Source organism: Constrictibacter sp. MBR-5 (assembly GCF_040549485.1).
Lineage (GTDB): Bacteria > Pseudomonadota > Alphaproteobacteria > JAJUGE01 > JAJUGE01 > Constrictibacter.
On record NZ_JBEPTK010000015.1, the window covers coordinates 55,803 to 97,162 of the forward strand.

At 68.9% G+C, this 41,360-nt stretch carries 36 protein-coding genes (1 of these 36 only partly in view); 20 read left to right on the forward strand and 16 right to left on the reverse strand.

The annotated features are described in order from the left end of the window. Positions 1-715, reverse strand: the beginning of a protein-coding gene (locus ABIE65_RS22975; RefSeq protein ID WP_354080992.1) for a fatty acyl-AMP ligase. The gene continues 1,040 nt to the left of window position 1, outside the view; only the first 715 of its 1,755 coding nucleotides appear in the window; it begins with the start codon at positions 713-715; its stop codon lies beyond the left edge, outside the window. A 264-nt stretch (positions 716-979) separates the two neighbouring features. Between ABIE65_RS22975 and ABIE65_RS22980 the strand changes: the two genes are divergently transcribed. The 4 genes from ABIE65_RS22980 (at position 980) to ABIE65_RS22995 (ending at position 4,952) form a co-directional block, all read left to right on the forward strand. Further along, positions 980-1,720: a hypothetical protein gene (locus ABIE65_RS22980; RefSeq protein ID WP_354080994.1), complete on the forward strand. Its 741-nt coding sequence runs from the start codon at positions 980-982 to the stop codon at positions 1,718-1,720. Between the two features lie 54 nt (positions 1,721-1,774). After that, positions 1,775-2,818, forward strand: coding sequence for an N-acetylneuraminate synthase family protein (locus tag ABIE65_RS22985; RefSeq protein ID WP_354080996.1), 1,044 nt, complete (start codon positions 1,775-1,777; stop codon positions 2,816-2,818). After that, on the forward strand, positions 2,815-3,966 hold the full coding sequence (gene neuC / locus ABIE65_RS22990) for a UDP-N-acetylglucosamine 2-epimerase (RefSeq protein ID WP_354080998.1): 1,152 nt from the start codon (positions 2,815-2,817) through the stop codon (positions 3,964-3,966). The genes ABIE65_RS22985 and neuC overlap by 4 nt, the downstream gene beginning before the upstream one ends. Positions 3,967-4,043: 77 nt before the next feature. Next, positions 4,044-4,952, forward strand: a complete 909-nt coding sequence (locus ABIE65_RS22995; RefSeq protein ID WP_354081000.1) for a hypothetical protein — start codon at positions 4,044-4,046, stop codon at positions 4,950-4,952. A gap of 15 nt (positions 4,953-4,967) precedes the next feature. Here the strand turns inward: ABIE65_RS22995 and ABIE65_RS23000 are convergent, their stop codons facing one another. Together ABIE65_RS23000 and ABIE65_RS23005 are read right to left on the reverse strand one after the other, a co-directional pair. Further along, positions 4,968-5,756, reverse strand: a complete 789-nt coding sequence (locus ABIE65_RS23000) for an enoyl-CoA hydratase/isomerase family protein (RefSeq protein ID WP_354081002.1) — start codon at positions 5,754-5,756, stop codon at positions 4,968-4,970. A gap of 29 nt (positions 5,757-5,785) precedes the next feature. Continuing rightward, positions 5,786-7,285 carry an OpgD/OpgG family glucan biosynthesis protein gene (locus ABIE65_RS23005; RefSeq protein WP_354081004.1) on the reverse strand — a complete coding sequence of 500 codons (1,500 nt, stop codon included), beginning with the start codon at positions 7,283-7,285 and terminating at the stop codon, positions 5,786-5,788. Positions 7,286-7,567: 282 nt separating this feature from the next. On the opposite strand from ABIE65_RS23005, the gene ABIE65_RS23010 reads away from it, so the two are divergent. Further along, positions 7,568-7,858 carry a hypothetical protein gene (locus ABIE65_RS23010; RefSeq protein ID WP_354081006.1) on the forward strand — a complete coding sequence of 97 codons (291 nt, stop codon included), beginning with the start codon at positions 7,568-7,570 and terminating at the stop codon, positions 7,856-7,858. Between the two features lie 109 nt (positions 7,859-7,967). Then, the gene (locus ABIE65_RS23015) at positions 7,968-9,152 is read left to right on the forward strand and encodes an acetyl-CoA C-acyltransferase (protein ID WP_354081008.1); all 1,185 of its coding nucleotides are present in this window, start codon (positions 7,968-7,970) and stop codon (positions 9,150-9,152) included. Positions 9,153-9,416: 264 nt separating this feature from the next. On the opposite strand, the gene ABIE65_RS23020 is transcribed toward ABIE65_RS23015, so the two are convergent. The 4 genes from ABIE65_RS23020 to ABIE65_RS23035 form a co-directional block, all read right to left on the reverse strand. Next, complete coding sequence (locus tag ABIE65_RS23020; RefSeq protein WP_354081010.1) at positions 9,417-10,886, reverse strand: hypothetical protein; 1,470 nt, start codon at positions 10,884-10,886, stop codon at positions 9,417-9,419. A 153-nt stretch (positions 10,887-11,039) separates the two neighbouring features. After that, positions 11,040-12,203 (reverse strand): helix-turn-helix transcriptional regulator, encoded by a 1,164-nt coding sequence (locus ABIE65_RS23025; protein ID WP_354081012.1) that lies wholly within the window; start codon positions 12,201-12,203, stop codon positions 11,040-11,042. Between the two features lie 146 nt (positions 12,204-12,349). Beyond that, on the reverse strand, positions 12,350-12,754 hold the full coding sequence (locus ABIE65_RS23030) for a hypothetical protein (protein WP_354081013.1): 405 nt from the start codon (positions 12,752-12,754) through the stop codon (positions 12,350-12,352). Positions 12,755-12,788: 34 nt separating this feature from the next. Then, positions 12,789-13,160, reverse strand: a complete 372-nt coding sequence (locus tag ABIE65_RS23035) for a nuclear transport factor 2 family protein (RefSeq protein ID WP_354081015.1) — start codon at positions 13,158-13,160, stop codon at positions 12,789-12,791. Between the two features lie 307 nt (positions 13,161-13,467). On the opposite strand from ABIE65_RS23035, the gene hmpA reads away from it, so the two are divergent. Then, positions 13,468-14,679 (forward strand): NO-inducible flavohemoprotein, encoded by a 1,212-nt coding sequence (hmpA, locus tag ABIE65_RS23040; protein WP_354081017.1) that lies wholly within the window; start codon positions 13,468-13,470, stop codon positions 14,677-14,679. 180 nt (positions 14,680-14,859) lie between these two features. Here the strand turns inward: hmpA and ABIE65_RS23045 are convergent, their stop codons facing one another. Then, positions 14,860-17,205 (reverse strand): xanthine dehydrogenase family protein molybdopterin-binding subunit, encoded by a 2,346-nt coding sequence (locus ABIE65_RS23045; RefSeq protein ID WP_354081019.1) that lies wholly within the window; start codon positions 17,203-17,205, stop codon positions 14,860-14,862. A gap of 172 nt (positions 17,206-17,377) precedes the next feature. Here ABIE65_RS23045 and hemN point away from each other — a divergent pair, with 172 nt between their 5' ends. Both hemN and ABIE65_RS23055 read left to right on the forward strand, forming a co-directional pair. Continuing rightward, positions 17,378-18,742, forward strand: a complete 1,365-nt coding sequence (hemN, locus tag ABIE65_RS23050; protein ID WP_354081021.1) for an oxygen-independent coproporphyrinogen III oxidase — start codon at positions 17,378-17,380, stop codon at positions 18,740-18,742. A 16-nt stretch (positions 18,743-18,758) separates the two neighbouring features. Beyond that, a complete protein-coding gene (locus ABIE65_RS23055) occupies positions 18,759-19,763 on the forward strand; it encodes a 2-hydroxyacid dehydrogenase (RefSeq protein ID WP_354081023.1) in 1,005 nt (334 codons plus the stop codon). A gap of 12 nt (positions 19,764-19,775) precedes the next feature. On the opposite strand, the gene ABIE65_RS23060 is transcribed toward ABIE65_RS23055, so the two are convergent. Continuing rightward, positions 19,776-20,993, reverse strand: coding sequence for a glycerate kinase family protein (locus ABIE65_RS23060; protein WP_354081025.1), 1,218 nt, complete (start codon positions 20,991-20,993; stop codon positions 19,776-19,778). Positions 20,994-21,105: 112 nt separating this feature from the next. Between ABIE65_RS23060 and ABIE65_RS23065 the strand changes: the two genes are divergently transcribed. After that, a complete protein-coding gene (locus ABIE65_RS23065) occupies positions 21,106-22,125 on the forward strand; it encodes a ligase-associated DNA damage response exonuclease (protein ID WP_354081027.1) in 1,020 nt (339 codons plus the stop codon). Further along, entirely contained in the window at positions 22,122-23,723 is a 1,602-nt protein-coding gene (locus tag ABIE65_RS23070; protein ID WP_354081029.1) for a cisplatin damage response ATP-dependent DNA ligase, read from the forward strand. Before ABIE65_RS23065 ends, ABIE65_RS23070 begins: the two co-directional genes overlap by 4 nt. A gap of 26 nt (positions 23,724-23,749) precedes the next feature. On the opposite strand, the gene ABIE65_RS23075 is transcribed toward ABIE65_RS23070, so the two are convergent. After that, the gene (locus tag ABIE65_RS23075; RefSeq protein ID WP_354081031.1) at positions 23,750-24,934 is read right to left on the reverse strand and encodes a GGDEF/EAL domain-containing response regulator; all 1,185 of its coding nucleotides are present in this window, start codon (positions 24,932-24,934) and stop codon (positions 23,750-23,752) included. 368 nt (positions 24,935-25,302) lie between these two features. On the opposite strand from ABIE65_RS23075, the gene ABIE65_RS23080 reads away from it, so the two are divergent. The 3 genes from ABIE65_RS23080 to ABIE65_RS23090 are packed head-to-tail and all read left to right on the forward strand — an operon-like array spanning position 25,303 to position 28,320. Beyond that, complete coding sequence (locus tag ABIE65_RS23080; protein WP_354081033.1) at positions 25,303-25,467, forward strand: hypothetical protein; 165 nt, start codon at positions 25,303-25,305, stop codon at positions 25,465-25,467. Positions 25,468-25,478: 11 nt separating this feature from the next. Then, entirely contained in the window at positions 25,479-27,371 is a 1,893-nt protein-coding gene (locus tag ABIE65_RS23085; protein WP_354081035.1) for an asparagine synthase-related protein, read from the forward strand. Further along, complete coding sequence (locus tag ABIE65_RS23090; RefSeq protein ID WP_354081037.1) at positions 27,364-28,320, forward strand: hypothetical protein; 957 nt, start codon at positions 27,364-27,366, stop codon at positions 28,318-28,320. The genes ABIE65_RS23085 and ABIE65_RS23090 overlap by 8 nt, the downstream gene beginning before the upstream one ends. Positions 28,321-28,333: 13 nt before the next feature. On the opposite strand, the gene ABIE65_RS23095 is transcribed toward ABIE65_RS23090, so the two are convergent. After that, positions 28,334-29,236, reverse strand: a complete 903-nt coding sequence (locus ABIE65_RS23095) for a hypothetical protein (protein ID WP_354081039.1) — start codon at positions 29,234-29,236, stop codon at positions 28,334-28,336. Positions 29,237-29,342: 106 nt separating this feature from the next. On the opposite strand from ABIE65_RS23095, the gene ABIE65_RS23100 reads away from it, so the two are divergent. After that, positions 29,343-29,627, forward strand: a complete 285-nt coding sequence (locus ABIE65_RS23100) for a PqqD family peptide modification chaperone (RefSeq protein ID WP_354081041.1) — start codon at positions 29,343-29,345, stop codon at positions 29,625-29,627. Further along, positions 29,624-30,541 carry a putative 2OG-Fe(II) oxygenase gene (locus ABIE65_RS23105; RefSeq protein WP_354081043.1) on the forward strand — a complete coding sequence of 306 codons (918 nt, stop codon included), beginning with the start codon at positions 29,624-29,626 and terminating at the stop codon, positions 30,539-30,541. Before ABIE65_RS23100 ends, ABIE65_RS23105 begins: the two co-directional genes overlap by 4 nt. Before the next feature lie 62 nt (positions 30,542-30,603). Here the strand turns inward: ABIE65_RS23105 and ABIE65_RS23110 are convergent, their stop codons facing one another. From ABIE65_RS23110 to ABIE65_RS23130, 5 genes are all read right to left on the reverse strand, one after another. Further along, positions 30,604-31,449, reverse strand: coding sequence for an aldo/keto reductase (locus ABIE65_RS23110; RefSeq protein WP_354081045.1), 846 nt, complete (start codon positions 31,447-31,449; stop codon positions 30,604-30,606). 22 nt (positions 31,450-31,471) lie between these two features. Next, positions 31,472-31,687 (reverse strand): hypothetical protein, encoded by a 216-nt coding sequence (locus ABIE65_RS23115; protein WP_354081047.1) that lies wholly within the window; start codon positions 31,685-31,687, stop codon positions 31,472-31,474. 3 nt (positions 31,688-31,690) lie between these two features. Next, positions 31,691-32,479, reverse strand: a complete 789-nt coding sequence (locus ABIE65_RS23120) for a hypothetical protein (protein WP_354081049.1) — start codon at positions 32,477-32,479, stop codon at positions 31,691-31,693. A gap of 177 nt (positions 32,480-32,656) precedes the next feature. Beyond that, the gene (locus ABIE65_RS23125) at positions 32,657-33,202 is read right to left on the reverse strand and encodes a hypothetical protein (protein WP_354081051.1); all 546 of its coding nucleotides are present in this window, start codon (positions 33,200-33,202) and stop codon (positions 32,657-32,659) included. After that, positions 33,199-34,587 (reverse strand): esterase/lipase family protein, encoded by a 1,389-nt coding sequence (locus ABIE65_RS23130; RefSeq protein WP_354081053.1) that lies wholly within the window; start codon positions 34,585-34,587, stop codon positions 33,199-33,201. Before ABIE65_RS23130 ends, ABIE65_RS23125 begins: the two co-directional genes overlap by 4 nt. Positions 34,588-34,765: 178 nt before the next feature. Here ABIE65_RS23130 and ABIE65_RS23135 point away from each other — a divergent pair, with 178 nt between their 5' ends. From ABIE65_RS23135 to ABIE65_RS23150, 4 genes are read left to right on the forward strand one after another with little or no spacing between them, the layout of a single operon-like run. Next, positions 34,766-37,207 (forward strand): hypothetical protein, encoded by a 2,442-nt coding sequence (locus tag ABIE65_RS23135; protein ID WP_354081055.1) that lies wholly within the window; start codon positions 34,766-34,768, stop codon positions 37,205-37,207. Between the two features lie 14 nt (positions 37,208-37,221). Beyond that, complete coding sequence (locus ABIE65_RS23140; RefSeq protein ID WP_354081057.1) at positions 37,222-38,154, forward strand: hypothetical protein; 933 nt, start codon at positions 37,222-37,224, stop codon at positions 38,152-38,154. A 19-nt stretch (positions 38,155-38,173) separates the two neighbouring features. Then, the gene (locus tag ABIE65_RS23145) at positions 38,174-39,772 is read left to right on the forward strand and encodes a c-type cytochrome (RefSeq protein ID WP_354081059.1); all 1,599 of its coding nucleotides are present in this window, start codon (positions 38,174-38,176) and stop codon (positions 39,770-39,772) included. 11 nt (positions 39,773-39,783) lie between these two features. Continuing rightward, on the forward strand, positions 39,784-41,250 hold the full coding sequence (locus ABIE65_RS23150; RefSeq protein ID WP_354081061.1) for a c-type cytochrome: 1,467 nt from the start codon (positions 39,784-39,786) through the stop codon (positions 41,248-41,250). Positions 41,251-41,360 lie beyond the last annotated feature (110 nt).

Consider the following 41,360-nt stretch of genomic DNA (forward strand, 5'->3'; position numbering starts at 1 on the left):
GCATCGGCGTGAAGCAGAAGCCCACCAAGCCCATATCGTGATAGAGCGGTAGCCAGGAGATGCAGCGGTCGCCTGGGGTCAGCGAGAGGCCGTAGCGGCTGATCGCGCCGGTGTTGGCGAGGGCGGAGCGCTGCGTCACCAGCACGCCCTTCGGGGCGCTCGTGCTGCCGGACGAGTACTGGATGTAGCAGGGGTCGTCCTTGCCGGGTGTCCGCAGTTCACCCGTTTCCGGCAGCGTCGCGAAATCGTCCGGGCCGCCGATATGCGGCACGATATCGCCCGCCGCCTCTTCGAGCATCGCCACCAGTTCCGGGGGGGCCACCGCCATCGCAGCGTCGGCGCTCTCCAGCATGCGCCGGAGCTGCCGGACGTAGGATTCGCGCCCACCGAGATTGACCGGCAACGGCAGCGGCACCGGAATCAGCCCGGCATACTGACAGCCGAAGAAGAAGGTGTGGAATGCCGCGGACGTATCGGCGACCAAGCCGACGCGGGCACCCCGCTCCAGGCCGAGCCCGACGAGGCGCCGCGCCAGCGCGACGCTTCGCTCGCGCAGTTCCGCGTAGGGGAGCGCGAGTACGAGCTCGCCCCGAACCGAATAATAGTTGTATCCGGTCTCCCCGCGGGCCGCATAGTCGAGGCCTTCGGTGAGGGTTTCGAAGCGGCAGGCGACATGGGGCAGGGTCGCGTTGATCGTCGGTGTGGGAGCGTTCATCTCTATGACTGTTTGGTGAAACGGCTCGATTTGGGGTAGATAACGCACGGTCGGGGGTGGTGGTACGTCAAAATCCGGCGGTGCAAGCATGGTGCCGTCGTAGCGGTGCTACCTTCTGCGACCTGTTGCGGATCGGCAACAAACGGTGTCCAACTGTCGCGAAACGGTCGCTACATGTTTGAGTGACCGCGTCGCCCGTCATCTCCTCTCGCCAGGGCGGTCGCCCTGCACATTTTGCCCCGGCAACCTTCATCGGCAGGTCACGTGAGCAAGTTTTCCGCGCGGGCGTCGCGCATGGTGCATGCGGTTGCAGTGGCGATTGGGCTGTTGATCGCCGGCTTTTCCGTCTCCCCCGAGCCTGCCTTCGCAGGTGGATGGCGAAGTGTGACCCAGCCGCCGCCGACCGACAGGATCGAGGCGCAGGCGCAGCCGGCAGCCCCGCATGTCCGGATGGAGGCGCCGCCCGCAAGACGGCGACACCGGGATTTCGATTACGGCTTCACCATGTATGCGGGCAAGTCCGCCACGAGCAATTTCACGTCTCTGTTCTACGCGCCGTGGAACGTCGAGTTCGAGGACACGCACTTGCTGGCCATTGCCGGATCGAAACGGCTTGGAACCATCTGGTGGGACATCGACGTCGATGTGGAACTGAACGCGGCCAAGCGCTTCGGCGACGACGATGCCTGGGAGTTCGCCACAACGCTCTTCTTCCGCTACGACGATTTCCCTTGGAACGACGTCGTCTATACGACCCTGGGCGTAGGGGTAGGGCCGTCCTACGCCACCCACATCTCGGATACGGAGAAGACGAAGGCGGGCAATGGTGACAAGGGCTCGAAGTTCCTGAATGCTTTCATTCCGGAACTGACCGTATCCGATCCCGACCTTCCCGAACTCGCCTATGTGTTCCGTATCCACCATCGCTCGGGCGTGTTCGGCCTCATCAACGGCGTCAGCGGCGGGTCCAACTTCATTTCATTCGGCACCCGCTTTCGTTTCTGACGGCCATCCCATCGCCTATATTGCGGACACCTCAACGCCGCCCGGATCGACGTCATGACTTCCTGGCTACACGCTCCAGCCATCGCCAAGGCCTGCACCATCGTCGGTGAGGTGGCGCAGGCGCACGATGGCAGCCTTGGCGCGGCACACGCATACATCGATGCGATCGCCGCCGCGGGGGCGGACGCGGTCAAGTTCCAGACCCATATCGCCGAGGCGGAGAGCACCGCCGCGGAGCCATGGCGCAAACGCTTCAGCCCGCAGGACGAGACCCGGCTCGACTACTGGCGCCGCATGGAATTCACGGAGCCTCAGTGGGAGGGACTTCGGCGCCATGCCGCCGAGAAGGGGCTGCTCTTTCTCAGTTCGCCTTTCTCGATGGAGGCGTTCCACCTCCTGCGGCGGGTCGGAGTCGCCGGATGGAAGATCGCCTCGGGCGAGATCACGAATACCGAACTGGTCGATGCGGCCGCGGCGACGGGCCAGCCGGTGATCCTCTCGACCGGCATGAGCGGCTTGGCGGAGGTCGACGCCGTCGTCGAGCGCGTCCGCCGGTCCGGGGCACCGCTGGCGGTCCTGCAATGCACGACGATGTACCCGACCCCCGCCGAAGCCGTCGGAATCAACGCCTTGCCCGTCTTCCGCGAGCGCTATGGCTGCGCGGTCGGCTTGTCTGATCATTCCGCCACCATCTATCCGGCCGTCGCGGCGGCGATGCTGGACGTCGAGATGGTCGAAGTGCACGTGGCCTTGTCGCGCGACAGTTTCGGGCCCGACGTGGTCGCATCCGTGACGCCGGCGGAGTTGCGGCAACTGGTCGACGGCGTGCGCTTCGTCGAGCGCATGCGCTCGGCGCCCGTCGATCGCAGCGAACCGCTCGCCGTGGCCGCGCCGCTGCGCGAGATATTCATGAAGAGCATCGTGGCAGCCCGCGACTTGCCGGTCGGGACGCTCCTCCGGCGCGAGGATCTCGCCTTGAAGAAGCCGGGGAACGGTCTTCCGGCGGCAGCGCTTGAGGCGGTGGTCGGACGCCGGCTCGCCCGGGCGCTGGCCCGCGACGAGCAGGTCGCGCATCGTGACCTGGAGGAATCCGCATGAGCCGCAAGATCTGCGTCGTCGTCACGGCGCGCCCCAGCTACGCCCGGATCCGCACGGCCCTGACGGCGATCCGGAACCATCCTGATCTCGAGTTGCAGCTGGTCGTCGCCGCCTCCGCCCTGCTCGACCGCTACGGCAATGCCGACAAGGTCATGGAAAGGGAAGGTTTCCGTATCGACCGGCGCGTCTACATGATTCTCGACGGGGAGAATCTGGTGACGTCGGCGAAGTCGACCGGCCTCGGCCTCGCCGAACTGGCGACAGTCTTCGACGACCTGAAGCCGGACGCGGTTGTCACCATCGCCGACCGGTTCGAAACCATGGCGACCGCCGTCTCGGCCGCATACATGAACATCCCCCTGGTGCACGTTCAGGGCGGCGAGGTGACCGGGTCGATCGACGAGAAGGTCCGCCACGCCATCACGAAGCTCGCTGACCTGCATCTGGTCTGCTCCGAAAATGCTCGGCAGCGGGTGATCAGGCTCGGGGAGCAGCCGGACGCCGTGTATCTCACCGGCTGCCCATCGATCGACCTTGCAAAGCAGGCGATCGCACAGCCGGTGGCGCTTCACGACGCGGAGACCTTCGGCGGCGTCGGCGGCCACGTCGATTTGACGAAGGACTATATCGTCGTCCTGCAGCACCCCGTGACCACCGAGCATGACCGATCGCGCGCCCACATCGAGGAAACCCTGCACGCGGTGGCCGACTGCGGCATTCCGGCGGTCTGGTTCTGGCCGAACGTCGACGCCGGTTCCGACGGCACCTCGCGCGGCATCCGCGCCTTCCGTGAGCACCATGCGCTGCCGCACGTCCATTTCTTCAAGAACCTGCCTCCCGAGGATTTCGTGCGGCTCGTCCACAACAGCCGCTGCATCGTCGGGAACTCCAGCATGGCGATCCGCGAGGCATCGTGGCTCGGGGCGCCCGCCGTGAACATCGGTAATCGTCAGGCCGATCGCGATCGCGGGCGCAACGTCGTGGACGTGCCCTATGACCGCCAAGCGATCCTCGCCGCGATCAGGAGCCAAGCGGCACGCGGCCGTCTGGAGAGCGATCCCGTCTACGGCAGCGGCGACGCCGGGGTGCGCATCGCAGAGGTTCTGGCTAAGGCGCCGCTGCGGATCGAGAAGCGCCTGACGTTCTGACGCGCGGCATTTTGGCGCTTGAGTGCGCCGTCGCCGATGCACAACATCGGCGGATCCCGAACGAGGAGATTGGGACGATGAAGCCGACAGTCTTCGTCCACACCAACGATCGGCAGATGGTCGGTGCGATCGTTTCGGCGCATTCGCTGCGCCGCAATGCGCGTGATCCCGACGCGTTCGACGTCCGGATCATCCGCCAGGAGGACTACCCGTTCTTCCGGGCGCGCGAGGGGCAGTCCTTCCTGCGCGCCGGGGGAACCCGCGTCTGGCACAACGACGACCTGCAGTCCTTCACGCCGCTGCGTTTCATGCCGCCGGAACTCATGGGCTACGAGGGCCGCGCGGTGGTCATCGATCCGGACGTGTTCGCCGTCGGCGACATCGGCGAGCTGCTCGCCCGCGACATGCAGGGCAAGGCGATGATGTGCCGCGCCCGCCCCGGCCACAATCGCCGTGCCGAATATCTCGCCTCCAGCGTGATGCTGCTCGACTGCGCCAAGCTGAGGCACTGGCGCTGCGAGGAGCAGTTCGGCGAGATGTTCGCGATGCAGCGCGACTACGAACTCTGGATCTCGCTGGAGTCGGAGCCACGCGAGAATATCGGCCTGTTCGAGGAGCAGTGGAATCACTTCGACCGGCTCGAACCGGAAACGAAGCTGATCCACAACACCAAGCGCCGCACGCAGCCGTGGAAGACCGGCCTGCCGGTCGACTTCACCATCCGCGACCGGATGATCGGCGGCGTACTGCCGACGCGATGGATCTACACGGCCGACGCGCTGCTCCGCGGCGAGCCGGCGGGCGGACTGTACCGGCGGCATCCGGATCCGCGCCAGGAGGCCTTCTTCTACGGCCTCGTTCGGGAGTGCCTCGACCAGGGCCTCCTCACCGAGGCTTTCCTGCGCGAGGAGATGCGGCGCAACCACATCCGTCACGACTCTCTCGAACTGGTCGAGCGGGCCGGGGGCGGCGCCATCGCCGCCTGATCGCGGCGGCCGGACTTAGCGGCCGGGGAAGTCCGGCTTGCGGCGCTCCAGCCAAGCGTCGTGACCCTCGGCCTTGTCCTCTGTCAGAGTGAGGGCCAGAAAGCGGTAGACGTCGATCAGTGCCGCGTCGCCGACGTTGGGGATGTCCATGCCGCGGTTCAGCGACTCCTTCACCATCCGCGTCGCCAGCGGCGATTGCGCGGCGATGTGGTCCGCGACCGCCATCGCCCGGTCCAGGATCTCGGCGTGCGGCACGAGCCACTGCGCGAGGCCGATGCGGTAGGCCTCCTCCGCGTCGAGCGGGAAGCCAAGCGACAGGCGCATCGCCAGGCCCTTGCCCACCCAGCGCGCGAGCCGGACAGGACCGCCATAGGCCGGCATGATGCCGAGATTGGCTTGTGGCAGGCGCCACTCCGCCTTGTCCGACGCGACGATCAGGTCGCAGCAGAAGGTGACGATGCAGCCGATCCCGATGGCATAGCCGTTGACGGCGGCCACGATCGGCTTCGGAAAGTCGGTCAGCAGGTTGGCGACGAATTTCCGCCAGCGCGGCACGTCCTTGATCAGTTCGCCGGCGGATTCGATCGTGTGCGTGCGCGGATCCTTCAGATCCGCGCCGGCCGAGAAGGCTCCGCCGGCGGGGTCGCCCGTGAGGACGACGCAGCGTATGCCGTCGTCCTCCTCCATCTCGTTGAAGATCCGGCGCAGTTCCTCGTCGAAGGCGCCGCACCAGGCGTTGCGTGCTTCGGGACGGCTCAGCGTGACGAGGCCGACATGGCCGCGCTTCTCGAACAGGACAGGCATGATGCCGGCTCCGGTAAAGGATTGCGGCGTCAGGTCGCCGTCGGGTGGAACTGAAACATCCAGGTCTCGGTGAGCGGCTTGCCGTCGAGGGCGATGTAGCCGCGCAGTTCGACCGGATCGGTGCCGAGTGCGGTCAGGTCGAACTGCATGCGCCAGCGGTCCGTGCGCGGGATCGGCTCGGCAAACATGTAGGACAGGTCGCCGCGTGAGGCCGACACCACGGGTTTCGGCTCGGCGCCCTTCGGCAGGTTCTGCAATACCTCGCCGGCGAACTCGACGACGAACTTGCGCAGGCCCTGCGGTCGCGGCTTGCCGGGCTCGCCGCCGCGGCCGATCCGGGTCGCGACGCATTGCGCAACGGTCTTGGCCGGATAGGGCTCGTCCGCGAACCAGTGCAGGCGATAGCGCATGTCGAAAGATGTGCCTGCCGCCGCCGGCTTCTGCGGCACCCAGAAGGCCACGATGTTGTCGTGGATCTCGTCGTCGGTCGGAATCTCGACGAGTTGCACCGCGCCCTTGCCCCAGGAGCCGAGCGGCTCCACCCAGAGGCTCGGCCGCAGGTCGTAGTTCACGCCGTCGAGATAGTGTTCGAACGACCGGTCGCGCTGCAGCAGGCCGAAGCCGCGCGGGTCTTCGTCGACGAAGCTGGAGGTGATCACCCGCTTCGGGTTGTTCAGCGGTCGCCAGATGCGCTCGCCGCCGCCGGTCCACAGGGCGAGGCCGTCGGAATCGTGGATCTCCGGCCGCCAGTCGATCATCTGCGGTCGGTCGTATTCGCCGTACCAGAACATCGACGTCAGCGGCGCGATGCCGAAACGATGGACGTCCTCGCGCAGGAACAGGCGTGCCTCGATGTCCATGACCACGCCGGTCGTGCGTCGGATCTCGAAGCGGTAGGCGCCCGACAGGCTCGGGCCGTCGAGCAGGGCGTGGACGATGCACGGGCTGTCCGGCGCCGGTGCGCTCTGGATCCAGAAGGCGACGAAGTCCGGGAATTCCTCGGGCTCGGGGGCCGCCACGTCGATTGCGATACCGCGAGCGGAGAGGCCGTACTGGCCGAGGTCGCCGATCGCGCGGAAGTAGGATGCGCCGAGGAAGGCGAGCCAGTCCTGCGTCCTCCAGTCCGTACGGCTGTTCGCTTCGTGGAAGCGGAAGCCGGCGAAGCCGGAATCGGACGGCAGCTTCCTGGCGATGCTGTCGCCCGGCATGCTGAAATAGTCCGGCGAATAGAGCACCTCGCGGGACTGGCCGTCCTGCACGAGGTGCATCTTCACCGACTTCTGAAAGTACATACCGAGGTGGAAGAAGGCGACCGGATAGACGCCGCCTGGCCCCTCGGCGAAGGGCGCCATGTCGTTGCGGAAGCGAATCTTGCCGTGCGCCTCGTAGTCGATCGCAGCCGTGACCTTCGGGGCCGGACGATAGGGTTCCGCGTAAGGCCTTCCGGCCCGCTCCAGCGCCATCTTGGTCAAGGCGTCGAAGCTGAACGGTTCGGCCGGGGCGAGCTTGAGACCAGCCTTCTGGGCCATGGCGAAATCCGCGGTTCCGAGGAACGGCAGGAGTGCTGCACCCGTCGCTGCGGCGCGGAGAACCGAGCGTCGGCTCGGACCAGTCGTCGGCATGTTCACCACGGATGGCGGTTCACGTTCCGACGCAGATGCCACACGGCCCCGCTCGATGCAAGGCAACCCGCCGCTTCCCTGAGCGTGCCAGTGCCCTATAGTGAACCGGAGGCCGGTTTCGTCGCCGCACGAGGCCGCCCGTACGCACCTCGCTCTTCTTTCCACATCATGTGAGACGGCTGCCAATCAATGAAGAAACGCGCGCGTCCCGTGCCGCCCTCGCTGCCGCAGATGATGATGGAGCTCTCGCTCGCCTCGTGGGAGACGATCGCCCACCGAAGCCTGATGATGATGCAGGGACGCTGCTCGCCCGACGAGTATGCGCGCATGGTCGGTGAGAAGGCGCAGGCGGTCCAGGCGTCGATGCTGGCGCTCGCCTCGCCGGCGGCGGTGGCCATGGACGTCGCCGCCGCGACCGCCGTCCTGGCGCCGTGGCATAAGGGCGCCAGCGCCAACGCGAAGCGGCTCCGCCGGAAGTAGACGCGCCGGCCGCGGCGACCGGGCGTCCTTGCCCGCGCCTCACGGCCGCACTAGCGTTCCCCCTGCCACCGCCCACCACCGCCACGGCCAACGAGCGGAGAAGAAGCAGATGAGGGAAGCAGTCATCGTCGCCACGGCACGCACGCCGATCGGCAAGGCCTATCGCGGCGCCTTCAACAATCTCGAGGGCCCCACCATGGGCGGCATCGCCGCCAAGGCGGCGTTGCAGCGCGCGCAGCTGGATCCGGCCGAGGTCGACGACGTCATCATGGGTGCCGCCCTGCAGCAGGGCTCGACCGGCTACAATGTCGGCCGCCAGATCGCCATCGCCGCCGGCATGCCGGCCTCCGTCGCCGGCATGACCATGGACCGGCAGTGCTCGTCCGGCCTGATGGCGATCTCCACGGCCGCCAAGCAGATCGTCTGCGACGGGATGCGGGTCTGCGTCGCCGGCGGGCTGGAGCAGATCAGCCTAGTGCAGAACGAGCACCGCAACGCCTTCCGGGCCGAGGACCCGACGGTTCTGGAACTGAGCCCGCATCTCTACATGCCGATGATCGACACGGCGGAGATCGTCGCCAAGCGCTACGGCATCGGCCGTGACGCGCAGGACGAATACGGCGCGCAGAGCCAGGCGCGCACGGCGGCCGCCCACCAGGCCGGCCGCTTCGCCGACGAGATCGTGCCCGTCACCGCGACCAAGATCGTCGTCGACAAGGCGACCGGCGCCCAGTCCGAGCAGCAGGTCACCCTCGACCGCGACGAGGGCATGCGCGCCGACACCACGCTCGAAGGCCTGAAGGGCCTGCGCACCGTGCGCGAGGGCGGCTGCATCACGGCCGGCAACGCCAGCCAGCTCTCCGACGGCGCCTCCGCCAGCGTGCTGATGGAGGCCGGGGAGGCGAAGCGTCGGGGCCTGAAGCCGCTCGGCATCTATCGCGGCATGGCCGTCGCCGGCTGCGAGCCCGACGAGATGGGCATCGGCCCCGTCTTCGCCGTGCCGAAGCTGCTGGAGCGCAACGGCCTGAAGGTCGACGACATCGGCCTGTGGGAGCTGAACGAGGCCTTCGCCGTCCAGGTCATCTACTGCCGCGACAAGCTGGGCATCGACAACGACCGGCTGAACGTCGACGGCGGCGCCATCGCCATCGGCCACCCCTACGGCATGTCCGGCGCCCGCATGGTCGGCCACGCGCTGATCGAGGGCCGGCGCCGCGGGGTGAAGTATGTCGTCGTCACCATGTGCGTCGGCGGCGGCATGGGGGCGGCCGGCCTGTTCGAGGTCGCGCACTGACGCGGACTTCGCAGCGCGGCTTGGGAAGGATGGGGTAGCATCCCCTTTCCTTCCCTTTCGTTCCTTTCCCTTCCTTTCCGATCCCTTTCCTTCCGACGGGGCGGCCTCATGGCCGCCCCGGTCTGCATGGCGCGGCGGCCGTGGGGCCGCTCCCGCTCCGCGCGTGTTCGACGATGGGTTTTCGATGGTTTTTGTGGGGGGGTCGAGGTCTCCATGTCGGGCGTCGCATGTCCAATATAGGCATCTTGTCCGCAAGACCGAAGCCTAGTTCGCGTCGACGCGGCGCAGTTCGACGGGGCCGCCGGTCAGGCGGCGGCCTTCGCGCGTCAGCACCATGCTCTTGTTGGGCAGGGTGACGACGACGCGGCCGTCCTTCTCCTCGGTGTAGGTGCCCGCGGCGGTCTGGCCGTCCGGTGCCGTCACGAAGACCCGCGTCCGGTCGACGAACTCCATCTTGATGCGCCCTGCCCGGTCGGCGTAGTGCCGGCCGCGCATCGTGCCCGCTTCGGCCTTGGTGAGGGCGGCTACGATCTCGCTCCGCCGGGCCGCCACGGCCTGCTCGAAGCGCACCCGCACGGCGGGGGCGGGCGCCAGGCTCTGTCGCACGTAGGCGAGCGTCGGCCCGTCCAGACTGTCGATCGACGCGTCTTCGACGGGAAGGTCGGCGAGGTTCTTCCGGAAGGCCGGCATCAGGGCGTTGCCCACCGCCTCGGCCTTGGCGCTGGCGGCGGCGCGGACCCGGGCCGCCTGGGCCGGGGGCAGGCGCTGCAGGAGCCCTGAATTGAGCTGCGTCGCGATGTTGTTGAAGGCCGGCATGCCGTCCGCGGCCGACTCGATGTCGGCGATCATCATGTCCGCGATCTGCGTGCCGATGGCTGTCTCGCGGGTACCGATCTTCCCGGTGATTGCCGCCACGTCCTCGCGCGGAAAGACGTCCGCATAGTCCTTGGCGAGGGCTTTGCGCATGCCGGAGAGCGCGTCGAGGCCCTGGATCGATACCGGCATGTTCGCGATATCGACCTCGATGGCAGCGCGCACCGCGGTGCGCTGGCTGTCGATGCGCGCCGCGGCGGCCGGCGCGATCCGGCTATCGAGTTCCGCCTGCGGCAGGTCGCGGGCGGAGGAGAGGGCGGCGCGGGCGGCCTTCTGCACGTCGCCGGCGAGTTGCGCCGTCGCGCGCTGCGCCGCATCGTAACCTTTCCGGCCGTCGCCGATCTTCGCCATGCCGGTGTAAAACGCCAGCAGGCCCGGCGACGGCTTCGCCTGGGCCAGCGCGGCGAATGCAGTGTCGTACGCGCCGCGCGCGGCGGCGGACGTCTCCAGGTAGTTCGCGACGTTCCGGGATGCCCAGGTCTTCACGTCGGAAACCGCATTGCGTTCGCGATAGCGCTTCTCCTTCGACAACGCCCGCTCGCAGGCCTTCAGCGCCGTCGCGATCGACTTCGCCTCGTCCGGCGTCCATTCCAGGACGGGCTTGCCGAAGACCTCCGCGGTTTCCGGTGCTGCAAAGATCGCGGGGAACCAGTGGCGGCTCCCGAGGTCGTTCGGCTCCCATTTCGCGTTCTTCTCGTATCCGCCGGCCCATTTGGTCATCGCGGGGCAGTCGGGCAGCGTGACCGCCGCCCGTGCCGGTGCCGCAGCACCGAGCACAAGGCTCAGGGCGAGAGGGACGGCAAGAGACAGTGCTGCGCCAGGGAATGCCGGGCGGGGCGACAGGAAGCGGTCGTGCGACATGGGGATCTCCATCGACGCGGCGCGTCGCCGGCATGCGCCGGGCCGGCCGCTGCGGGCGTCGCGCGGCGACGCGGTGGCGGGACGCCGGCGATGGTAGAGAACCGGTCCGCCGCGGCCGCCTCCCAAACGGGAGGTGCATGCAGCCCCTCGGCCCTAGGCGTCGGGGTCGTCGCCGGGCGGCAGGAGGCGCGCGGCCGCCGCTGCGGTCAGCCGGGCGACGAGTTCCGACTGGCGCGTGGTTCCCGTCTTCTGGAACATCGCCTTCAGGTACCAACGCGCCGTCTCGTAGGTGATTCCGGCCGCCTCCGCCGCCCGCTTCAGGCCTGTTCCGGGCAGCAGGGCGGCGGCGAGGCGGCTCTCGACCGGCGTAAAGCCGTAGAGGTCGCGGTAGAGGGCGGGCGATGCGGCGGCGGCGCGGTCGGCCTCGGCGATCGTCAGCATCAGCACCGGCCGCTGTGTCGGCAGGCGGTTGCGCCGCGCGGCGATCCTGGCGGCGCTCAGGACGAGCGGTCGGCCCTCGCGGCCGCGGACGGCGATCCGCGCCGGCGGCGCCGTGCCGGCCGGATCCGCCGCCGCCCCCAGAAAGTGCGCGAGACGGTCGGCCTCGCGCGCGCTCGCCGCGGCTAGCCGCCCGTTGCGCAGCGTCAGCGGGTCGCCGCGGCGCAGCAGCGCCTCCGCCCGCGCATTGCACTGCACGAGGCGGCCGTCCGGTTCGGCGAAGGCGACGCCGTAGGGCAGGTGGTCGAGCGCGTCGCAGACCAGCGCCCTGCCGGCCGTCAGCGTCTCCAGCCGGGCCGCCATCCGCAGTGCGCGGTCCATGTGCCGCACGATGCCGGCGAAGCGGCGGAACTCGCCCATGTCGAAGACGCCGACGTCGGCGCCGCGCAGCAGGCTGAGGTTGAGGATCAGTCCGTCGCCGGCCGCGAAGCTGGTGCCCATCGTGTGGTCCAGCCGCTGCGGACGCATCCATTCGTTGTAGTAGGTCGACCGGCGCAGGACGTGCGGGTCGCCGAAGAATTCCGCCAGACGTTCGTCGGTCCGCAGCACGCCCGGCCGGTGCAGCGGGTCGGAACGCGTGCAGGGATTGTCGGGCGTGTAGAAGATCTCGGGGAAGGCCGCCTGCCGGGCCGCGTCGATGCCGGCGATGTGGACCGGCGTGAACGCGCGGTCGGCATAGCCGAGGTAGTAGAAGGTCTCGGCGCGGGTGCGGAAGATCCGGCCGATGCCCGCCATGACCGACGACCAGCCGGCCGGATCCGCCGCCGCGTCGTAGATCGCCTCGACCAGTTGGCCGGTCTCGCTGTCGGCCCTCTCCATCCCCCGCATCGTCGGATCCCCACCCGGTGCCGAACGGTACGGCGGTGATCCTTGCGCAGGTCGGGGGTGGAGGAAAGCGCTAACCGCTGCAGCGGGTGTGCGTGGGGCGAGCCGGACGCCAGGAGCGGCCGCCCGGCTCGATGGCCTCAGGCCGCGGCGCGGCGCAGGCCGACATACTGGATCTCGGCGAAGACCGCGACGGCGGCGGCCTGGACCAGGATGAAGGCCATGCCGAGCGCCGTGGGGGCGACCCAGCCGACGAGCAGCAGCAGGATGCTGTCCACGGCCCAGACGGCGTTTACTGCGATCACGGCCCAGACGGCGGCGCGCGGCGGCCGGGCACGCGTGCCGAGCCACAGCACGCCCGCGGCCCAGACGATCAGGAACACGCCGGCATAGCGCGGCAGCGCCTCGGGCAGGCCGAGCAGGCCCGCGAGGGGACCGGCGAGGGTGGCGAGGCCGAGGCCGAGCGCACAGCTGGCGGCGGCGTCGGCGATCAGGGCGAAGCGCAGGAAACCGGGCGAGCGCGGCGACGGGATGGCGAAAGACATCGGTTATCTCCTCTTGGGGAACGTGCGGCCGGCCTCAGGCGGCGGCCGGCATGCGGTCGATGAAGCCGGTGACGGCGGCCAAGCGGCCGTCGGGCGACAGGACGGCGAAGTCGGTGCCCGCGATCGGCGCGTCGGCGTTCGCCGGACCCAGCACCCAGGCGAAGCGGACGCGGTCGCCATGGGCGTCGACGGTGCCGAGGCGGGCGAAGCGCCAGCCCGGGAACTGCGCCTGCACGCCGGCGATCATGGCGTCGATCCCCGCCGCCCCGTCGCCGCGCATCAGCGGGTCGACGTAGGTGGCGTCCTCGGTCCAGGTCCGCGCGATCAGGTCGCGTCGGCGGCCGGCGTCTGTCTCGTTCCAGGCGGCGATGTAGCGGTCGATCAGGTCGGATGCCGCATCGGACATCGGTCTCTCCCTCGCTTGCCGCACCGGTGCGGGCCGGTGCATGGGCGGGAGGATGCCGAGGCGGGGGAGGGGAATCGATTACGTGGGGGGTAGGGACGTGCCGTTTCTTCGCGAGCGGCATTGATCCGCCCTGGGCGCGGCGAGGTCGCCCTTCCCGGCCGCCTCGCACCGTGCGCCAGAAAGACGCATCAAATATACATGTATTGAATTTGCATGTTTATGGCCGATGGCGTAGATCGGCGATGGATCCCGATCGTGTGTGCGATCGCGCCGCGGTCGGGCCGCACCCTTCCCATGGAGTCTATGGATGTCCGCAGCACTGTCCGCCCAGACGATCGCGACGGTAAAGGCAACCGTTCCCGCCCTCGAAGCGCACGGCCTCGATGTCGTGCGGGCGATGTATGCGCGGATGTTCGAGAACCCGATGATCCGCGACCTGTTCAACCAGTCGCACCATGGCGATGCCGGCTCGCAGCCGAAGGCATTGGCGGTGGCGATCCTGGCCTATGCCAACAACATCGAGAATCTCGGCGCCATGGCATCGGCCGTCGAGCGCATAGCGCAGAAGCATGTCGGCCTGCAGATCCTGCCCGAGCATTACCCCCATGTCGGCGCGGCGCTGCTGGGCGCCATCGAGGAGGTGCTCGGAGATGCGGCCACGGTCGAGGTCCTCGCGGCTTGGGAGGAAGCCTACTGGTTTCTGGCCAATATCCTGATCGCCCGGGAGCAGCGCATCTATGACGATCTGGCGCATGCCGAGGGCGGCTGGACGGGTTGGCGCGACTTCACGGTCGACGCCGTGGTGCCCGAAAGCGCCATCATCACCTCGTTCATTCTGAAGCCGGCGGATGGCGGCAGCGTGATCCGCCACAGGCCGGGGCAGTATCTGACATTCTGGCTGGAGATCCCCGGCCAGCCTCCCGTCAAGCGCAACTACAGCATCTCCAGCGCGCCCGCCGCCGACCGCTACCGCATCTCGGTGAAGCGCGAGCCGCTCGGCCTCGCCTCCAACTGGCTGCACGACCACGCCGTTCCGGGCACCGTTCTGAAGGTGGCGCCACCGGCTGGAGAGTTCTTCCTGCCCACGCCGCCGCGCCGGCCAGTGGTCCTCCTCTCGGGCGGCGTAGGCTTGACGCCGATGGTGTCGATGCTGGAGAGCATCGCCGAGCGGCATCGGGACCACGAAGTGCATTTCGTGCACGGCACCCTCGACGGTTCGACCCATGCCATGGGGCCGAGGGTGAAGGCACTGGCGGCCGCGCTGCCTAATCTCGCCGTCACGACCTTCTACCAGGCGCCCCGCGCCGAGGACCGGATCGGCAGCGACTTCGACCGTGCCGGCATCATCGACCGGGAGTGGCTCAACCGGCACACGCCGCTCGCCGAGGCCGACCACTATCTGTGCGGGCCCCGGCCGTTCCTGCGCACCCTGGTCGCAGCCCTGGCGCTGTCGGGGGTTCCCGCCGACCGCATCCACTACGAGTTCTTCGGTCCGGCGGACGAACTTCTGGCGGCGTGAGCTGCCGCGGTTACTTGGTCCGCCCCTCGTGCTTCGAGACGCGCCCTGCGGGCGCTCCTCAGCATGAGGGGCTAATGGAGCGGTCGAATTAGGAAACCTCATCCTGAGGAGGCCCGCCAGGGCCGTCTCGAAGGACGAGGTTTCCGGGCCATTGATGCCTGGTCAAACCTCCACCCGGCCCTACTCCGCCGCCATCTTCCTTCGCTGCCCCTCCAGCACCCGCCACACCTTCTCCGGGCCGACCGGCATGTCGATGTGCTCGATGCCGAGCGCGTCGGCGATGGCGCTGACGATGGCGGGCGGGGCGCCGCAGGAGCCGCCTTCGCCGGCGCCCTTGACGCCCAGGTCGTTAGCCGGGTCGGGGACCGGGTTGAAGGCGACGTCCATGTCGGGGAAGTCGTCGGCGCGTGGCATGCCGTAGTCCATGAAGCTGGCCGCCAGGAACTGCGCCGTGCCGGGCTCGTAGGCGGTGTGCTCGAGCAGCGCCTGCCCTAGGCCCTGGGCCACGCCGCCATGCACCTGGCCGGCGATCAGCATGGGATTGATGATCGTGCCGCAGTCGTCGACGCAGGTGTAGCGGTCGACGTGCAGCTTGCCGGTCTCCGGATCGATCTCGACCTCGCAGATATGCGCGCCGTTGGGGAAGTTGCACTCGGTCGAGCGCTCGTACAGGCAGGTCTCGTCGAGGCCGGGCGTCATCCCCTCGGGCAGCTTCGACGGGTCGGCCGCCAGCTTCGCCACCTCGCGCAGGCTGATGCTGAGGTCGGTGCCGGCGACGGCGAAAGCGCCCGCCTCGAACTCGATGTCGGCCTCGGCCGCTTCGATGGCGTGGGCGGCGATCCGCTTCGCCTTCTCGATCACCTGGTTGGCGGCGCGCACCGTGGCGACGCCGCCCATCTGCGACGAGCGCGAGCCGCCGGTGCCGTTGCCGAAGGAGACGAAGTCGGTGTCGCCCTGGGCGAAGTCGATATCGTCGAAGGGAATGCCGAGCTTTTCGGACAGGATCTGGGCGAAGGCGGTCTCGTGGCCCTGGCCGTGGCTGAAGGTGCCGACGACCAGCTGGGCGCGGCCCTCGGGCGTCATGCGCACCGTCGCCTGTTCGGTCGGCTGGCCGCCCGACGCCTCGATATAGTAGCCGAGGCCGATGCCGCGCAGCCTGCCGCGCGCCTTCGCCTCCTGCCGCCGCGCTTCGAAGCCGGCCCAGTCGGCCCGCTGCAGCGCCAGGTCCATCGTGTTCTCGAACTCGCCCGAATGGATGACCATGCCGACCGGGTTCTTCCAGGGCAGCTGGTCGGGGCGGATGAAGTTGCGGCGGCGGATCTCGATGCGGTCGAGGCCGAGCGCGTGCGCGCCGACGTCGAGCAGCCGCTCCATCTGATAGGCCATCTCCGGCCTGCCGGCGCCGCGATAGGCGTCGGTCGGAACGGTGTTGGTGAACATCACCCTGACCGAGAGCTGCATCGCCGGCACCTGGTAGACGGTGCCGGCGATGCGCGCGCCGGCGACGGTGGAGATGCGCGGGCCGAAGTCGAGCAGGTAGGCGCCGACATTGGCGTGGGTGTTCACCCGCACGCCGAGAATGTGCCCTTCGGCGTCGAAGGCCATCTCGCCGACCGAGATGTGGTCGCGGCCGTGCGGATCGGAGACGAAGGTCTCGCCGCGGTCGGAGAGCCACTTCACCGGGCGCTTCAGGCGCTTGGCCGCCCAGGTGACCATCACGGTCTCCGGGAACAGCTTGCCGCGCAGGCCGAAGCCGCCGCCGGTGTCCGGCGAAATCACATGCACCTTTTCCTTCGGCACGTCGAAAACGATCTTGGCGAGGCCGGTCTGCAGCTTCACCGCGCCCTGGGTCGGTGAGATCAGCGTGTGCCTGCCTTCCGCCTCGTCCCAGTCGCCGATGGCGACGCGCGGCTCCATCGGGTTGCCGACGACGCGGTTGTTGACGAAGCGCAGCGTCACGACCTTGGCCGCCTTGGCGAAGGCCTCCTCGACGGCCTTGCCGTCGTGGCTCTGCCAGTGGACGGCGAGGTTGGAGCCGTGCTCGGGATAGAGCAGCGGCGCGCCCTCTTCGTCGGCCTCGTCGGCCTGGGCCACGCCGGGCAGGTCTTCGTAGTCGACCATGACCATCTCGGCGGCGTCGCGCGCCTGCTCGTAGGTCTCCGCCACGACGAAAGCGACGGGGTCGCCGACGAAGCGCACGCGCTCGGTCTGCAGGATCTCGCGGCCGGGATTGAACATCTTGGCCCCGCCGGCGCCGGGAACGTCCACCTGGCAGGGCAGCTTCGGAATGCCGTCGGCCGCCGCATCTTGGCCGGTCAGCACGGCGACGACGCCGGGCATGGCCGCGGCATCGGCCGTGTCGATGGAGCGGATCACCGCGTGGGCGTGCGGGCTGCGCACGACATAGCCGTAGGCCTGGCCGTCGATGTTGACGTCGTCGGTGAAGCGGCCCCGCCCGGTGACGAAGCGCACGTCCTCCTTGCGCCGTACCGGCTGGCCGATGCCGAACTTCTCGATTCCGTCCATCGAGGCACCTTCACTTCCGCGTTCCCTGAGGCGGCGGATGATAGGGCGCAGGGCGGAGGCCGTCGACCCTGGCGGCCGACCCTCGCGACCTACGGCGGGCTTGACCTGAATCAATGAGGCGCGGTCGCCGGCGCGGTATCGGAGGGTATCATCGCATAATCCGGAGGCCCTCATGGACGCCGATCTGATCGCTCGTTTCGAGAGCCTCCGGGTGCCGCGCTACACCAGCTATCCCACCGCCCCGCATTTCAGCGAGGCGGTGAACGCCGAGACCTATGCCGAGTGGCTCGGCACGCTCACCCCGGCCGACGACGTGTCGCTCTACCTGCACGTGCCCTTCTGCCGGTCGCTGTGCCTCTATTGCGGCTGCCATACGCGGGCGACGGCGCGTCCGGAGCCGGTCGACGCCTACGCGGCGGCGCTGCTGCGGGAGGTGGCGCTGGTCGTGGCGCGGCTGCCGCGGCGCATGCACGTGTCGCGCATCCACTGGGGCGGCGGCACACCGACGATCCTGGCGCCGCGCGACTTCCTGGCGATCATGGACGTGCTGCGCGCGCATTTCCGCGTGGACGGCGAGACCGAGGTGGCGATCGAGGCGGACCCGCGGCACCTGTCGGACGAAACGCTGAAGGCACTGGCCTATGGTGGCGTCACGCGCGCCAGCATCGGCGTGCAGAGTTTCGATCCGGCGGTGCAGAAGGCGATCGGCCGGGTGCAGAGCTTCGACCAGACGGCGCGTGCCGTCTCCGGCCTGCGCGGGGCCGGGGCGCGCGGGATCAATGTCGACCTGATCTACGGCCTGCCGCACGAGACGGTGGCCTCCTGCGCCGCGACGGCCGACCGGGTGGTGTCGCTGGCACCGGACCGCGTCGCGGTCTTCGGCTATGCGCACGTGCCGTGGATGAAGCGGCACCAGCGGCTGATCGACGCGTCGACCCTGCCGGACGGTCGGGCGCGGCTGGCGCAGTTCGCCGCCATAGCGGAGCGGCTGACGGCGGCCGGCTACCGCCAGGTCGGCCTGGACCATTTCGCGCGGGCGGACGACGAACTGGCGCAGGCCGCCGAGGCGGGCCGCCTCCACCGCAACTTCCAGGGCTATACGACCGACGCGGCGCCGGTCCTGCTGGGCCTCGGCGCCTCGGCGATCGGCAGCCTGCCGGCGGGCTACGTGCAGAACATCGCTGCGGTGCCCGACTACATGAAGGCCGTCAGGGAGGGGCGCCTGCCGGTGGCGCGCGGCCGCGCCCTGACCGCCGACGACCGGCTGCGCCGCGACGTGATCGAGCAGCTGATGTGCCACGGCGCCGTCGACATCGCGTGCACGGCGCAGCGGCACTGGACCAGCCCTGCCGCACTGGAGGATGCGCGGCCGGCGCTGGAACGACTCGTTCGAGACGGCGTTGCCGAGATGGAGGGCGCGGTCCTGCGGGTGGCGGACGAGGCCCGACCCCTGGTACGCTGCGTCGCCGCCGCATTCGACGCCTATCTGCCGTCCGCCGCCGAACCGGCCGCGGCCCGCCACTCGCACGCCGTCTGAACCGGAAGGGAGCCGCATGCGCGTCGCCGTTTTCAGCACCAAGCCGTACGACCGGGACTTCTTCGACAGGGCGAACGCGGCCCATGGACACAGGCTCGACTATCACGAGGCGCACCTGTCGGCCGCGACGACCGCGCTGATCGACGGGGCGGAGGCGGTCTGTCCCTTCGTCAACGACAGGATCGATGCCGACGTCCTGCGCGCCATGGCCGACGCCGGCTGCCGGCTGGTGGCGCTGCGCTCGGCCGGCTTCAACAATGTCGATCTCGCCGCGGCGGCGGCGCTGGGCATCGCCGTGGCGCGCGTGCCGGCCTACTCGCCCAACGCGGTGGCCGAGCATACGCTCGCCCTTATCCTGACGCTGAACCGCAAGATCCACCGCGCCTACGCCCGGGTGCGCGAGGGCAATTTCGCACTCGACGGCCTGCTGGGCTTCGACCTGGCGGGGAAGACCGCAGGGATCGTCGGTACCGGCAAGATCGGATTGATCGCCGCGCGCATCCTGGCGGGATTCGGCTGTCGGCTGGTCGGCTACGATCCGTTCCCGAGCGCCGAGGGGCGGGCGCTCGGCATCGAGTACACGACGTTCGCCGAACTGCTGCCGCAGGCCGACATCGTCACCTTCCACTGCCCGCTGACGCCGGAGACGCGACATCTGCTGGACGCGGCGGCGGTGAAGCGCCTGAAGCCGGGGGCGATGATCGTCAACACCAGCCGCGGCGCCATCATCGATACGCGCGCCGCCATCGCCGGGCTGAAGAGCGGGCAAATCGGATCGCTCGGTCTCGACGTCTACGAGGAGGAGGCGGACCTGTTCTTCGAGGACCTGTCCGGCCAGGTCATCCACGACGACGTGTTCGCGCGGCTGCTCACGTTTCCCAACGTCGTGATCACCGGCCACCAGGGCTTCTTTACCCAGGAGGCGCTGACCGCGATCGCCGAGACGACGCTCGCCAACCTGACCGCGTTCGAGCGCGACGGCACGCCGCTGCATCCGGTGACGGTCGAGAAGATCGCCTGAGGTGCGCGAGCCCTACGCGGCGCGGCTCTCGCGGCGACGGGCGCCGATCGCGATGCCGGCGCGCAGGGTGCGCATGACGTTGGCGGCGCAGGCGGTCAGGTGCCGCTCGGTCGCGGCCATGGCGGCGTCGAGCGCACATGGTCCGGGGGCGATGCTGAAGACGGCGTCGACACCGTGGGCGTGGATGCGCGTCGCACCCGCGCCGAGTGCGCCCGCCATCGCGATCACCGGGATGCCCGCCGCGGCGGCGCGCCGGCCGATCTCCGCCGGCACCTTTCCCTGAGGGCTTTGCGCGTCGATGCGGCCCTCGGCGGTGAAGACGATGTCGGCGGCGCCTATCCGGCGATCGAGGTCGCACAGCCGGTCGACCACGTCGTAGCGCGAGCGCAGCCGCGCGCCGAGCAGCGCATGCAACCCGGCACCGGCGCCGCCGGACGCCCCGGCGCCGGGCACGGCGACGAGATGGATGGCGAGGTCGCGCCTGACGATCGCGGCGAAGGACGACAAGGCGAGGTCCAGCCAGTCGAGGGCCGCGGGGGGCGCCCCCTTCTGCGCGCCGAAGCTGCGGCCGGCACCGGTCGGGCCGGTCAGGGGAATGGCGAGATTGCAGGCGACCTCGATCTGGGCCTGGGCGAGGCGCGGATCGCGGCCGGACAGGTCGATCCGCTGAAGTTCCAGCAGGCCCGCCGCGCCGGGGCCGATGGGCGTGCCGTCGGCGCGCTGGAGACGCACGCCCAGCGCCTGCGCGAGTCCGGCGCCGCCGTCGTTGGTGCCGGAGTCGCCGCATCCGACCAGCAACCGCCTGAACCCGGCGTCCAGTGCGGCGCGGATCGTCTCTCCGACTCCTCGGGTCGTGGTCCGCAGCGGATCGCGCCGGTCGGGCGGTATCAGCCGGAGGCCGGCGGATTCCGCCAGTTCGACCACGGCCGTCTCACCGTCGCCGAGTGTCCCGTACCGGCTGGCGACCGGCTCGCCCAGCGGGCCGGTGACGGTAACGTGCCGGAGGCTGCCGCCGGTCATGCGCACGAGGCTTTCGGCGAAGCCTTCGCCGCCGTCCGGGACAGGCAGGCAGTCGATCTGCGCGCCGGCGCAGACAGAATGTACGCCCGCAGCGATCGCGGCGCAGACCGCCTCGGGCGGGAGACCTTCCTTGAAGCCGGATGGCGCGACCAGGATGCGAAGCGGACGGAGAGGACGATGATCGGCGAGGTGGGGTTCGGGGCCATGCATGTTTCGGCAACCTCGATGGCGGAGGTCCTTGCCCGGAACGATATCCGCGCAATCTTCGAAGCTGGCAATTTCTCCGATGCCGCCTGAACCCGAAGTGAACCATTTACCATAGATGGCCGCGACTCCTCGACCCGAAGACTGGATCCGCGTGACGCCGCTCGGCCTGTGGTGCGAGCCGGGCGGCTTTCACGTCGATCCGCTGCGTGCGGTCGAGCGGGCGGTGGTCACGCACGGCCATTCCGACCATGCGCGCGGCGGCCATGCGGACGTGCTGGCGACACCGGAGACGCTGGCGATCATGGCGCTGCGTCTGCGCGAGGACGGCACGTCCGGGCGGCGGCAGCCGCTGCCCTATGGCGAGACCGTGCGGATCGGCGAGGTCGACGTCAGGCTGGTGCCGGCCGGCCACGTGCTCGGCAGCGCGCAGGTGGTGATGGACTATCGCGGCAGCCGCGTCGTCGTCTCGGGCGACTACAAGCGCACGCCGGACCCGACCTGCGCGTCGTTCGAGCCGGTGCCGTGCGACGCCTTCGTGACCGAGGCGACCTTCGGCCTGCCGGTCTTCCGCCACCCGCCGCCGGCGGGGGAGATCGCCCGCCTGCTGGCGTCGGTGCGGCGTTTTCCGGAGCGCTCGCACCTGGTCGGCGTCTACTCGCTCGGCAAGGCGCAGCGGGTCCTGTCGCTGCTGCGCGCCGCTGGCTATCACGAACCCGTCTTCATCCACGGCGCACTCGCTGGCTGCTGCGACCTGTACCGCGCGCACGGCATCGATCTCGGCGAGACCGAGCCGGCGGCGGGGCGGAAGCGCGACGAGTTCCGCGGCCGCATCGTCATGGCGCCGCCGAGCGCCACCGCCGACGTCTGGTCGCGGCGCGTGCCCGATCCCGTCGTCGCGCATGCTTCGGGATGGATGCGGGTGCGCCAGCGCGCGCGCCAGCGGCAGGTGGAACTGCCGTTGGTCGTTTCCGACCATGCCGACTGGGACGAACTGCTGCTCACGGTGCAGGAAGTGGGGGCGCCCAAGGTGTGGGTGACGCACGGCGCCGAGGAGGCGATGGTCTACTGGTGCAGGCGGCAGGGTTACGACGCGCGGGCGCTGTCCCTGGTCGGGCGCGACGAGGAGGAAGAGTGAGGGCCTTCGCCGACCTGCTCGACAGCCTGGTCTTTACGCCGTCGCGCAACGCCAAGCTGCGCCTGATCGGCGAGTATATGGGTGCGACGCCCGACCCGGAGCGCGGCTGGGCGCTGGCGGCGCTGACCGGCGGGCTGGCACTGCAGACGGCCAAGCCGGCGGCGATCCGCGGACTGATCCAGGATCGAACCGACCCGGTGCTCTTCGGCCTGTCCTACGACTATGTCGGCGACCTGGCCGAAACGGTAGCGCTCACCTGGCCGGGCAAGGGCGGTTCGAACGGGCCGCCGGCGTTGAGCGAGGTGGTCGAGCGCCTGCACGGCGCTCTGCGCGGCCAGGTGCCGGACCTGCTCGCCGGATGGCTCGACGCGTGCGATCCGACCGAGCGCTGGGCGCTGCTGAAGCTGATCACCGGCGGCCTGCGCGTCGGCGTGTCGGCGCGCATGGCGAAGATGGCGCTGGCCGAGCGCTTCGCGGTGACGCTGGAGGAGGTCGAGGAGGTCTGGCACGGCGTGCGGCCGCCTTATACCGAGCTGTTCGGCTGGCTCGACGGGCCGCACGACAAGCCCGATGTCGACGCGGCGCCCGGGTTCCGGCCGCTGATGCTGTCGACGCCGCTGGAGGATGCCGACGCCGAAAAGCTCGACCTGTCGGCCTACCGGGCGGAATGGAAGTGGGACGGAATCCGCGTCCAGCTCGTCGCGCGCGGCGGCGAACGCCGGCTCTACAGCCGCAGCGGCGACGACATTGGCGGGGCGTTCCCCGATATCCTCGATGCCATGACCTTCGACGCCATCCTCGACGGCGAACTGCTGGTCCATCCGGCCGACGGAAGCGGCCCGCCCTACGAGGTGGCGCCGTTCAACGACCTGCAGCAGCGGCTGAACCGCAAGACCGTGACGCCGAAGCAGCTGCGCGAGCAGCCGGCCTTCGTGCGCCTCTACGACATCCTGTTCGAGGGCACGGAGGACCTGCGGCCGCTGCCGTTCGACGCGCGCCGCCGCCGCCTGGAGGCTTGGTACGCGAGAGCGCTGCCGGCGAAGCTCGACCTGTCGCCGCTGGTGGCGTTCGAGACGGCGGCCGATCTGCACGCGCTACGCTCGGGCTCGCGCGAGGGCGTCATCGAAGGGCTGATGCTGAAGCGCGGCGACAGCGCCTACGTCTCGGGGCGACCCAAGGGACCGTGGTTCAAGTGGAAGCGCGATCCGCACACGGCCGACACGGTGCTGATGTACGCGCAGCGCGGCCACGGGAAGCGCTCGTCCTTCTACTCGGATTACACCTTCGGGGCGTGGCGGCGGACCGATACCGGCGCGGAGGAACTGGTGCCGGTGGGCAAGGCCTATTTCGGCTTCACCGACGAGGAACTGCGGCAGCTCGACCGCTGGATCCGCAGCAACACGGTCAACCGCTTCGGCCCCGTGCGCGAGGTGAAGCCGGGACTGGTGCTGGAGGTCGCGTTCGACAGCATCGCCCGGTCGACCCGGCACAAATCCGGTGTGGCGATGCGTTTTCCGCGCGTCGCGCACATACGGTGGGACAAGCCGGCGATCGAGGCGGACCGCCTGGAGACGCTGGAGGCGCTGATCGCGGAGTGAGCGCGCTCGGAAGCCGGCCGGTCGATTCAGACCGGCGCTTCGTTCTCGACCCCTCTCGCAACATAGGCGGCGAAGGCATCGGGCGGCAGTGGCCGGCTGAAATGGAAGCCCTGGACGACGATGTTGGCACTGAGGGTCTTCACCGCCTGCAGCACCTCGGGCGTTTCGACGCCCTCTGCGATGACGGTCATGCCGAACGTCTCGCCCATGGAGACCATCACGGAGACCAGGGCCCTGGCATCGGGATCGTCGAGGATGTCCTGGACGAAGGAGCGATCGATCTTCAACTCGCTGAACGGCATCTGGCGCAGTTTCGTGATGGATGAGTGCCCTGTGCCGAAATCGTCGATCGACAGGGAAATGCCCATCAGGCGGAGGCGGACCAGGACGTCGACTGCCGTGACGAGATCCGCCGTCGCGGCGGACTCCGTGACTTCGAGGGTGAGGCAGGAACCGTGGAGGTCGTGCCGCCAGAGGATCTCCTCGATGACGTTCGGCAGCAGGAGGCCATTCATCATCGGTGCCGGGACGTTCACGGAAATCGGAGAACGGATGCCCTGCTTCTGCCAGGCCGCTGCCTGACGCAGCGCGTCCTCCAGGACCCAATTGGTCAATAGCGGCATCAACCCGCATTCTTCGGCCAGCCCGAGAAAGTCGCCCGGGGGCGTCAGGGGGCGGTTGGGCTGCTGCCAGCGGACGAGGGCCTCGCAGCCGACGATGTCGCCTGTCCGGAGGCAGACCTTCGGCTGATAGTGCAGGCGCAGTTCGCCGGAGATGATGCCGCGGTGGAGTTCTTCGGCGCGCGACGGGCGCTTCGCGCCGACGAGCGCTTCCCGCTGGATGCCCGATGCCAGCACCCCGTCGAACTGCGCGAGTGTAATCGGTCGCGGCAGGGTGCCGCGGATCGCGAGCCCATAGGAGAGCCCGAGATTGCGCACGGTCTTGAGGAGGCGACTGTCGAGGTTGCTCGTCAGATAGATGCCCGCCCGGCAGCGCCGCACGGCGAGCGTTCTGAGCACGTCGACGCCGCTGCCGGCGCCGAAGCCCAGATCAAGCAGGATGATGCTCGACTCCGGGAAATTGGGGACCGCGTGCAGCTCGGCCTGACTGGCGAACACCGTGGTGGGGATGCCGCGCACCGCGCCCGTGCGCACGACGAGCTCGGCGAGGGTCGGATCGCTCTCGATCACATAGAGACTTTTGACTGTCATGAAGAAGCCCCGCCGGCATGGTCGTCAGACGCAGTCGCCCGAGATCGGAGAGTCGCGCATGCGCGAATTACTCCGCCGGTGAGGTGATTATTCGCAAATGAAGAAAAACGGCGCGTATGAGAGAAGGCGATCTGCGCGTTTCATCAACTCCCGCATCTGCCGACGTTTTTCGAACAGCGTCAAGAGGCTTGGGGTACGACCGTAGTGACGCCCCTATAAATGGGGACCGTCGCTAGACGCCGGCCTCCACCAGAATCGCAGCTGACGCGCCTTGCAGCATCGAAAGGCCGCAGTTAGCTTAACCGGCGCGGGGCGCGGAAACGCGCGACTTCCCGCTACCAACTCATAGGGCAGACGGGGGCACGGATATGGATACTGAAGGACAACGCGAGATCCTGGAACGCGCGCCCGCAGACCAGAACGACACGCGTTTGCCGTGGACGGCCCCTGCCCTTGGCCACTATGACACGTCGCGCATCACGCTCGGTACCGGCAACCAAAGCACCGACGGTTTCGTCAATACGCACTCCTGAACGATTCCGCCTTGTTGCTGGCGGGCGTGGGCCTGGCCGCGCGCGATATATTGCGCCGCGGTCCGTCTGGGTTGCACGCGAATGCAATTTTTCAGGGCGACGGCATTGCGTTAGCGCAACTGGAACGCAGCGCGCGGGCGTTGTCCGTGCGACGCGCTCCGCCGCGCGCGCTCCTCCCCGCAGCCTCTGGGGCGCTAACCCTGGTCAGCGGTGCGCTCTACAATAGCCCCGATCTCGCTTCGGCGCTGGGGCGGGAGCGCGAGATCGCGCCCGCATCCCTCGTGGACGCGGTCATTGATCGCTGGGGTCTTGACGGTCTGGCACGGATCGACGGTGATTATGCGCTGCTACGCTGGACCGCCGAGCAGCGCTCGATACTGCTGGCGGCCTGTCCGATGGGCCGGGACAGTCTGTATTATGCGTGCACCCGCGACGGTATTCTGGCGGCCAGCCGCCCGAGTTGGCTGCTCGGCTTTCCCGACGTAGATGCCGAGCCCGATACCGATGCGCTGGCGCTGCGCCTCGCCCGAATGGAAAGCCTGATCGGCGACCGCACCCCCTGGCGGCACATTCGTCGGGTCCAGCCCGGCCAATTCGTCGAATGGCGCGATGGGCGCGTGCGCATCGCCGATTTCTGGTCGCCGGTCCCGCGCGCGACACTGCGGCTCCCGAAGCGCACAGACTATGTCGAGGCCGCGCGCGCGCAGCTCGACCGTGCCGTCGCGGCGCGCTGCCCGTCGAGCGTACCGGTCCTATGCCTGCTCTCTGCCGGGCTCGATTCAACCGGGGTCGCAGCTGCAGCGGCACGGCACCATGACGCTCCCGTTCATACGCTCACGGTCCGCGCCGACCCAACGGTTCCCCAGCTGCAGCCGGACTCCGCGCATTTTTCAGACGAATGGGCACGATTGCAGCCGTTTCTCGCCGCGCATCCCGAGTTGATCGCGCATGTTGCCGATGCGTGTCAGCCTAGTCTCGATCTGGAATATGCTGGCGGGCCGCTGCAAAGTCGGGAATGGCCGTTTAAACAACCTTATCAGATTTCCTGGGCGATGGCCCCGCTCGAACGCAAGTTGCACGAGCTCGGAATTTCCACGGTATTGAGCGGCGATGCGGGTAACGCCACACTCAGTTATACCGGCGGAGGCGTCGTTGCCGATCAACTGCGAACGGGGCGGTGGCTTTCGGCCTGGGGGAATCTATCCGCCCGAAATTGGGCAGGCAAGCCGCGCGCCTTGTGTCGCGAGGGTCTGTCGCAGCTGATGCCCTCAGGTGTCGTGCGCACCATCCGCCGTCTGCGCGGTCGACCAGATCATTGGTGGCAGCGATGGAGCAGCCTGCGTCCCGAGATCGCCGAGCAGCTCGGACTCGAAAGTGACGAGCGACCGCGCGTGCACACCGGTTCCCGGGATCTCGACCGGCAGATCATGCTTATCGACCGGCTGCGCCACAACAATGCGCACTACGCCCATGTATTTCAGGGGCAGAGCTGGTCATTGCGCGACCCCTTTACCGATCTGGCGCTGGTAGAGTTCTGCCTATCGCTCCCGCGGGATCAGTATCGCAGCGGTGGTGTGGGTCGCCTTCTTGCGCGCCGCGCGCTCGCCGACCGCGTACCGGCGTCGATTGTGAACGAGCGGCGCATCGGCCTCCAGCATGCCGACTGGTATGGCTGGATGAGCCGCCGGCGCGACTGGATGAGCGCCGAGATCGACCGGATTGAATGCTCTCCACTCGCCTGTTCCATCATCGACACACGGCATATGCGCGCCATCCTCGATGCCTGGCCCGCCACGCCGGAGGAGGCCGGGCGCTTCCCAACTTCGCACCGCTTGCGCAAGGGGTTGGGCGAAGCCTTGCGGGTAGGTCAGTTTATCCTGACGCAGGAAGGCCGTAATGATTGAGCGCGTCCTGCCCCTCATGCCGGTGACCGTCGCCCCGTCTGCGGTGGGGGGACGCTTCCAGTTGCGCCGCATGGAGCCGGAGGATTTTCTGTTTGGGCTGCATCATCGTCTGCCCGGCGCTCATCAGATCGGTTCCATTCCACTAGAAGTCGATGTCCGGGACCATGTTCCGACAGGACGCATCCTGCCGCCGCTGTTGTCCATCTGGCACCTGACGCGTTGCGGTTCCACGCTGACGGCGCGGATGCTGTCGTGCATTGAGGCGTTGCAGGTGACGGATGAGCCGGGCGCATTGGTCGATATCTGCGGTGCCTTCTGGAGCCTGGTACCCGCTGCCGACCGGTTGCAGGCGCTGGATGTCACCGTGCGATCGCTGGGGCAGCAGTTGCGGGCGGATGCACGCCATCTGGTGGTGAAGCAGTCGCTGCGAAGCGGGGCCGAACTGGATATGTTCACGCGACTATACCCGGATATGCACCGGCTCTTGATCATCCGCGATCCGCTGGAAATCCTGGTGTCGAACGTGCGCAAGCCGCCCGGCTGGCTGAAATTGCGGGGCGTTGCCTGGTCGCCCCTGCTGTCGGGTGTGGGGCTGGCCAAGCAGCGCGACCTTAGCGAAGCCGAATTCATCGCACGCTGTCTAGGCCGCGCATTCGCCTCGCTGGCCGAGATGGTGGAAAAGGAGCCCGCCGGCTGGCTGATCCTGGATTATACCGAGCTGCCGGGGGCCGTTATGGACCGGCTGCTGCCGCGCATCGGCATCAGGCCTACCCCCGCCGAGCAGGTGGCGATGCAGGAGGTCACGCGGCTGGAGGCGTGGAACCGCAAGGGCCGACAGCCTTTCATCGACGATCGCGCCGAGAAGCAGGCTGCCGCCACCCCGGAATTGTGCGCGCTGTGCGACCGCTTCCTGCGCGAACCCTGGGAACGGCTTGCTGCGCTGGCGTGACGGCTCGCGTCGTTCAGGGGGCGGCAGCCAACGCCTCCACGGTCGCGGCCAAATGCGGAAGATCTGCCAGATCGTCAGAACGCTCCAGATGGAACACGGGCACGGCGCGCGCCAGCGTCACGCCCCAATGCAGGGCGATGCGGCCCTGATCCAGGCCGCGGCTGAACTCTGGTCTGTAGAGGCAGGCCAGCAGCAGGGCTGTGGCCGCGTGCGGATCGGCCCGCTCGGGCTCTCGGCGTGGCCCTTTCGAGAGTACCAGCACCCGCCCCAGCGGTAGCGGGTTCGTTTGGAAGGCAGCCGGCATCGCGGTTACATATTTTTCCAGCCCGTCACGGACGCGCTGGCCGGGTTCGACCGGATCGCCGGCCAGCGCCGCCGTGCCCGCCCACAGCTTCATCGCCGGAAACCCCGGATATACCAGCTGCGTGGCGGGATCGATCACCGCCTGATCATCGCTGACCAACCCATGCCCGCGCGCAACCAGCGTCCGGGCGAGCGTCGACTTGCCCGCCCCGCTATCGCCCGCCAGCGCCACCGCGACCGAGCCGATCGCGACGACGCAGGCGTGCATCGGGGGCAGCCCACGCTGGCACATCAGCCAGCCCATCGGCGGCCCAAGGAGCAGCGCATGCAGTTCTGCATCGCTGGTTCCCGCGGGAACCTCTGCGATGATCTCCAGTCCTTCACGGATCAGGAACCGCGCCCCATGCACGGCTTCGTGCAATCCGGTTCCGTCGGCAAAGACCGAGAGCCGCCGCGCGTGCCGCACCGGCGCTTCCTGCGGTGCGGTAACCTGGCCAAAGCGCAACGCAACATCGGGCGCTTTGGCGGCATCGGGCTCGGGCCACAAAAACGGAAGCGGGCGCGGGCTGGACAGGGTCAGCCCATAGATACGGTATCGATACGCCCCGCCCATCCTGTCCCACTCCGACGCGGTCGGGCCGTTGGCCCCTTGTCATATTTACAGTCGCGCGCGCTCCGCCATATACCCTGCCTTCCTACCAATATGAATTTCGGCGCCAATGACATTTCCATCCGATGCGATCATCGCGCGATCGCTTGCCCCGCTGACCACCGATGTGGATGGCGAAGTGGTGATGCTCGACATCGAAAGCGGAAGCTATTTCAACCTGGATCGGATTGGTGCGGCGATCTGGGCGCAGCTGGAAACGCCGATTGCGTTCGAAGACCTGTGCCAGGGGCTGCATCGCACCTATGCCGCCTCCCTGGAAACCATCCGGCAGGATGTATCGGCGCTGCTGGTGGAGATGCAGGCCCACAAACTGGTGTCGGTCAGCGCGCCGTGAGCGCGGCGGAATCCCCCGCCCACTTGGATCGTGCGCGACAGGCGGCGTTCGCGTTGCTCCGGGGCGATGTCGCATCTGCGGCGGCGAAATGCGCGCAACTGCGCGCGGAGGATCCCAATCTCGACGCATTTCCCGCCTTCGTCGATCTGCTGACCTGGGCCCTGCCGCGCGAACGGCTCTATCCGTTGGTCCGCGCGCTGGTCGATGCCAGCTTTGCCAATCCGCGCAGCTTCGACCTTCTCAGCAGCGCTGCGGTGTGGGCGGGCGAACGCCGAGCGGCGCGCGCCCTGACCGATCCCGCGACGCTCCTTTCGATCAGGACGGTAGATCCACCGGACCATCCCGATTTGGCGCTACTCGAGTCGGAACTCTCTGAGAACATCGAGCACTACGATCAGCCGGAAGGGCGTGCGATCCGCAATGGGGCACGCCGCAACCACCTGGAGCGCAGCGAATCCCCCGTGCTGCGCGCGCTGTTCGAGCGGCTGTGGCAGGCTGCGCATGCGTATATCGACGGGCTACCCGTCGATCCCGCCAATCCGTTTCTACGCGCGCGGCCGGAGCATCTCGGCATGCGCGCATGGAGCGTGGTGTCGGGCGCGGATACCTATCACCGCCCCCATCTGCACGCGACCAGCTGGGTAAACGGCGTCTATTATGTCGCGGTACCGCCGGTCACTGCCGATGCCGAACGCAAGCTCGGCTGGCTGCGCGTCGGGCCGCCGCCCGGCCGCGGGTTCGACGATGCGAGCGGCTGGGAGGAACGATGGATCCGCCCCGAGCCGGGACTCGTGGTCCTGGTGCCCAGCCATTTCAGCCACGAGACCGTGCCGCTCGGTTGCGACGAACGGCGGATATGTGTCGCCTTTGAACTGTTCGCCGCGCCCGAGCGTGAGATGGCTCCTACTTACTGATCGCTATGCCACCCGAGTGACTTCGGCAGCTCTGTTCGATGTCCGCTTCGGCCGCTCCGCCTCTACAGCATCGCCAGCGACTTCTTCCCCGTCGGGGGCGGAAACGCCGCGTCGAGTTCGGCGAGGTCCGCCGCCGTCAGCCGGAGCTCGCGGGCGGCCGCGTTGTCACGGACATGGTCGGGCGAAACCGCCTTCGGGATCACCAGCAGGCCGTCCTGCCGGATCAGCCATGCGAGGGCGACGCGCGCCGCCGTAGCGCCGTGACGCGAGGCGATCGCCTGGAGCGTGCGGTCTTTCAGGATGCGGCCCTGTTCGACGGGCGAATAGGCCATCAGGGGGATTCTGCGGTTCCGGCACCACGGCATCAGGTCCCACTCCGGCGCGCGGCGGGACAGATTGTAGAGGACCTGGTTGGTGGCCGCGGCGCTGCCTTCGGGCAGTTCGGCGAGTTCCTCCATGTCGTCCGTGTCGAAATTGCTGACGCCCCAGTGGCGGATCTTTCCGGTCTGCTGCAGGGAGCGGAACGCCTCCACGGTCTCGGCCAGTGCGGGGCCGCCGCGCCAATGCAGCAGATAGAGGTCGATCCGGTCCGTCCCGAGCCGCTTGAGGCTGCGCTCGCACGCGGCGACGGTGCCGCGCCTGCTGGCATTGGACGGCAGGACCTTGCTGACCAGAAAGACCTCGTCGCGCCGGCCGGCGACGGCCGCGCCGGTCACCTCCTCGGCACCGCCGCCGGCATACATCTCGGCCGTATCGATCAGGGTCATCCCGAGATCGATGCCGAGCCGCAGTGCCGCCGCCTCTTTCGTACGCAGTCGGGGGTCCTCGCCCATGCCCCATGTCCCCTGCCCGAGAACCGGCACGCGTTCGCCGTCGGGAAGGGTCAAGGTCGGGACGTCAGCGGGCATGGATGTCTCCCCGTTCCGGGTTCTAGTGTTCGGGCGGTTCGCCGGCGGCGCCGCCGGTACGGCCGCGCGTCAGGCGGATCAGCTTCGCGACGACGTTCGCCAGCACCACCGCCAGCAGGACGAGCAGGATGAAGCCCTCGGTCGTCGAGGGGGCGATGAAGGTGGCGAAGGCGAGGCCGGCGAGGAAGCCGACGAGGGTGGGGAGCCCCGCCTTTGCCGGATCGGGCAGCAGCGCCATGCTTCAGCTCTCCCAGAACCGCAGCACCGTCGGACCGTATCTGTCCGCCCAGGCACGTACCACGAGACGAAGTCCTTCGACCGACCAGCCGTTCCGCCATAATTCCGGTTGCGTCTCGATGTCGCTGCGCCAGCGCCGGAACCGGTCGACGAAATCCTCGGACGTCACGGCGTGGGAGAGGTCCGCGACGAGGACGGGGGCATCCGGCTCTCCTTGTGCGCTCGGCGGCGCCCAGGCCAGGAGGAAGGGGCCGTCGCCGCTCAGCCGATGCCGCTGCGCGGCCTGATTGATGGCGCCGAGAGCGGTCGGCAGGTGGTAGCCGTCGACGGCGTCGTTGCAGGCCTCCTCCGGCGGGCGCCGGCGCATCAGGTCGGCGGCCAGCGCGTCCGTCTCGACCGGCCACACGGTCACCATCTGCGCCTGCGGTGGGACGCTCAGTTCGCCGGGGCTCGGCAGGGCTGCGATATAGGCGCGGCAGACGGTCCGGTAGCGCTCGCGCGTTTCCTGCATGGCGCGGGCCGGGAAGGCGACGATGCCGTAGGCGGCGAATCCCGCCGGCGGGAAGGTGTGCGGCCCGAAGAAGCTGCGCGACGCCCGCGGCGAAGCCTCCGGGGGCTCGATCGAAGCCGCCGGCGGCGGTTCAGAGGGCGGCGGCGCGGAAGTGGGCGGTTCGGCAGCCGTCGGAGGCGGTTCCCCGTTGGTGGCGGCTTCTTCCGGCGGAGCGTCGCACCCTGCGACGGCGAGGCAGACGAACAGCAGCAGCGAGGCCAAGTAAGCGCTGGCCGCTCGCATGCGGGTACGGGATCGAGCGCATTCCCGGTCCTCCCGCCCTCTCTTCTCCCTCATGGTGGTAGCCCTGCTGTTTGCCCTGATCCTAGTTGCGGCGTGCGAGCGAAGGTGTGACGTGGATCGCTTGTCGCGAGCATGCGTGGCGAAGGAGGCGTGGCCGTGCTCATGGCCGGCTCGGGGCTATTTCGGGTTCGCGGGGCACAACGGCACGGGCATCCCCGCCGGCCGGGACAGCGCCTCGTCCACCGTCAGCGGGTGGTCGGCGGCGGCCGCGGGAGCGTCGGCCCATGCGGGGAAGCAGCCGGCCAGCTTCAGCGGGACCGCGCGGAAGGTGCCGTCGGGCAGGCGCAGGCGCAGTTCCGCGTCCGGACCGGTCTGCTTCAGCCAGGGCGATGGCGGGTCGAGGTGATCGATCGTGCCGGTGTCGCCGAGACGAGACCAGGGCTTGCCGGGCGCGGCCTCCAGCGATGCGACGGACGCCACCTCGAACGGCATCGGCAGAGTGGCGCCAGGTGCCAATGTGTGCGCGAGCCCGCCTGCGGCGGGAACGATGCTATACGGCTGCTGCCGGTCGTTGGTCAGCACCAGACGCTGCGGCGCCGAACGCTGGACCTCGACCAGGGAGACCGCCGGCGGCGGTGGGTTCAGGCTGTCGCAGGCCACGAGCAGAAGCAGGCCGGTGACGCAGAGGGGGGCGGCGGCAAGGGCGGTGCGGCTCAGGATCATCGCTTCATCTCCCGCATGAAGCCGCGCCAGATGCGTTCGTCGTAGAGGCGCGGGTCGCCGGGGGGCGTCCGCCCGGAGCCCGCGTCGGCGGCGAAGGACTTCACCTCGGCCGGCGAGGCGCGGTCGGCGCTGGCGCCGTAGAGGCCCTTCGGGTCGGCCGTGCGGACGGGGCTGTAGCCGGGATCGATCAGCGGTCCCGCCATGTTCAGCACCTCGACGTGCTCCATCATGTCCATGTGGCTGTCGGCCTGCGCGCACTCCAGGCGGTTGGCCGGCGGGACATAGGCGTGCCACGCCGACCAGCCCGGCACGGTGCCGTCGCCGCCTCCCTGGAAGCCGGCGGCCGCCACGGTGGACCCGGCACCGCTGTCCGGGTCGAACCCGTCGGGCAGCGGCGCCCAGGTCTGGCGCGTCGGAGTCTTCGGATCGAGCGTCGAGCGGATGTTAACGATCCGCGCCGCCACGGCGTCGGGCAGCGGCAGGGCGATCGTCTGGCGGACGGCGCGCGCCCGGTCGAGATGGTCCCGGCTGCACCATGCGGGCCAGCGGGCGCGGTTGGCGGGATCGTAGCAGTCGGCCGCGGCGCCCGAGACGGGATCCAGCAGCGGGAAGTCGCCGTCCGAGGAGAAGCCCAGGCGCTGCCAGTCGCGGGCGAAGGTCGTGCGGTCGATCGGCATCAGCGTGTAGGGGCCGGGCAAGGAGCCGATGATCTCCGCGACGCGGCGCTTGCCGTAGATCTCGTTCAGCGGGCTCTGACCGACGAAGTAGCGGTCCATGTGCGACCACGTCCCGTAGAGCGGCGTGGCCACCGTGATCAGCCGGCGGAACCAGGGCATCGGGTTGCCGACGCGGTGCAGGAACATCTGCGCCACCAGCCCGCCCTGGCTGTGCGCGAACAGCGTGGCGTTCTCCAGCGGGTTCTCGCCGTGCTTCCTGAAGACCTGCTGGCGCAGGTTCGAGAGGAAGAATTCGAGGTAGCCGGCGCACTCCTCGATCGGGCGGCGCCAGTCGTAGCCGAAGACGACGTAGTTGAAGCCGCTGTCCGCCGCCCACTGGCGCGTGCCGTCATAGGCGTCGACCAGGAAGCGCAGTTCGCCGTTCGGCACGACGATGTAGCCGTCGCGGTCGCGTCCATGGGCGTCGATCTCCAGCGCCAGCCCGTCGCTGGAGAAGATCAGGCCGAGGTCGATCCAGACCGTGTCGTAGCGGTTGAAGTCGGGCGGCTCGCCCCGGTAGGGCTCCGGCGACCGGTCGAGCTGCGAGCCCATGCCGCCCGGCAGCATCACCACCGTCGGCCGTCCCGCCCGGTAGCGCGGCATGAAGGCCTTGATGATCCCGAGATAGGCGCTCTGGATCGCCGCCACGCGCCCGACATCATAGTCCATGGCAACCCCTCCCCGGCGACTGCCGCTGCAGTGGGCGCGGCGCCGCTCGTGTTTTTCTTTAAGGGCCCAAGTGCCGGACGGGGGTGACATGCGTCACTCGCCCGGCCACTGGAGTATGCGAGCTTGATCGAATAAGGTTAACAGTAATCGTCGGGGAAAACAGGCGATGGAGGCTATCGTGCTGATGCGAAGAACCTTCCTGTCAGCCTTGTTCGTCGCGGCGCTACTGTGGGTCGCAGCCTTCGCGGCGGCGGGCCCGGCCATGGCGCAGAGCAGTCTCAGCCCCGCCTATGCGGCGACCGAGCGGGGGCTCACCCCGTCGGAACGTGCCGGCCGCGAGATCTGGTTCTTCGCGACCGCCTTCAACGACCGCTTCTACACCTACTCCTATCCGCAGCGGCTGGGTGCCACGATCGACTGGTACAAGATCCTCGGCGCGAAGAACAAAGGGGAGCTGTTTCAGGCCTGGGGCGCCATCCCCGACCCGGACTGCTGCATTCCCGGCACGGCCGACTGCCCGGCCAAGAGCCTGGACGAGACCTACGGCTTCCAGTGGTGCCCGGGCGACGACGCCCTGCTGAAATCGGTCGGCAGGGACGATTATCGCGATCCGGCCTGCGACTTCCGCGACGCGCCCTACGACGCGTCGACGCCGCACGGTGCAGAGGACCAGCGCCAGGATCCGTGCGACCTGCGGTTCGGGACGTCTACGGGGGCGCTCGGCCTGCGCAAGTTTCCCAACCCGCGATTCGACAAGGCGGCATGGGAAAAGCTGAACGGCTCGCCCGCCTCTTGGGACGGTTATCGCAAGGCGCTGTCGGCCGACGGCAAGAGTGCCGACGCGCGCATCAACCGCCTGTTCGACGGCTCGGTGGAGCCGCCGTTCCGCATCGGCATGGCGTGCGGCGCCTGCCACATCGCCTACGACCCGCTGAATCCGCCGGCGAACGTCGACGCGCCGACCTGGGAGAATATCGACGGGCTGGTCGGCAACCAGTACAGCCGCGTCTCGCAGATGCTGGCGTCGGGCATGTCGCAGCATCGCCTGGAATGGCAGCTGATCGCCCAGGCGCGACCGGGGACGGTGGACACGTCGGCGCTGCCGATGGACACCGTCTCGAACCCGGGGACGATGAACGCGATCATCAACCTGGCGTCGCGGCCGCTGCACGAGCACGAGGTGCTGAAGTGGCGGAAGGCGTCCGCCTGTGCGGCGGGTGCGGCGGAGACCGACTGCTGGTGCGAGCCCGGCAAGCCGGGGAAGTGCTGGGAACGCAAGCTGATGACCGAGCGGGTCCCGCACATCCTGAAGGGCGGCGAGGATTCGATCGGCGTCAACGAGGCGATCCAGCGCGTCTATTTCAACATCGGCTCCTGCGCCGAGCAGTGCTGGCTGAACCACATCCCGGACCTGCGCGCCGTCGATCCCAGCCAGCGCAATTACGGCCAAACGCCGTTCGACATCGGACAGTGCCGCCGCGACTGCGCCAGCTTCCGCGCGATCGAGGACCGGCTGGACGACACCGCGAACTTCTTCAAGACGGCGCGGCCGGCCGACCTGTGGAAGGCGCGCGGGCTCGACAGCCCGGCGGCGCTGGAGGCGCAGCTGAACGCCGAGTTCGGCGACGGCGCGGTGGCGCTCGGCCGGCAGCTCTTCGCCGGCAAGTGCGCCGGCTGCCATTCCAGCCAGTCTGGGCCCTATGAGGCCGTCGACTTCCATGCGACGGACCCGAACGACCCGACCCGGCGCATCGACTTCCTGAGCCACGAGCGGCCGGTCCAGGCCACCCGCGTCGGCACCCACCCGGCCCGCGCGCTCCACTCCAACCACATGCAGAGCCGGGTGTGGGACCAGTATGCGTCGCGCACGCTGCACGAGCGGCCGGTCGATCCGGCGCTGAAGGAACTGCAGAAGGGCGGCGGACGCGGCTATTACCGGCCGCCCTCGCTGCTCAGCGTCTGGGCCTATGCGCCGTTCATGCTCAACAACGCGATCGGCCCGGAGGTGTGCGGCAAGCCGGGGCGCGCCGACCTCGACCTGTACGTCTCGCCCTATGTCGGCAAGGACGGCAAGCCGCTCGCCGACCCGCCGGCCTGCTGGCCCTTCGACGCCTCGGTCGAGGGGCGCTACGCGCTGTTCAAGGCCTCGGTGGAGGAACTGCTCAATCCAGGGAAGCGGATCCCCAAGGTCTACCTGACCAGCGCGGAGATCGTCGTCGACGTGGCGCCCCAGGTGAAGATCGGCGACCTGGAGACCGGGCTCAGCCTGAAGGTGCCGAAAGACTTCCCGGCGATCGCGCTCAACAGCCTGCGCTTCAAGGACCTGCTGCAGGACATCGTCCTGAACGAGCGGGACCCGGAGAAGCTGGAGGCGAAGTACGAGGAGCAGCTGACCGTGAAGCGCTTCAAGGCGCTGAAGCAGGGGCTCGCCGAGATGCGCTCCCGCTTCCTCGCCGATCCGGGGCACATGCTGGTGGACATCACCCGCGTCCAGGGGGGCTTCGTCCAGGAGTATTATTCGAACGTCCTGGAGCATGTGGAGAATGCGGGGCACCGCTTCGGCTCGGAACTGTCCGACCGCGAGAAGAAGGCGCTGACCGCCTTCCTGGCGACCCTGTGATGGAGGGCGCGATGATGAAGCCGCTCAGGTCCGCCGTGCTGTCCGGTGCGTTCGCCGCCGCCGTCCTGTTCCTGCCGGTCGCGGCGGCCGTGGCCGAGCCGGACATTCCCTTCGCCCCGCTGCAGGACACGTCGCTGCAGGATCCGGACAACCCGACGAAGGTGTTCCGCGTCGACTTCGCCCGCGTCGAGCACGACTTCCCCCTGTCGCGCGCCGACCGGATGAAGATCACACCGGACTATCTGGTGGGCCTCTCGCAGGAGCAGGTCGACCAGATCTACGGCCGCCTGACGGCGGGTCCCATTCCGGACGGACCGCATTCCGGACGCATGTTCTTCGCCCGCGGGGACAGTCTGGAGCGGCGCCTGGACGAGATCCTCGGCGGCGTCGCCGGCCGCATATCGGCGGTCAAGATCCGCGCGCTGGAGGTGGCGGGGCAAAACCTCTGGAAAGGCAAGATGTTCTATCGGGACCAGGGCGTCCTGCGGAACTTCATCGACGACCTGAAGCCGCTGGAGCGGCTGATCGACGACCCCGACACGCTGATGACCGCGACGGTGCCGCGCGACGGGCTGCTCGGCCGCCTGGTCAAGACGAACCGGGTCTGGCTGCTGTTCCCGGCAAAGCTCTATTGCGGCCAGAGCCTGCTCGACGGCCGGCGCGAGTCGATCGTCATCGACTATCTGTTCGGCGACGAGATCGAGGGCTGGCGCGAGAGCCCGGACAGCCTCGCCGGGCGCGGCGGCCTGAAGATCCGCGACGAGATCCGCATGGTGAAGCCAGGCCTCTATCTGGGTCGCGCCTATGCCAACCGGATCTTCCTGCTCAACTTCCTGGTCTTCAGTCCCGAGGCGGCCGAGCGCGGCGACTTCGCCTTCACCGCCGGCGACCCCATCGCCGAGGACTGCTGGGCCGGCGAGAAGGGCGTGACCACGGCGGCCCGCTGAACGGCGCGTGGCCACGGCGATGTCTCGCCTGCGCACCGCCGGTCGGCGTGTCTGGACCGTCTGGAGTTGGGCTGCCGGCGCGTTGCTGCTCGGGGCGATCGCGCTCGGGGGGCTGTTCGCCTGGGACTATTACGGGCGGGACGAGCCGCAGGCCTTCTTCGGGCGGGATGTCCCGGACGATCCGGTCATGCAGTTCAAGTACGGCTCGACGGGCGGCGACCGGCTGATCGGCATGCCGGTCGGTCTCTTCAAGGCGCTGCCGCTGCTCTGCCGCGACTACCTGCCGGGCGAGGGGTGGGAGTCGCTGGGCTTCATCTACGAGGCGGGGATGGACCGGCCGATCGGCACCTCCCTGCGCCGCAGCCTGGGGTTCGACAGGATCGGCCTGAACTGCGCCACCTGCCACGTCGGCACCTGGCGGGCCCGGCCGGAGGACGCGCCCAACGTCGTGGTCGGCATGCCGTCGAACCGTGTCGACCTGGGCGGGTTCGCCCGGTTCCTCACCCAGTGCGCGCTCGACGAGCGCTTCAACCCCTGGCAGGTGGTGCAGGCGGCCGAGACCGCGACGGGCGAACGCTACGGCCTGCTCGACCGGCTGATGCTGCAATATCTGGCCGTACCGGCGATGAAGGAGTTCATCGTTCTCGCGCGCCATCGCTTCCGTTTCCTCGACCACGAGCCGGAGCCGGGCCCCGGCCGTTTCGACACTTTCGGCCCGGCCAAGGCACTGCTGAACTGGCCGCTCGACCGGTTGCCGCCGCGCGAGCGCATAGGCATCGTCGACTTCCCGTCGCTCTGGCTGCAGGGGCCGCGCGAGGGGATGCAGTTGCACTGGGACGGCAACAACATTTCGGTCGACGAACGCAACCGTAGTGCCGCCTTCGGCTCCGGCGCGGTGCCGACGACCATCGACCGCGAGGCAATTGCCTTCACCGCGGCTTGGCTACGCTCCGACGCAAACGCGCCGCCGCCCTGGCCGTTCGAGATCGACCGCGACCGCGCCGCGCGCGGGCAGGCGCTCTATGCGCGCCACTGCGCCGCCTGCCACGGCGCCAGCGGTCGCGACTTTTCCGGCCCGCTGGTCGGCAAGGTGGAGCCGATCGCCAGGATCCGCACCGACCCCTGCCGGCTCGACAACTACACCGAGGCGCTGTCGGCGGAGCAGAACAACCTCTATGCCGGCTTCCCGGCGGAGCGCTTCCGGCACTTCCGCAAGACCGACGGCTATGCCAACCAGCCGCTGGACGGCATCTGGCTGCGGGCGCCCTATCTGCACAACGGCTCGGTGCCGACGGTCCGCGACCTGCTGGAGCCCGCCGAACTGAGGCCGGCGGTCTTCTATCGCGGCAACGATGTCATCGATACCGCGCGCCTCGGCTTCGTCGCCGACGCTCCGGCTACGGACGGACGCGCTTTCTTCCGCTTCGAGACGCGCTGCACGGGAGATGCGGCGGCGTGTGCGGCAGCGGCCAATCCGGAGAACAGGCACGACGACAATGTCTGCGTCCCCGGGCCGTGGGCCGGGAACAGCAATCGCGGCCATGACGGTGCGGCGTACGGCACCGACCTCCCGGCGGCGGACAAGGACGCCATCGTCGAATTCCTGAAGACCTTCTGATGGGGCGCGACATGCGACGACGGCGCCTGTTGAACTGGCTAGGGGGATTGGGGCTCGCCGCCGTGCTGCTCGGACTGGGGGTGGGCGGCTTCGTCTGGTGGAAGTTCTTTGAGCGGGGTCCGGAGCCGGTGTGGGCGGACGATCGGGCGCGCTTCCAGCATGGGTCGATCGGCAGCGAACTGCTCGCCGGCATTCCCTACCCGATCTTCTGGGTGCTGCCGCGCGTCTTCCCCGATCTCATCGAGAAGCACGCGACCGCCGGCTACGGACCGGACAAGGCGGGGCATGGCGGCTATGGCGCATTCGGCCTCGCGTGGGAGCCTGGCGGCGTTCTGCCCGTGGGACTGGCGCTGGAGCGCCGCGGATTCGACCGAGTCACGATGAACTGCGCCCTGTGTCACACGACGCGGTACCGGCTCGCGGCGGACGAGACGGCACGCTTCGCCGTGGGCGGCCCGTCACACACGCTGGACCTGCAGGCGCTGCTGCGCTTCCTGTTCGAGGCGTCGCACGACCGCCGCTTCACGGCGGCGCGCATGATGCCGGAGATCGCACTGCAGTTCCGCCTCGACTGGATCGACTGGGCGCTTTACGCGGCGGTGCTCATTCCGAAGACGCGGACGGCGCTGCGCTTCGCCGAGCGCGAGATGGGCTGGATGGCGGCGAAGCCGGCCTGGGGCCCGGGCCGCGACGACGCGTTCAATCTGCCGAAGTTCCTGCTGACCCGCGCCGATTGGGACGACAGCGTCGGCAACACCGACTTCCCGGCGCTATGGCGTCTCGGTGAGCGGGCGGGCGGCCTGTTCCACGCGGCCGGCGAGGCGGACAGCCTGGAGGCGGTGGTCGCGACGTCGGCCTTCGGCATCGCGTCGCCGCCGGGACGGGATTTCCGGGCGCGCAACCGGTGGCTCGCCGCCTACACCGCTTCGCTCGAACCGCCGGCCTTTCCGCTGCCCATCGATGCGGCGCTCGCCGGGGCAGGGGCGGGACTGTTCGGCGAGCATTGTGCCACCTGCCACGCCGTCGGGGGCGCACGCACCGGCACGGCCATTCCCATCGACGAAGTGGGTACCGACGGCGAGCGGCTCCTGAGCTGGACCGACCACGATGCGCGGCGAATGAACCGGATCACCGGCGTCCTCCGGGTCGGCGCCGAGATGAACGGGGCGCAGGGCGGCTATGTGGCGAAGCCGCTCGCCGGCCTATGGCTGCTGGGCCCCTATCTGCACAACGGCTCGGTGCCGACCTTGCGGGACCTGCTGGCGCCGCCGGCCGAGAGGTCGGTGGTTTTCTTCCGCGGCCACGACGTCATCGACGGCGACGATATCGGCTTCGTCTCTTCCGGCCCGGAGGCCGAGCGCTTCGGCTTCAGGTTCGATACGCGCGAGAAGGGCAACGGCAACGGTGGGCACACCTATGGTACCCACCTGACGGAGCCTGAAAAGGATGCGTTGATCGCTTATCTGAAGACGCTCTGAGAGCCGGCGCCGTCTTAGAGCGGTTTCCGGTCGATGTGAATCGTGGGGGATTCCCATGAGCGTGGTTTTCTGATTCACGATCCTTGCTGGTGAGGGAGGCCGGCATGGAT

What these genes read in the sequence shown, in the direction of transcription:
- ABIE65_RS23080 (WP_354081033.1), top strand. Translation starts at nt 25,303, where the DNA reads ATGGATACTGAAGGACAACGCGAGATCCTGGAACGCGCGCCCGCAGAC.
- ABIE65_RS23145 (WP_354081059.1), top strand. Translation starts at nt 38,174, where the DNA reads ATGTCTCGCCTGCGCACCGCCGGTCGGCGTGTCTGGACCGTCTGGAGT.
- ABIE65_RS23010 (WP_354081006.1), top strand. Translation starts at nt 7,568, where the DNA reads ATGAAGAAACGCGCGCGTCCCGTGCCGCCCTCGCTGCCGCAGATGATG.
- ABIE65_RS23075 (WP_354081031.1), bottom strand. Translation starts at nt 24,934, where the DNA reads ATGACAGTCAAAAGTCTCTATGTGATCGAGAGCGATCCGACCCTCGCC.
- ABIE65_RS23055 (WP_354081023.1), top strand. Translation starts at nt 18,759, where the DNA reads ATGCGCGTCGCCGTTTTCAGCACCAAGCCGTACGACCGGGACTTCTTC.
- ABIE65_RS23115 (WP_354081047.1), bottom strand. Translation starts at nt 31,687, where the DNA reads ATGGCGCTGCTGCCCGATCCGGCAAAGGCGGGGCTCCCCACCCTCGTC.
- ABIE65_RS23000 (WP_354081002.1), bottom strand. Translation starts at nt 5,756, where the DNA reads ATGCCTGTCCTGTTCGAGAAGCGCGGCCATGTCGGCCTCGTCACGCTG.
- hmpA (WP_354081017.1), top strand. Translation starts at nt 13,468, where the DNA reads ATGTCCGCAGCACTGTCCGCCCAGACGATCGCGACGGTAAAGGCAACC.
- ABIE65_RS23130 (WP_354081053.1), bottom strand. Translation starts at nt 34,587, where the DNA reads ATGGACTATGATGTCGGGCGCGTGGCGGCGATCCAGAGCGCCTATCTC.
- neuC (WP_354080998.1), top strand. Translation starts at nt 2,815, where the DNA reads ATGAGCCGCAAGATCTGCGTCGTCGTCACGGCGCGCCCCAGCTACGCC.
- ABIE65_RS23015 (WP_354081008.1), top strand. Translation starts at nt 7,968, where the DNA reads ATGAGGGAAGCAGTCATCGTCGCCACGGCACGCACGCCGATCGGCAAG.
- ABIE65_RS23150 (WP_354081061.1), top strand. Translation starts at nt 39,784, where the DNA reads ATGCGACGACGGCGCCTGTTGAACTGGCTAGGGGGATTGGGGCTCGCC.
- ABIE65_RS23025 (WP_354081012.1), bottom strand. Translation starts at nt 12,203, where the DNA reads ATGGAGAGGGCCGACAGCGAGACCGGCCAACTGGTCGAGGCGATCTAC.
- ABIE65_RS23095 (WP_354081039.1), bottom strand. Translation starts at nt 29,236, where the DNA reads ATGGGCGGGGCGTATCGATACCGTATCTATGGGCTGACCCTGTCCAGC.
- ABIE65_RS23035 (WP_354081015.1), bottom strand. Translation starts at nt 13,160, where the DNA reads ATGTCCGATGCGGCATCCGACCTGATCGACCGCTACATCGCCGCCTGG.
- ABIE65_RS23005 (WP_354081004.1), bottom strand. Translation starts at nt 7,285, where the DNA reads ATGGCCCAGAAGGCTGGTCTCAAGCTCGCCCCGGCCGAACCGTTCAGC.
- ABIE65_RS23100 (WP_354081041.1), top strand. Translation starts at nt 29,343, where the DNA reads ATGACATTTCCATCCGATGCGATCATCGCGCGATCGCTTGCCCCGCTG.
- hemN (WP_354081021.1), top strand. Translation starts at nt 17,378, where the DNA reads ATGGACGCCGATCTGATCGCTCGTTTCGAGAGCCTCCGGGTGCCGCGC.
- ABIE65_RS23120 (WP_354081049.1), bottom strand. Translation starts at nt 32,479, where the DNA reads ATGCGAGCGGCCAGCGCTTACTTGGCCTCGCTGCTGCTGTTCGTCTGC.
- ABIE65_RS23125 (WP_354081051.1), bottom strand. Translation starts at nt 33,202, where the DNA reads ATGATCCTGAGCCGCACCGCCCTTGCCGCCGCCCCCCTCTGCGTCACC.
- ABIE65_RS23030 (WP_354081013.1), bottom strand. Translation starts at nt 12,754, where the DNA reads ATGTCTTTCGCCATCCCGTCGCCGCGCTCGCCCGGTTTCCTGCGCTTC.
- ABIE65_RS23140 (WP_354081057.1), top strand. Translation starts at nt 37,222, where the DNA reads ATGAAGCCGCTCAGGTCCGCCGTGCTGTCCGGTGCGTTCGCCGCCGCC.
- ABIE65_RS23045 (WP_354081019.1), bottom strand. Translation starts at nt 17,205, where the DNA reads ATGGACGGAATCGAGAAGTTCGGCATCGGCCAGCCGGTACGGCGCAAG.
- ABIE65_RS22985 (WP_354080996.1), top strand. Translation starts at nt 1,775, where the DNA reads ATGACTTCCTGGCTACACGCTCCAGCCATCGCCAAGGCCTGCACCATC.
- ABIE65_RS23020 (WP_354081010.1), bottom strand. Translation starts at nt 10,886, where the DNA reads ATGTCGCACGACCGCTTCCTGTCGCCCCGCCCGGCATTCCCTGGCGCA.
- ABIE65_RS23110 (WP_354081045.1), bottom strand. Translation starts at nt 31,449, where the DNA reads ATGCCCGCTGACGTCCCGACCTTGACCCTTCCCGACGGCGAACGCGTG.
- ABIE65_RS23060 (WP_354081025.1), bottom strand. Translation starts at nt 20,993, where the DNA reads ATGCATGGCCCCGAACCCCACCTCGCCGATCATCGTCCTCTCCGTCCG.
- ABIE65_RS23090 (WP_354081037.1), top strand. Translation starts at nt 27,364, where the DNA reads ATGATTGAGCGCGTCCTGCCCCTCATGCCGGTGACCGTCGCCCCGTCT.
- ABIE65_RS23065 (WP_354081027.1), top strand. Translation starts at nt 21,106, where the DNA reads ATGGCCGCGACTCCTCGACCCGAAGACTGGATCCGCGTGACGCCGCTC.
- ABIE65_RS22995 (WP_354081000.1), top strand. Translation starts at nt 4,044, where the DNA reads ATGAAGCCGACAGTCTTCGTCCACACCAACGATCGGCAGATGGTCGGT.